The sequence below is a fragment of the Rathayibacter sp. AY1B8 genome (assembly GCF_002932775.1).
GTDB lineage: Bacteria > Actinomycetota > Actinomycetes > Actinomycetales > Microbacteriaceae > Rathayibacter.
In genome coordinates, this window is sequence record NZ_PSWJ01000006.1 from 57,672 (window position 1) to 113,148 (window position 55,477).

Genomic DNA, 55,477 nt, shown 5'->3' on the forward strand with positions numbered 1-55,477 from the left:
ACGGTCGCACCGTCCTCGAGGGCGAGCTGCGCTCCGGGGACGCGGCCGGCACTTCCCTCGCCGGGCTGAGGATCCTCGAGCACGACACCCACGGCAAGCACCTCCTCACCCGCTTCTCCGGCGGAACGACCCTGCACACCCACCTGCGGATGCAGGGCTCCTGGACCGTGACCGCTCCCGGCCGAGCGGTCCCCCGCTCGGTGCAGAAGGACGTCCGCGTCCGCCTCCGCCTCGACGACGACTCGACCGTGTGGGGCATCGACCTCCCGGTCGTCGAGCTCCTCGCCACCCGCGACGAGCCGCGCGCCGTCGGGCACCTCGGGCCCGACCCGCTCCGCGCGGACTGGGACGCCGACGAGGCCGTCCGGCGCCTCTCCCGCCTCCCGGACCGGCCCGTCGTCGCCGCACTCCTCGACCAGCGCTGCCTCGCGGGCCTCGGCAACCTCTGGGCCAACGAGGCCTGCTTCCTCCGCGGGGTCTGGCCCTGGCGGCCGATCGGCTCCCTCGACGTCCGCGCCCTCGTGGCGACCGCGGCGAGAGGCCTCCGCGCCTCCGGCACGATCCCGGGGATGTTCCAGACCACCACCGGTGACACCCGCCGCGGCGAGCGGCACTGGGTCGCGGGGCGCGCCGGGCGCCCGTGCCTGCGCTGCGGCACGACGGTGCTCGTCCGCGACGAGGTCCGCGACGACCCCGAGCAGCGCCGCACCTGGTGGTGCCCGCACTGCCAGCCGGAGCAGGCGGCCGCCCCCTGAAGCCCGCGTACCGCTGCCGACGGCCCGTGCGTAGGCTGGCCGCATGACGAACGAGTGGGGAACTCCGGACCCGTCCGCCCGGCGAGACCGGTCCGCGGAGGTCGTCCCGGCGGACGCCTCCGGCGAGGAGGTGGAGACCGCCCGCGTCGAGGACGCCGAGCGCGCGCTCGCTGTGCGCGAGGTCAAGCGGCGCCGCGACTTCCTGGGATCGGTCGGCGGATGGGCGAGCGTCTCGGCGATCACGACCGCCGTCTGGGTCGGCACAGGGGCCGACGGCTACTTCTGGCCGATCTGGCCGATGATCGGGATCGGGATCGGCGTCGTCGGCCAGGCCGCGTCGATCTGGGGTCCCGCCCGCAAGGAGATCACCGAGGCGGACATCGCCGCCGAGATGCAGCGCCGGGAGAAGCGCGGCCGCTGATCAGTCCAGGCGGCCGACCGAGGTGACGCGGACGACGGCCGCACCCTGCTCGTCCGACTCGGCGAGGTCGACGGTCGCCGAGATCCCCCAGTCGTGGTCGCCGGCCGGATCGTCGAAGATCTGCCGCACGAGCCACTGCGTCGGCTCCTCCGTGACGAGCAGCATCTTCGGCCCCCGGGCGTCGGGCCCGATGCCGATGCTGTCGTGCTCGTCGTAGTAGTCGTCCAGCGCGGCGCCCCACGCGTCGGCGTCGAAGCCGGCGGCGGCGTCGAGCTCGCCGAGCGCCTCGTGGTCGTCGAGGGCGGCGAGGGTCACCCGGCGGAACATCTCGTTGCGCACCAGCACGCGGAAGGCGCGGTGGTTCGCGGTGAGGCGGCGCGGAGCGGGCGGCACGATCGCCTGGTCCGCCGCGTGGAGCGCCGGATTGACCAGCTCCTCCCACTCGTCGACCAGCGAGGAGTCGACCTGGCGCACGAGCTCGCCCAGCCACTCGATCAGGTCGTGCAGCTCCTCGTTCTTCAGCTCGTCGGGGATGGTCTGCCGGGCCGCGCGGAACGCGTCGGACAGGTAGCGCAGCACCAGTCCCTCCGAGCGGGAGAGCTTGTAGAACGCGGTGTACTCGCCGAAGGACATCGCCCGCTCGTACATGTCGCGCACGACCGACTTCGGCGAGAGCTCGAAGTCCTTCACCCACGGCTGCGCCGCGGTGTAGGTCTCGAAGGTCGCCTCGAGGAGCTCCTCGAGCGGCTTGGGGTGCGTGACGGACTCGAGCAGCTCCATCCGCTCCTCGTACTCGATCCCGTCGGCCTTCATCGCGGCGACGGCCTCGCCGCGGGCCTGGAACTGCTGGGCCCCCAGGATCGGGCGCGGGTCGTCGAGGGTCGCCTCGAGCACCGAGATCACGTCGAGCGCGAAGCTCGGCGACTCCGGGTCGAGAACGTCGAACACGGCCAGCGCGAACGGCGATAGCGGCTGGTTGAGCGCGAAGTTCGGCTGCAGGTCGACGGTCAGGCGGATGCGGGTCACGCCGTCGGCGCCGACGCTCTGCTCGACCACGCCCGCCTCCCGCAGCGTCCGGTAGATGCCGAGCGCCCGGCGGGCGAGCTGCAGCTGCCGCTTCCACGGCTCGTGGTTGTCGAAGATCAGGGCGTGCACGTTCGCGTAGGCGTCGCCGCCGCGGGCGATCACGTTCAGCAGCATCGCCGACGTGATCGTCATGTGCGAGGTCAGCGTCTCGGGCTCGGCGTCGACGAGCTTGCGGAAGCTCGGCTCGCCCCAGCTGACGAAGCCCTGCGGCGCGCGCTTGGCGACCCACTTCCTCCGCTTCTTCGGGTCGTCGCCCATCTTGTCGAGCGCCTTCCGGTTCTCGGACTCGTGCTCGGGGGCCTGCACGACCACGGTCCCGGCGGTGTCGTACCCGGCGCGACCGGCGCGGCCGGCGATCTGGTGGAACTCGCGGGCCGAGAGCTGGCGGGTCCGGGTGCCGTCGTACTTGGTCAGCGCGGTGAGCAGCACGGTGCGGATGGGGACGTTGATGCCGACGCCGAGGGTGTCCGTGCCGCAGATCACGCGCAGCATGCCCTGCTGGGCGAGCTGCTCGACCAGGCGGCGGTACTTCGGCAGCATGCCCGCGTGGTGGACGCCGATCCCCAGCCGGAGCAGCCGGGAGAGGGTCTTGCCGAACGCGGTGGTGAAGCGGAAGCCGCCGATCACCTCGGCGATGCGGTCGCGGTGCTCGCGGGTGGCGATGTTCGCGCTGGTGAGCGCCTGCGCGCGCTCGAGAGCGGCCGCCTGCGAGAAGTGCACGACGTAGACCGGCGACTGGTTCGTCGAGAGCAGCTCCTCGATGGAGTCGTGGATCGGAGCGATCTCGTAGAAGTAGTGCAGCGGCACCGGGCGCTCCACGCCGGTGACCCGGGCGGTCTCCCGGCCCGTGCGGCGGCTGAGGTCGGCGGCGAGCGCCGTCACGTCGCCGAGGGTGGCCGACATCAGCACGAACTGCACGTGAGGGAGGGTGAGCAGCGGCACCTGCCAGGCCCAGCCGCGCGCCGGGTCCGCGTAGAAGTGGAACTCGTCCATCACGACCTGGTCGACCGGGGTGTCCTCGCCGTGCCGGAGCGCGAGGTTCGCGAGGATCTCGGCCGTGCAGCAGATGATCGGCGCGTCGGCGTTCACCGAGGAGTCGCCGGTGACCATCCCGACGTTGGAGGCGCCGAAGACGTCGACCAGCGCGAAGAACTTCTCGGAGACGAGCGCCTTGATCGGTGCCGTGTAGAAGCTGCGGCGCCCGGAGGCGAGCGCCGCGGCGTGCGCGCCGATCGCGACGAGCGACTTCCCGGTGCCGGTGGGCGTCGAGAGGATCAGGTTGGAGCCGGAGGCGATCTCGAGCATGGACTCGTCCTGCGCCGGGTAGAGCGGGAGGCCGCGCGACTCCGCCCACTCGGTGAAGGCCAGGTAGACCGCGTCGTCGTCGACGCGCCCGTCCGCGTCGGGCGTCGGCATCCGGTCGAGCAGCGTCGAGGTCATCCCCCCATCCTCCCAGCCCGCGGCCCGTCGCTCAGGTGCGATCCGTCACGGACGGCCCGTGCGCCCCCGCCTCACGGGCCGCGGGTGACGGATCGGTCCGCCGGAGCGAGGGCCCCGTCGACGAGTCCGACGACGCGGTCCGCGTCGGCCAGCACGGCGGGGTCGTGCGAGACGCAGACCACGGTCGCGCCGCGGTCCGCCTCCGCGCGCAGGACCGACCGGATCCGCTCCGCACTCGCTGAATCGAGACCGGTAGTGGGCTCGTCCAGGAGCAGCAGGCCGGCCCCGCGGGCGAGCCCTTGGGCGAGGAGCGCCCGCTGCCGCTGACCGCCGGAGAGCACCGCGAAGGGCTCCCGGGCGAGCGCGGCGATCTCCATCCGCTCGAGCGCGGTGGCGATCGCGTCCGCCGCGCGCGCGTCGCTGCGGCGGAGGCGGCCGAGCCGACCCCAGGTGCCCACCGCGACCACGTCGCGCACCGTCACCGGGAGGCGGTCCGGGATCGACGCCCGCTGCGGCACGAAGGCGATCGCTCCGGTGACGTCCCGCGTGCCGGACGTCAGTGGACGCACTCCCGCGATCACCTCCAGGAGCGTCGACTTGCCGGCGCCGTTCGGCCCGGCGATCACGGTCAGCGAGCGCGCGGCGACGTCGAGATCGACCCCCGCGAGAGCGCGGCGGGAGCCGAAGTCGACGTGAGCGCCTCGGAGGCGGACCGGGGGCTCGGGCGGGGGTGAGACGTCCATCCCGACGAGCGTACAGCAGTGATAACTGTTCTCATTATCGTGTACGGTCGGGCACCATGCTCTGCCTCCTCGCCGGAATCCTCGAGCCGTTCGCTCTCGACTTCCTCCAGCGCGCCCTCCTCGGCGGCGTCCTCGTCGCGGTCCTCTGCGGCGTCGTCGGCACCTGGGTGGTCCTCCGCGGGATGGCCTTCCTCGGCGAGGCGCTCGCCCACGGGATGCTCCCCGGCGTCGCCCTCGCGACGGTGCTCGGCGCGCCCGTCCTCGTGGGCGGCGCAGCCAGCGCGGTGCTGATGAGCCTCGGCATCGCGGCCCTGCAGCGGCGCGGACGACTGTCCTACGACACCAGCATCGGCCTGCTCTTCGTCGCCATGCTGGCGCTGGGGGTCATCGTGATCTCGCACTCGGGCAGCTTCGCCACGGACGCGACCTCGATCCTCTTCGGCGACATCCTCGCGATCACTCCCGTCGACATCGGGCTGCTCGCCGCCGCCGCCGGAGTCGGCCTCCTCGTCGCAGCGGCCTTCCACCGCCCGCTCGTCGCCCTGGCGCTGGATCCGCGCATCGCCGCGGTGCTCGGCCTCGGTCCGCGCTCGGCTCAGGCCGCGCTGGTCGGCCTGGTGACCCTCGCCGTCGTCGCCTCCTACCAGGCGGTCGGCTCGCTCCTCGTCGTCGGGCTCCTGCTGGCTCCCGCGGTGGCCGCCGGTCACTGGACCACGCGCATCCCGACCCGGATGCTGCTCGCGTCGATCCTCGGCGCGGCCTCCGTGCTCGTCGGCCTGCTCGTCTCCTGGCACGCGGCCACGGCCGCGGGCGCCTCGGTCGCCGGCACGGCCATCGCGGTCGCCGCGGTGTCCTGGGCGGTCCGCTCGGCCGCGTCGGCCCTCGCGTCCCGGTCGGGCCCTCAGCCGGTCGCCGCATGAGGCCCTGCCGGCACCGCCCCTCCCCCGCTCACCCTCGAAAGGACTCCGTGCACTCCCGAACCACCGCCTCCACCGTCCTCCTGGGCGCTCTCGCGCTGGGCCTGGCCGCCTGCTCGACCGATGCCTCCGCGCCGGCCGCGGACGACACGGGCTCCGGCCACGGCGCCGTCGCGAACGCCGCCGAGCTCGCCGAGCCGCGCCTGGGGCTGACGTCGATCGACCCGTCGGGCGCCGTGTCGCACCTCGACCTCCTCGACGAGACGGTCACCGGCCTCGGCACCATCGGCGCACCGAGCGCGATGACGACCGACGGCCGCTACCTCTTCGCCCAGACCGATGCGGGCGTCGAGATCGTCGACAGCGGCGTGTGGACCTGGGACCACGTGGACCACTTCCACTACTACCGCGCGGACCCCCGCCTGATCGGCACGGTCGAGGGCTCCGGGACGGCCGTCGTCGCCACGACGAACCTCTCGACCACCGGCGGAACCGGACTCTTCTTCCCCGACACCGGCGAGGCGATCCTCCTCGACACCGAGGCGCTGTCGAAGGGGGCGATCGTCGAGCGGTTCCGGAAGGACGTCGAGCCCGGACCCGGGATGGTCGTGCCCGTCGGCTCGTCCGCACTGGTGACCGAGGGGTCCGGATCCGGAGCGGCCGTCGCCGGCTACGACTCGGACGGCGAGCCGACGGGCCTCCGCGAGGCCTGCCCCGACCCCGCCGGGACGATCACCACCCGCGTCGGCGCCGTCATCGGCTGCTCCGACGGCGCACTCCTGGCGTCGATCGAGGACGAGGAGCTCATCGTCGAGCGGATCCCCTACCCCGCCGGCACCACCGCGCCACCCGCCGCCTCCTTCGACAACCGCGAGGGCCGCCCCACGGTCGCCGGCCTCGCCGGGGACGCGGGCATCTGGCTCCTCGACACCCGGGAGCGCTCCTGGAGCCTCCTCCCCTCTCCCGCCCCGCTGGCGCAGGTCACCGCGGTGGACGACGCGGACGAGACCGTCCTCGCCCTCGCCGCCGACGGCCGCGTGCTGGTGCTCGACGGCTCCGACGGTGCGGTCCTCGCCGAGACCGCGCCCCTCGTCGCGGACACGACCGCGGACGGCTCGCGGCCCGTCCTGATCGCCGACCAGCAGCGGGCCTACCTCAGCGCGCCCGCCGAGCGGAAGCTGCACGAGATCGACTACGCGGACGGCGCGCGCCTCGCCCGCACCTTCGAGACCGCCACCGAGCCGGCCTTCACGGCGGAGACGGGCCGATGAGGCGCCGCTGGGCCCTCGCGTCCGCCGCGGCGGTCCTGCTCCTGTCGGGCTGCACGTTGGCGGAGGAGGACGAGAGGCCCCTCGTCATCGTCTCCACCAACATCCTCGGCGACGTCGTGGGCGAGCTCGTCGGCGACGAGGCGCAGATCGTCACGCTGATGAAGCCCGACGCCGACCCGCACTCCTTCGAGATCTCGGCACAGGAGGCGGCGCGCCTGCGCTCCGCCGACCTCGTCGTCTCGAACGGGCTCGGACTCGAGGAGGGCCTGCAGCAGCACCTCGACGAGGCCTCCGCTGAGGACGTCCCCGCGTTCGTCGCCGGCGACGCCGTCGACGTCCTCGACTACAGCGAGGGCGACGCGGAGGGGAGCCCGGACTCGCACTTCTGGACGGACCCCGGCCGGATGATCGACGTCGTCGACTCCCTCGGGCCCGTGCTCGCCGCGCTCGACGGCGTCGATCCGACCGCGGTCCGGGACCGGACGGACGGCTACCGCGCCGAGCTCGAGCGGCTCGACTCCGAGATGGCCGCGGCGTTCGCCGCGATCCCGGCCGAGCGCCGCGCCCTCGTCACCAACCATCACGTCTTCGGGTACCTCGCCGACCGCTTCGACTTCGACGTCGTCGGCGCCGTCATCCCGGGAGGCACGACCCTCGCGGCGCCGTCCGCCTCCGACCTCGCCGATCTCGTCGACGCGGTCGAGCAGACCGGCGTCCCCACGATCTTCGCGGAGTCCTCGTCTCCCGACCGCCTGGTCCAGGCGCTGGCGAGCGAGGCCGACATCCGCGTGGAGGTGGTCGAGCTGTTCACGGAGTCCCTGACGGGGCCCGAGGGCGGCGCTCCCGACTACCTCGCCATGATGCGCGTCAACACGCAGCGCATCGCCACCGGGCTCTCCCCGTGAGCCCTCCGATCCACCACCAGGAAGAAGAAGCACCCATGCAGAATCCCCACGTCCGGCGGGCGGGCCTCGGCCTGATCGCCGCCTGCTCGATCACGGTCCTCGCGGCCTGCTCGTCGAGCTCGACCCCGGCCGCCGAGTCCTCGGCGTCCACCGCACCGGCCACCGAGGCCGCGGCGGCCGCCGGCGCCCGCGTCGCCGTCGCCTACGAGGGCGGCATCCTCGTCCTGGACGGCGAGACCCTCGAGACCGTCGCGGACATGGACTCCGAGGAGTTCACCCGCCTCAACCCCGCCGGCGACGACCGCCACGTCATGGTCACCATGAGCGAGGGGTTCCAGCTCCTCGACACCGCCGCCGGCACCGGCGGCGAGCCGGAGCTGACGGACATCGTCTTCCCCGCGGACACCCCGGGCCACGTCGTCCGGCACGCCGGGAAGACCGTCCTCTACGCCGACGGCACGAGCGACACGACCGTCCTCGAGACCGCCGACCTGGCGTCCTCGGGCGGGATGCCCGAGACCGAGACCATCCCGGGAGTCGAGGCGCACCACGGCGTCTCGATCGTCCTCGAGGACGGCACCTTCCTCACCACGGTCGGTGATGCCGACGGGCGCAACGGCATCGAGGTGCGCGACGCCTCCGACGCCGTGACGGCCACGAACGACCAGTGCCCCGGAGTCCACGGAGAGGGCACGGCCGAGAACGAGGTCGTCGTCTTCGGCTGCGAGAACGGCGCCCTGGTCTACGACGGCGGCGAGATCACGAAGCTCGAGGCTCCGGACCAGCCGTACGGCCGCATGGGCAACGCCTGGGTCAGCGAGACCAGCCCGATCATCGTCGGCGACTACAAGGACGACCGCGACGCCGAGGGCTACCTCCTGCACCGCGTGGCGCTGATCGACACCGAGGCGAAGACCCTCGACGTCGTCGACCTGCCCGAGGGCGTCGAGTACACCTTCCGCGGCGTCGCCCGCGGCCCCGACGACCTGGCGTACATGATCGCCTCGGACGGCGCGATCCACGTCCTCGACCCCGGGACCGGCGAGCTGACCGCCTCCTACCCCGTCGTCGACGCCTGGGAGAGCCCGGTCGAGTGGCAGGACCCGCACCCCGCGATCACGGTCGCCGGGGACATCGCCTACGTGACCGACCCGGCCGCCGACAGCATCCACGCCGTCGACCTCACCACGGGAGAGGTCGTCGCCACGGGCGAGCTCGACGTCACGCCGAACGAGATCGCCGTCGCCGCGAGCTGACCATCGGCACGGAGGAGGGGCGCGGGGCCGTGGGCTCCGCGCCCCTCCTGTTCACCTGGAGGGGCCAGGATCTCCGCATGACGACCGACTTCGATCTCGACCAGGTGGTGCGCGACGTGACCGCGAACGTGCGCAAGAAGTTCCCCGACCACTCCGAGGAGCAGGTCGCGCCGCTCGTGCGCGAGGAGCTCGCGGACCTGCAGGACCGGCCCGTGCAGGACTACCTGACGGTGCTGACGGAGCGAGCGGTCAAGCGCCGCCTCAAGCGCGAGGCGCGCGGGGAGTAGACCGGGTCAGGCGAGCGCCCGCTCGATCGACGCCCGCAGCGCCGGAGCCGGCCGGAGCGCGCCCGCCTCCTCCGCCTCGAGGAGCGCCTGCGCGTCCGCCGGGCTGTGCTCGCGGTACCAGCGGTCGACCGGGACGCCGTGCCCGGGCCGGCTCAGGACCTCGACGGCGTCGCCCGCCTCCACCGATCCGCGGTGCAGCACACGCAGGTACGCGCCGGTGCGCCCCTCGTCGGCGAAGCGCTTCACCCACTGCGGCTCTCCGAGGGCCCGCTGGAACGTCGCGCACGGCGTCCGCGGCATCGTCACCTCGACCTCGACCGCCTCGCCGATCCGCCAGCGCTCGCCGATCACGGCTCCGCTCACGTCGAGGCCCGCGATCCGCAGGTTCTCGCCGAACATCCCCGCGGCCACCGGCCGCCCCAGGCGCTCCGCCCACCAGAGCGCGTCCTCGTCGGAGTAGGCGTAGAGCGCCTTGTCGAGGCCGCCGTGGTGCGCGCGATCGGCCTGCACGTCGCCGTGGAGGCCCAGGTCGCGCACTCCGACGGGACCCTCGACCGGCCGCTTGTCGATCGCGGTCACGCCGACCGTGCCGGAGTCGGGCAGGAGGCGGGCGACGCGGCACACGGCGAGCAGGCGGGGCATGCCGCCATGGTGCCAGCACTAGGCTCGCCGCGTGCGCGACGCGACCGCTCCTCCCCGGCTCGACCCCCTCCTCCTCGACGGCCTCGCCGAGGGGTACGCCGGGGACACGGGCGCCCGGGAGCACGCCGAAGGACTGCGCTTCGCCGGCACCGACCTCACCGGCGCCGATCTCACCGCGGCCTCCTTCAGCGAGTGCGCACTGGAGGGGGTGGTCCTGGACGGCGCCCAGCTGCGGGCCGCGTCGATCGCGGAGTCGCGGCTCGAGCGGCTGGACGTCCCCGGGCTCTCGGCGCCGCGGAGCCGGCTCCGATCCGTCGAGCTGCTCGCCTCACGGCTGGGCTCGGCCGAGCTCTACGAGAGCACCTGGGAGCAGGTGCGCATGGCCGACTGCAAGCTCGGCTACCTGAACCTCCGCGGCGCCGCGGTGCGCGACGTGCTGCTCGAGCGCTGCACGATCGACGAGCTCGACCTGGCGGGTGCGACCGGCACGCGGCTGCGCCTGGTCGACTGCGACGTCCGCTCCCTCGATCTCTCCCGGGCCCGGATCGAGCACCTCGATCTGCGCGGCGCCGAGCTGCACGTGCTCACCGGGCTGGACGGCCTCCGCGGCGCCACCCTCTCCGAGCTGCAGCTCAGCCTGCTGCTGCCGCTGTTCGCGGAGCACTTCGGGGTGCGGGTGGGCTGAGCCGCCGGTCCGCCTAGCGCCGGCGGGCGATCAGCCGCGTCAGAGCGCGGCGGCCGAGGAGGAACACGGCCAGCACGACGGCCGTCACGATCACGAAGCTCCACTGCACGCCCTGCCCGGAGGCGATCCGCAGGAGCATCCCGCCCGCGACGGTCACCGCCCAGACGACGAGCCCGGCGGGCACGATCCGGTCCGGCGAGCGCCACGAGCGCGTGACCACCCAGCCGAGCAGGAGCGCCGCCAGGAACGGCCAGAGCGTGGTGAGCAGGCCGATCAGCGCCGACCCCTCGTCGTGGCTCCCGCGGCCGATCAGCACGAAGACCAGGACGAGCACGGCGTCGAGGGCGAGGCCGAGCCCCGCGCGCCGGGTCATGCGGGCTCCGTCACGAAGTCGATGAGCTGCTCGACCCGGCCCAGCAGCGCCGGCTCCAGGTCCTGGAAGGTCCGCACCCGGCCGAGGATGCGCTGCCAGGCGCGCGCGATGTCGGCCTGCTCCTCGTGCGGCCAGCCGAGCGCCTCGCAGATCCCGTGCTTCCACTCGGTTCCGCGAGGGATCTCGGGCCAGCGCTCCAGGCCGATCCGGCCGGGCTTCACGGCCTGCCAGACGTCGATGTAGGGGTGGCCGACGACGAGGACGTGGGCGCCGTGCGGACCGGCGGCGACCTGCTCGGCGATCCGCGACTCCTTCGAGCCGCGCACCAGGTGGTCGACGAGCACGCCGATGCGGCGCCCCGGACCGGGCCGGAACCCGCGCACCAGCTCGTCGAGGTTGTCGACGCCCTCGATGTACTCGACGACGACGCCCTCGACCCGCAGGTCGTGGCCCCAGACCTTCTCGACCAGCTCGGCGTCGTGCCGACCCTCGACGTAGATGCGGCTGGGCAGGGCGACCCGCGCCTTCGCGTCGGCGACGTGGAAGGAGCCGGAGGCGGAGCGCGCGCGACCGAGACCGGCGTCGCGCTTCAGCCCGGGCGCCTTGAGCGACACGGGCTTCCCCTCGAGGAGGAACCCGGGCCCCAGCGGGAACACGCGGACCTTGCCGAACCGGTCCTCCAGCCGCACCATCCGCAGCTCCACTCCGAGCACGGCGCCCACGAAGCCGGAGGCGACCTCCTCGACCACCAGATCGCGCTCGGCCTCGACCACCGCCACCTCGACCCTGCCGCGGGCGCGCCAGTCGCCGGCGAGCACGTCCTGCCCGTACCTGTCCTCGTCCATCGCACCGAGGGTAGCCGGAGGCGCGCGGGGCGCCGCGCGGACACGGCGCATGCACCTCTGCTTACATGAGCAGATGACCGAGGACCTCGAACCCGCCGCCGAGCTCTTCAAGGTGCTGTCCTCCTCCTCCCGGCTGCGCCTGCTCCGGGCCCTCGCCGAGGAGACGTCGACGGTCGGGCGGCTGGCCGAGGTGACCGGGCTCTCGCAGCCGCTGGTCTCGCAGCACCTGCGGATGCTCCGCACCGCCGGGCTGGTCGCGGTCGAGCGCGTGGGCCGCGAGGCGCACTACTCCGTCGCCGACACCCACGTCACGCACATCGTCGACGACGCTGTCCGGCACGCCCTGGAGGGGTGACCTCCGTCCTTGTCGGGAACGATGATCGCTCTCGATTAGGCGCATCCATTGCAATGCGTTTATGGATCTGGTCGACTGGAGCCCGTCGCGTCCGCGGCCCCCGCATCCGGAAAGGCAGCACAATGAGCACCACCGATCTCCACGCCGAGCACCCCGTCACCGAGCACGAGCACGGCGAGGGCTGCGGCCACCCGGCCGTGCAGCACGAGGACCACGTCGACTACGTCCACGGCACGCACCACCACGCCCTGCACGGCGACCACTACGACGAGCACGAGTCGGAGGCCGAGCACTCGACCGCCGACCACGAGCACGGCGACGCCTGCGGCCACGAGACCGTGCAGCACGACGACCACGTCGACTTCGTCCACGACGGCCACAAGCACGCCGCTCACGCCGGCCACTACGACGAGCACTGAGGCCGTGCGCGACGGGAGTGCTCGCACCCTCCCGTCGGCGCTCAGCCCTGACGTGCCTTGAAGCGCGGGTTCAGCTTGTTGATCACGAAGACGCGGCCCCGGCGGCGGACCACCTGCGAGCCGGGCTGCGCCTTCATCGACCTGAGGGAGTTGCGGACCTTCACGGATGCTCCTGTCGTTAATGAGAACTGTTATCGATAGAGTAGCGGCTCATGGATCCCCGCCACCCCGCACCCCCCGCACTCGCCGTCACCCTCGTGAGCGCGACCGAGCCCCACGACGCCGCGCGGACCGCCGCGCTCCTCGCCGGCAGGCCCGAGTCCCGGATCGACCTCGAGGTCGACCTGCCCGGCGCCGACGGCCCCGCCTTCGCGGAGGAGCTGCACCGGCGCCTCGCCGCCGACGCCGACGACGGTCACCGCGGTCACACCGTCGTCGCCCTCGACGCCGAGGCGGACCCGCTCGAGATCGGACTCGTCCTCGAGCACCTCTGCGCGCAGCGGCATCCGGCCGACACCCGCATCGCGATCCTCGACGTGGTCGCCGTGACGTCGACAGAGGAGATCCTGCGCGTGCTCTGCGGCGGCGCGGGCCCCTCGTCCGACCCGGCGGAGCGCCTCGCCGCCCGCCTGGAGTTCTCGAGCCTCATCGCCCTCGCCGAGCCCCTCTCCGACAGCGACCCCGAGCGGACCGCACTCGTCCGCGACCTCCTGCGAGCACTCGCCCCCACCGCCGATCTGCTCCCCGCCGGTGAGCTCCCGGCGGAGCCACGGAGGCTCCACCCCCGGCGCGCGCACGCGATCGCCTCCTCGATGGGCTGGCAGTGCGCCCTCAACGGGACCTCGCGGCGCCGCGCCTCGGGCACGACCGTCGAGGAGTTCGTGTTCCGCGATCCGCTGCCCTTCCACCCCGGCCGCCTGAGCACGGCGGTCCACGGGGAGCTGGTGGCGGAGAAGGTGGGCCGCATCCTCCGCTCCCGCGGCCTGGTGCGCCTGGCGACGCGCGCCGACCGGGTCGGCTCGTGGTCGGTCGCCGGCGACGTGCTGACGCTGGACCCGACCAGCCTGCTCAGCTGGGACGAGGACGCGCCTCTCGGCCAGGAGCTCGCCTTCTTCGGGACGGGCCTGGACACCGGGAGGCTGACCGCCGTCCTGCAGAGCTGCCTGCTCACCCCCGAGGAGCTGCTGGCCGGCCCCGCCGCCTGGGCGGAGTACGCGGACCCCTTCCCGCGTTGGGTGGACGAGCACCGGCACTGAGTAGGGCGTCCTCTGCCGCGCGGGACTCGACGAGAGCGACCCGCCGAGGACACCATTAGGCGAATGGTCCTCCGAACGCGCCATCGGACTTCTGGAACCCGCCCGATCATTGATGATCTGCGATAACCCTGCAATTGTGACTGGTGTCAAAGATGACGTTGAGAGAAGGAGATGTTCTTGCCAGGCGCCAGAAGATCGGTTCGAGCGCTGCTCATGGGCACCGTACTTGCTTTCACTTCATTGGTCGCGACACCTGCGACGGCCGATCCGGGAGTCGTCACAGCGACCCGAACAGCAGAATCGACAATGCAATCTTTCGGCTTGCTCACGCCTATCGCCGCCTCCAGTGAACGCGCCGCTCGACTAAGCTCCGAATCAGAGCACCTGGAGCCGAGCGGCTCCCTCTCGACGAAGTCCGGCCTCACGGTCGAATACAGGAACCACAGCGTCGGCATCACTCCAGGAACCGCTGTCCGATCGGCGAGCGTCGGGCCTTCAGGCGCGCTCGTCTACAACATGAGCGACTCCTACGATTACGCGTTCACAGGGGCAGGCCATGTTCTCAATGCGGGCTTTGCTCTCATCAAGGACCAGGCAGCCCCATCTGATTACAGATTCGACGTGACCGTGGATGGAGAACCCGCCATCCTTGAGTTCATCGATCACTCGGTTGCGGTGAAGGATTCACACGGACGGACCGTCAACTTCATAAATCCGGCCTGGGCCTCAGATTCCACCGGCGCTCCTGTCAGGACCAGTTTCTCGATCGACGGCGGCACGCTGGTGCAGAGAGTGCATCACACGGGCGCATCCTATCCCGTGGTCGCCGACCCCAGCCTCGCCTGTGACATCGCATTCTGTACAATCATGCTCAACAGAACCGAGACGAAAACCGCGTCGCAATCCACCGCAGCAGCGGCAGGATTACTGTGCGGATCAATGACGGCCGCATTCGCCCCCCTCGGAGCGGTGTGCGGCGCTTACGGCGCCGTATTCCACGTCGCCGCAGTTCAAGCGAACAACTCTGGCCAGTGCCTCGGCGCACGCTACCTCACTATAGGTGGCTCTCTGCACCCGGTCATCCAGCGCTGTTAGAGCGCGCGAAGAACAGCGAAGGAGATTCAATGGCCTCTGATCACGATCTCAGTCGGGCGATGCGCCGAGAATTGCGCAATCCCATCCTTGGAGGATTGGCGCTTCTGCTGTTCGGCGGTACAGCGGTTCTATTGCTTCTGTTCTGGTTCACCGATGCACGCGCCGTTCTCACGCCCTTCGTCGGGCCTGGAACGGGACTGGTCCTCACTGCTTTTACCGTGGAGGTAGCTCGACGCGCTAGGAGGCGCATGCGCGCGGAGGAGCGGGAGAGCTGACCTCGGAGCCTCGATCGACGGAGATTCTCGTCGCGCCATTGAGCGGCGAAAATCTCCGTCGCCGGTGGAGGACATTCCGTGTCTGACCAGCCCGGCCGGTATACGCCAACCGGAGTCGAACGATCGGACTATACAATTTGGGATGCAACCGACCTCTACGGCAAACGAAGAGTGATCGACGGAGGGGACGCAGCGCGGCCGTCCACCGTGCGGAGACGACGGGCGACCGCAGCGCCGACGGGCTCCGGGACGCACGGCGCCGACCGTGCGCCGGGAGTGTGACGCGCGGAGGCTCCCTCCGGGCGGCGGGTGAGTAGGCTGACCGGACAGCACGTGCTCCGGGGTCGGTGGGAATTCCGAACCGGCGGTCACAGTCCGCGAGCCGCAGCCCCTCGAGAGGGGCGGCGGTTGACCTGGTGGAACTCCAGGACCGACGGTGAAAGTCCGGAGGAGAGGCAGCACGAGCGTCGCGCATCACCGCGCGATGCTGAGCGACGGTGCCCGCGCACCGTCGATCGAGACCCCGGAGTTCGGCGACGAACGGAAGAACCGGGAATGACGATCGACTACGAGCACGCGATGCGCCGGGCGCTGGCGCTCGCCGAGCGCGGGCCCGCCCGCGGACCCAACCCGCGCGTGGGCTGCGTGATCCTCGCGCCCGACGGCACCGTCCTCGGCGAGGGCTGGCACCACGGAGCCGGCACCGCGCACGCCGAGGTCGACGCCCTGTCGCACGTCGCGGCGGGCGCCGCCGAGGGCGCGACGGCCGTCGTCTCGCTCGAGCCGTGCGACCACACAGGGCGCACGGGTCCCTGCAGCCGCGCCCTGATCGAGGCGGGCGTCTCCCGCGTCGTCTACGCTGTGCCGGACCCGGGCGAGCGCTCGGCCGGCGGCGGTCGCACCCTCCGCGAGGCCGGCGTCGAGGTGATCGAGGGCGTGCTCGCCGAGGAGGGAGAGCAGTTCCTCCACCCGTGGCTCACCGCGACCCGCCTGCACCGCCCCTTCGTCACGCTCAAGTGGGCCTCGACCCTCGACGGCCGCACCGCGGCGGCGGACGGCAGCAGCCGCTGGATCACCGGAGCGGCGGCCCGGCAGCGCGTGCACGAGCAGCGTGCCGCGCACGACGCGATCCTCGTCGGCACCGGGACCGTCCTCGCCGACGATCCCGCGCTCACCGCCCGCGGCGACGGAGGCGAGCTCCTCGCCCACCAGCCGGTGCCCGTCGTCGTCGGCACGCGCCCCGTGCCGCCAGGCGCCCGCCTGCACGAGCACCCCCGCGCCGTCGTGGTCGAGCGCACCCGCGACCTCGCCGCGGTCCTCGCGCACCTCTACTCCGCCGAGATCCGCAGCGTCTACGTCGAGGCCGGACCGACCCTCGCCTCCGCGCTCGTCGCCGCCGGACTGGTCGACGAGTACCTCGTGTTCCTCGCGCCCGCGCTCCTCGGCGGCCCCCGCCTCGCGCTCGGCGACCTCGGCGTGGAGAGCATCGGCGGGGCCCGGCGCCTCTCCCTCCGCTCGGTCGAGATCCTCGGCGACGACCTCCTCGTGACCGCGCGCCCCGACGTCCTCCCCGCGGGCGGTGCCGGCACCCCGGCCCGCCTCCCCCACGCCCTGCAGATGGAGACCCACTGATGTTCACCGGAATCATCGAGGAGAAGGGCGTCGTGACCGCTGTCGAGGCGGGCGCCGACGCGATCCGCCTCAGCATCCGCGGGCCCCTCGCCGTCGAGGGCGTGCGGCACGGCGACTCGATCGCGGTCTCGGGCGTCTGCCTCACCGTGGTCGAGCACACCGACCAGGGCTTCACCGCCGATGTCATGGCGCAGACCCTGCGGATGTCGACCCTCGACACCGTGGGCGTCGGCGACCCTGTGAACCTCGAGCGCGCCGCGCTGGTCGGCGACCGGCTCGGCGGCCACATCGTCCAGGGCCACATCGACGGCACGGCGACGCTGCTCGCGATCGCACCGGGCGAGGCCTGGCGGGTGCTGCGGTTCTCGCTGCCGACCGGCATCGCTCCGCTCGTCGTCGACAAGGGCTCGATCGCGGTGGACGGCGTCTCGCTGACCGTCTCGGCGATCAGCCCCGCCGCCGAGCCGGAGCAGTGGTTCGAGGTCTCGCTGATCCCCGAGACGCTCGCCGTCACCACGCTGGGCGCGCGCGCGATCGGCGATCAGGTCAACATCGAGACCGACGTCCTGGCCCGCCACGTCGAGCGGATGCTCGCACTGCGCTCGATCGCGGAGGCCCGCTCATGAGCCTCGCCACCATCCCCGAGGCCGTCGAGGCGCTGCGCGCCGGGCGCCCGATCATCGTCGCGGACGACGAGGGCCGCGAGAACGAGGGCGACGTCATCGTCTCGGCCCAGCTCGCCAGCCAGGAGACGATCGCCTGGATGGTCCGCCACTCCTCCGGGTTCATCTGCGCGCCGATGACCAACGAGATCGCCGACCGCCTCGCCCTGCCGCTGATGGTGGTCGAGAACGAGGACCCGCGCGGCACCGCCTATACGCTGTCCGTCGACGCGGCCGACCGGCTCTCCACCGGCATCAGCGCCTCCGACCGCGCGCACACCCTCCGCGTGCTGGCCGACCCCGAGGCGACCCCCTCCCGCCTGAACCGCCCCGGCCACATCCTGCCGCTGCGCGCCGTCGACGGCGGCGTGCGCGAGCGCGACGGGCACACGGAGGCGGCGGTCGACCTGATGAAGCTCGCCGGCCTGTACCCCGTGGGCGCGATCTCCGAGATCGTCGCCGAGGACGGCGAGATGATGCGGCTGCCCGGCCTGATCGCCCTCGGCGAGCGCGAGGGCGTGCCGGTGACCACGGTCGCGGCCCTCATCGCGTACCTGCAGGAGTTCCACTGCGACGCGGAGGTGCCCGTCACGGTCGCGGTCCCGGAGAGCGCGCGGGTGAGCTTCGAGGTCGAGACCACGGTGCCGACCACCCACGGCCCGTTCCGGATCCGCGCCTACCGCGACCGGCAGACCGGAGCGGATCACGTCGCGATCCTCGCGGGAGAGGTCGCCGCGGGGCGGCCCGCCCTGGTGCGCGTGCACTCCGAGTGCCTGACCGGCGAGGCGTTCGGCTCGCTGAAGTGCGAGTGCGGGCCCCAGCTCGACGCCGCCCTCGACACGATCCAGCGGGACGGCGGCGTCGTCGTCTACCTCCGCGGTCACGAGGGCCGGGGCATCGGCCTGATCAACAAGCTGCGCGCCTACCGCCTGCAGGAGGACGGCCTCGACACCCTCGACGCGAACCTCGCCCTCGGGCTCCCCGCCGACGCGCGGGACTACGGAGCGGCGGTCGGGATCCTCGAGGACCTCGGCCTCACCGAGGTGCGCCTGCTCACCAACAACCCCGAGAAGGTCCGCCAGCTCACCGACCGCGGCATCGTCGTCGCCGAGCGCGTGCCGCTCGTCGTCGGAGTCGGCGCCTTCAACGAGGGCTACCTCGAGACCAAGCGCGACCGCATGGGCCACACCCTCGACAGCGTCCTCGACCACGACCCCCTCGACGCCGGGATCTCCGGCCTCGCCCTCGACGCCGGGATCGCCGGCGCCACCACGAAGGAGTAGCAATGGCCGGTAGCGGCGCCCCCACCACCTCCCCTCTCGACGGCGCGGGACTGCGCGTCGTCGTCATCGCGGGCACCTGGCACGAGCAGATCAGCGACGGCCTGATCGCCGGAGCGGGCCGAGCCCTCGACGAGGCCGGAGCATCCTGGTCGCTCGTGCGCGTGCCCGGCTCGTTCGAGCTGCCCGTCGCCTCGAAGGCGGCCCTGGAGGCGGGGGCCGACGTGGTCGTCGCCCTCGGCGTGATCATCCGCGGCGGCACCCCGCACTTCGAGTACGTCTCGGACGCCGCCACCTCCGGGCTCACCACCGTCTCGATCCTGACGGGCAAGCCGGTCGGCTTCGGCGTGCTCACCCTCGACACCGAGCAGCAGGGCATCGATCGCGCGGGCCTTCCCGGCTCGAAGGAGGACAAGGGGCGCGAGGCGGCCGAGGCGGCGGTCTCGACCGCTCTGCTCCTCCGCTCGCTGCGCAGCTGAACCACTGCGGGCTGCCCCCGTCCTGGGGCCGCCCGCACACGAACCTGGGAGAACACGGAGTAAAGTGGTCGGGTCGTCACGAGCGACCCCTCTCTCCTCCCCCTCGCCCCAGCGGTCCGCGACGCCCGATCGACGCCCCGCCCCGCCGGCTCAGGGGGAGTCGCCGTCCACACGGAGCCCCTCCCTCATGTCTTCTCCCGCCGTCTCCGACGCGCCAGCAGCCGCCCCGCAGAACTCCCGCGGCCGCGTCATCCTCGCCAGCCTCATCGGCACCTCGATCGAGTTCTACGACTTCTACGCCTACGCGACCGCCGCCGTCCTGGTCTTCCCGTCGCTCTTCTTCGTCAACGAGGACCCGGCCACGGCCCTCCTCGCCTCCTTCGCCGTCTTCGGCGTCGCGTTCATCGCGCGCCCGATCGGGTCGATCATCTTCGGCCACTTCGGCGACCGCGTCGGCCGCAAGGGCACCCTCGTCGCCTCACTGCTCACCATGGGCGTCGCGACCTTCCTGATCGGCTGCCTGCCCACCGCGCTCACGCCCGGCTGGGAGTTCCTCGCTCCGTTCCTGCTCGTGGTGATGCGCTTCTGCCAGGGCCTCGGCCTCGGCGGCGAGTGGTCCGGAGCCGCGCTGCTCGCGACCGAGAACGCACCGGCCGGCAAGCGCGCCATCTACGGCACCTTCCCGCAGCTGGGCGCACCGATCGGCTTCATCGTCGCCAACGTCCTGTTCCTGGTGCTCGCGAGCACGATGAGCGACGAGACGTTCGCGGCCTGGGGCTGGCGCGTGCCGTTCCTGGCGAGCGCCGTGCTCGTGATCATCGGGCTCTACGTGCGGTTCAAGCTCGTCGAGACGCCCGCGTTCCAGAAGGTCGTAGAGAAGGGCGAGGTCGCCAAGCTGCCCCTCGCCCGCGTCTTCGTCACCAGCTGGCGCCCGCTTATCCTGGGCACCTTCATCATGCTGGCGACCTACGTGCTCTTCTACCTGATGACCACGTTCACGCTGACCTACGGCACCTCACCCGTCGACGGCGCGGTTCCGGGCCTCGGCTACACGCGCAACGACTTCCTCGTCATGCTGATCGTCGGCGTGGTGTTCTTCGGGATCTTCACGCTCGTCTCCGGCCCGCTCGCGGAGCGCTTCGGCCGCCGCCGCACGCTGCTCGTGGTGACCGCGGCGATCCTCGTGTTCGGCCTGCTCTTCGTGCCCCTGTTCAGCGCCGGCTTCGCGGGCGTCATGGCGGTCCTGATCCTCGGCTTCACGCTGATGGGCCTGACCTTCGGCCCGATGGGCGCCGTCCTCCCCGAGCTGTTCCCGACCAACGTCCGCTACACCGGCTCGGCGATGGCGTACAACCTCGCGTCGATCCTCGGAGCGGCCCTCGCGCCGATCATCGCGGTCGCGCTCTGGAGGGCGGCGGGCGGCAGCACCGTGCTGGTCGGCCTCTACCTCAGCGCCGCGGCCGTGCTGACGCTGATCGCGCTCCTGCTCTCCAAGGAGACGAAGAACGCGTCATACCACGACAACGTGTCGTAGGACTCCCTGCAGAGGACGGCCCGTCGGGATCCCCCGGCGGGCCGTCCGCGTCTCCGCCGCCTCCCTGAGCACCGGGCCCGCCCTCTGGCGGCCTGCTCGCAGCGACGACGGGGCAGAATGGACGGCGATGAGCACCACCACCTCCCGGCGCGGCGGACGACGACCCTCCCGCGACGACGGACCCCGCGCCTCCTTCTCGCAGCTCGTGCCCTACCTGCTCGAGCACCGCGGCATCCTCTCGGTCGTCGTGGTCCTCAGCCTGTTCGGAGCGGCGGCGAGCCTCGGCCAGCCCCTGCTCGTCGGCCAGGTCATCACCCGGGTCCAGTCCGGTCTCGATCTCGGCCCGCTGGTGTGGGCCCTCGTCGGCCTGGTCGTGGCCTCCGGGCTGATCTCGGGCTTCGCGCACTACCTGCTCCAGCGCACCGGCGAGGGGATCGTGCTCTCGAGCCGCCGCCGCCTCGTCGCGCGGCTGCTGCGCCTCCCCATTCGGGAGTTCGATGCGCGCCGCACCGGCGACCTCGTCTCGCGCGTCGGCTCCGACTCCACGCTCCTGCGCGCGGTGCTGACCCAGGGGCTCGTCGACTCGATCGCGGGCTCCCTCGTCTTCGTCGGCGCGATCATCGCGATGGCAGTCATCGACTGGGTGCTGCTGCTGATCATCGTGGCGGTGGTGGCGGTGGCCCTCGGGCTCGCGCTGACCCTCGGCCGCGGCATCCGCACCGCCAGCCGCAAGGCGCAGGAGAAGGTCGGCGATCTGGCCGCGGCCGTCGAGCGCGCCATCAGCGCCGTCCGGACGATCCGTGCCGCCGGAGCCACCGACCGTGAGATCGCGGTCGTCGACCAGCACGCGACGGAGGCGTACCGCCTCGGGATCCGCGTCGCGCACGTCTCGGCCCTCGTGGTGCCGGTGGCGGGGATCGCCATGCAGGTCGCCTTCCTCGCCGTCCTCGGCGTCGGCGGTTACCGCGTCGCGTCCGGCGCGATCGACATCGCCCAGCTGGTCTCGTTCATCCTCTTCCTCTTCATGATGGTGATGCCGCTCGGCAACTTCATCGGCGCCATCACCTCGGTGAACTCGGCGCTGGGCGCCCTCGGCCGCATCCAGGAGATCATCGACCTGCCGATCGAGGGCGACGGCGACGCCTCCGCGGGCGGCCTCGGCGCCGGCGTGGCGGAGGAGGCCATCTCCTTCGAGGACGTGGTGTTCTCCTACGAGGAGGGCGCCGTGCCCGACGCGGCGGCCGTGGCGGACGAGCGCGACCGCACCGTCCTGCGCGGCGTCTCCTTCACCGTGCCGCGCGGCAAGCGCACCGCCCTGGTCGGACCGTCGGGAGCGGGCAAGAGCACGATCCTCGCCCTCATCGAGCGGTTCTACGACCCGGAGGCCGGCGTCGTCCGACTCGGCGGCGTCGACATCACGGCCATCGACCGCGACGCGCTCCGCGCGCAGATCGGCTACGTCGAGCAGGACGCCCCCGTCCTGGCCGGCACCATCCGCGAGAACCTCGTCCTCGGCCGCCCCGACGCCGACGACGCCGACTGCCTCCGGGTGCTCGAGGCGGTGAACCTGACCGACGTGCTCGAGCGCAACCCGCTCGGCCTGCACGCGCCGGTGGGCGAGAGCGGAGTGATGCTCTCGGGCGGTGAGCGTCAGCGCCTCGCGATCGGCCGCGCGCTCCTGGCGGCCCCGCCGATCCTGCTGCTGGACGAGTCCACGTCGAGCCTCGACGGCCTCAACGAGCAGCGCCTGCGCCTGGCGATCGACGCGGTCGCCGAGAACCGGACCCTGCTGGTGATCGCGCACCGCCTGTCGACGGTGGTCGATTCCGACCGCATCGTCGTGCTGCAGAGGGGCGAGGTCGTGGGAGTCGGCACCCACTCCGAGCTCGTCGAGTCGACGCCGCTCTACCGGGACCTCGCCAAGCACCAGCTGCTCGTCTGACGGACGCCGCAGCGGCGTCTCGCGACCGCCGCTGCCTCATGCCGGTCGACCAGCCGCGCAGCGGCGTGTCGAGACGCCCGCACGTCTCGACCGGCAGCCTGCGCCCGCTCGTCCCTCAGCGCGGCGGCAGCCGCAGAGCCCCGTCGAGCCGGATGGTCTCGCCGTTGATCATGGGGTTCTCGACGATGTGCCGCACCAGGGCCGCGAACTCCTCGGGGCGTCCGAGGCGGGCCGGATGCGGCGTCGCCGAGCCGAGCGCCTCGCGGGCCCTGTCCGGCAGCCCGGCGAGCAGGGGCGTGTCGAACGTGCCCGGTGCGATCGACACCACGCGCACGAGCCGGGCGGCGAGCTCGCGCGCGAGCGGCAGAGTCATCGCCGCCACGGCTCCCTTCGACGCGGCGTAGGCCGCCTGTCCGATCTGCCCCTCGAACGCGGCGACGGAGGCGGTCGTCACCAGGACTCCCCGCTCCCCGTCGATGGGCTCCCGCTCGGCGATCGAGGCCGCGGCGAGGCGCAGCACGTTGAGCGTCCCGGTCGTGTTGATCCGCAGCACCCGCTCGAACTGCTCGAGCGGCAGCGGCCCGTCGCGTCCGAGCAGCCGCCCGGGTGTGGCCACGCCCGCACAGCTCACGGCGACGCGCAGCTCCCCCGCCGCCTCCACGGCGCGCGAGACGGCGTCAGGATCGAGGACGTCCCCGGCGATCAGCTGCACGGAGGCGGGCAGGCGCGCGGCCTCCACCGCGTGCGGCAGATCGAGCACGACCACGTGCGCTCCTGCGGCGTCGAGCGCCGTCGCCGTCGCGGCTCCCAGTCCGGACGCTCCCCCCGCGATCAGCGCGGACGTCCCCTCGAGTCGCACGGTCAGCCCGCCGGAGCGGGGGTGGAGTCGGCGTCGGGATCGTCGGTCGGCTCGCTGCCGGGCTCCCCCGTCGGATCACTGCTCGGCTCTCCGGACGCGAGCGCCTGCGCCGAGCAGTCGGTCAGGGTGGCGTCGTACGCGTCCCGGGCGCGCTGCGCCGCCAGGCGGACCTCCTCCTCCGCGAGCGGGCTCGCGAGCGGCGGCCGGTCGCTCAGGCCGTAGCGGGCGAGGCAGTCGCTGATCAGGCGGGTCATGCGCGCGCCGCTCTCGGGATCGGCTGTGCCGGTGGGCGCCGGGGCGGCGGTCGCGACGGAGCCGGAGTCGCGGACGGTCCCGTCCGGCACCTCCGCGGCGGGACCGGAGCAGGCGGTGAGGCTCAGTGCGAGCGCGACTCCGACGAGCAGCGCGACGGGCGGGCGGAGCGTCGTGCGCAGGAGCATGGACGACCTCGTTCGTGACGGCTGCGGGCAGGAGTGCGGCCACGGTAGCGCAGTCGATGCTTCCGGCGAGCGCTGGGCGCGCTCTCAGGTCTCAGTGGCACCCCCAACGGGGCACAGGCGCACCTCTCAGGAGGGCTCGGCGAGCGCCCACATCGCGACCGCCGACGCCGCAGCGACGTTGAGCGAGTCGATTCCGTGCCGCATCGGGATCTGGACGGCGACATCGGCGGCGGCGAGCGCTTCGGCGGTGAGACCCTGCCCCTCGGTGCCGAGCACGAGGGCGACGCGCTCCGGAGCGCGGGCGGCGAAGTCCCGCAGGGGCACCGCCTCCGGGGTCAGAGCCATCGCCGCGATCGTGAAGCCCGCTCCGTGCAGGAGCCGCTGCGTCGACGGCCAGTCGCCGACGCGCGTCCAGGGCACCTGGAGGACCGTTCCCATGCTCACGCGGATGGCGCGGCGGTAGTACGGATCGGAGCAGCGCGGCGTCACCAGCACGGCATCGGCTCCGATGGCCCCGACCGAGCGGAAGATCGCGCCGACGTTCGTCGGGTCGACCACGTCCTCGAGCACGACGACGCGGCGCGCTCCCGCGAGCAGGCCGGCCGGGTCGGGCAGCACGGGCCGGTCCATCGCCGCGATCAGGCCGCGGTGCAGGGTGTACCCGGTGAGCTCGGCCAGGAGCTCACCCGGGCCCGTGAAGACGGGCACGTCGAAGCGGCCGACCAGGCGCTCGGCCTCGCCGGCCGAACCGCCGAGGGCGAGCACCGAGCGCGGCCGGTGCCCGGCGGCGATCGCGCGCTCGAGCACGAGCGCCGACTCCGCGATGTACAGGCCGTGCGGGCCGCGGGCGTTCTTCAGCGCGACGTCGGTCGCGTGCGCGTAGTCGCGCAGCCTCGGGTCGTCGAGCGCGGTGACCTCGATCCGCTCCACCGGATCAGGCGAAGGGGTCGGGGGTGAGCGTGTACTTGGTGCTGAGGTACTCGTGGATCCCCTCGAGTCCGCCCTCGCGACCGAGGCCCGATTGCTTCACCCCGCCGAAGGGCGCCGCCGCGTTCGACACCACGCCGACGTTGAGGCCCATCATCCCGGTGGCGAGCCGCTCGATCATCCGCTGACCGCGGGCGAGGTCGCGCGTGAAGACGTAGGACACCAGTCCGTACTCGGTGTCGTTGGCGAGCGCGACGGCGTCGTCCTCGTCGGTGAACGGCACGATCGCGAGGACCGGGCCGAAGATCTCGGTGCGCAGGATCTCGCTCTCCCGGTCGACCCCCGCGAGCACCGTCGGCCGGTAGAAGTGGCCCGCCCCCTCGATCCGATCGCCGCCGGTGAGCAGGCGCGCGCCGCGGGAGACGGCGTCCTCCACCAGCGCGGACGCCTTCTCGACCGCGCGCTCGTCGATCAGCGGGCCGATGGTCACTCCGTCCTCGGTGCCGCGGCCGACGCGCAGAGCGCGCACGCGCTCCACGATCCGCGCGGCGAACTCCTCGGCGATCGACTCGTGCACGAAGAAGCGGTTGGCGGCCGTGCAGGCCTGGCCGATGTTGCGGAACTTCGCGAGCATCGCGCCCTCGACCGCCCGGTCGAGGTCGGCGTCCTCGAACACGACGAAGGGCGCGTTGCCGCCCAGCTCCATCGAGGTCCGCAGCACGTTCTCGGAGGCCTGCTGCAGCAACGTGCGCCCGACGGGCGTGGAGCCGGTGAAGGACACCTTCCGCAGGCGGGGATCCGACAGGATCGGAGCCGACACGGCTCCCGCCGAGGACGTGGTGACCACGTTGAGCACGCCGTCGGGGAGCCCCGCCTCGGCGAGCAGTGCCGCGAAGGCGAGCGTGGTGAGCGGAGTGAGCTCGGCCGGCTTCACGACGACGGTGCAGCCCGCCGCCAGCGCCGGAGCGATCTTCCGCGTCGCCATCGCGAGCGGGAAGTTCCAGGGGGTGATGAGGTAGCAGGGGCCCACCGGGTGCTGCGAGACGATCATCCGGCCGCTGCCCTCGGGCGAGACTCCGTAGCGTCCGCTGATGCGCACCGCCTCCTCGCCGAACCAGCGGAGGAATTCGCCGCCGTACACGACCTCGCCCCTCGCCTCCGCGACCGGCTTGCCCATCTCGAGCGCCATCAGGAGCGCGAACTCCTCGGTGCGCTCCTGCAGGAGGTCGAACGCCCGCCGGAGGATCTCGCCCCGCTTCCGCGGCGCCGTCGCGGCCCACGACGGACCGGCGGCGACGGCGGCGTCGAGCGCCCGGACCCCGTCCTCCGGAGTCGCGTCGGCGATCGAGACCAGGACCGCTCCGGTGGCCGGGTCCTCGACGTCGATCGAGCCGCCGCCGGAGGCGTCCACCCACTCACCGCCGATCAGCAGCTGCGTGGGGATGCGGGCGAGCAGAGCGGTCTCGGCGGCGCGGGACGCGACGGAATCAGTCACAGGAGGGAACCACTTCTTCGGATCGGAGCGCGCAGACCGCGCCAGGAGGAGCTTCTCGTCCTCCCAGTGTAGGACGGGCGATCGCTCCGGGGGCGGGGTCGCCGGGAGCCTCGAGGACCTGCGCCTCCCTGAGCCCTGTGGAGGGACGAGCCCTCAGACGGACCGCTCGACGCGGATTCCCGCCTCCGTGAGCTCGCGCAGCGCCGCGGCACTCGCCTCCTCGGAGACGCCTGCGACCAGGTCCTCGAGCACGCGGACCTCGAGCCCCGCCCGTCGCGCGTCGAGTGCCGAGGCGCGCACGCAGTGGTCGGTCGCGAGTCCCACGACGTCGAGCGCGGTGACGCCCCGCTCCGCGAGCACGGCGCCGAGCTCCTCGCCCGCCTCCGTCGTGCCCTCGAAGGCCGAGTAGGAGGGACGGCCCTGTCCCTTGAGGATCTGCACGTCGATCCGAGCGGTGTCCAGGGCCGGGTGGAACCGCGCGCCGTCCGTGCCGGCGACGCAGTGGACGGGCCAGCTGTCGACGAAGTCCGGCTCCACCGCGAAGTGGCCGCCGTTGTCGGAGTCGCCCTCGTGCCAGTCGCGGGAGGCCAGCACCGCGGAGTACCGGTCGGCGTGCGCCGCCAGATGCGCGGTGATGCCCTGGGCGACGGCCGCGCCGCCTGTGACGGCGAGCGCGCCGCCCTCGGTGAAGTCGTTCTGCACGTCGACGATCAGGAGTGCGGTGGTCATCGTGGGCCTTCCGGGAGGAGGTGGAGAGGAGGAGCGGGAGGTCGACCCGTCCGGGTCAGGAGTCGGAGAGCGAGGAGCCGCAGCGGTAGACGCCCGTCACGAGGGTGTCGATCGCGGTCTTCGCCGAGTCGGAGACGTCGCCGAGAGCGTAGACCGCGAAGGTCAGCTCGGTGCCGTCCGCCGCGGTGACCACGCCGGCCAGTGTGTAGCCGGTGTCGATCCAGCCCGTCTTCGCGCGCACCGCGCCGTCGGCCGCGGCGTTGTCGCCGGCGAAGCGGTCGGAGTAGGAGAGCGAGCCCGTCCGGCCCGACACCGGCAGGCCGTCCAGGAGGATCCCCAGCTGCCCCTCGCGGGCCTGCACCTTCCGGAGCAGCTCGGTGAAGTACGCCGGCGCGACCGCGTTGTCGTCGCTCAGGCCGGAGCCGTCGACGATCGCGATCCCGGACGTGTCGACGCCGTAACCGGCGAGCCCCTGCAGCACACCGGCCTGCTCGGCAGCGAAGTCGCTGCCCGCGCCGGTGCGGATCGCGACGAGCCGCGCGAGCATCTCGGCGATCGCATTGTCGGAGACGAGCAGCATCTGCTGCACGAGCGTGCCGACCGGAGCCGACTCCACCGTGCCGAGAACCGCGGCGCCCGCGGGAGCGGTCCCGGTGGAGACCACGGGCGAGCCGTCCAGCTCGTCGGCGAACGCCTCTCCGGCCCGGCCGACCGGATCCGTGCCGCGCTCGGAGGTCGAGGCCGTGGGGTCCTCGCGATCGCCGTCCACCTGGAGCGCCGTGATCTCGGGCATGTAGCCGTCGACCTGCTCCTTGCGGTTCCAGCTCGGCTGCCAGGTCTCGCCCGAGTAGAGGGAGGAGTCGAGCACCAGCGACGTGATCGGCGTCCCGGCGGTGGACGGGTCCGCCTCCCAGGCGCTCTCGACCTGCGCCGCGAGGTCGTCGAGGTGGGCCGCTCCGGCGTAGGTCGACTCCCGGCCGGTCGGGAGCCGGGTCAGGGTGAGGTCTCCCCCGCCGACGAGGACGACGCTTCCGGGCTCGCTCCCGCGGACCACGGTGGTGGCGATGCGCGTGTCCGGGCCGAGGACCGCGAGCGCCGACGCGGCCGTGAGGATCTTGAGGGCGGAGGCGGTGCGGGACGCGGTCCCGCCCCCGCGGTCGAACAGGACCTCGCCCGTCGCGGCGTCGACCACACGCGCCTGCATCGAGCCCAGGCGCGGGTCGGCGGCGAGCCCCGCCACCGAGCAGGTGCGGAGCGCCTCGGCCGCCGCTTCGGCGGTGGGCCGCGCCGTGGCCGTCGGCGTCGGTGCGGGAGTCGCGGTGGCGGTCGGGGTCGAGACGACGGGCAGCGCCCCGGGCTCCGCGGCGCTGCCGAGGGCCGTCCCCACGCCGAAGGCGCCGCCACCGAGCACGGCGGCCACGAGCACCGCGGCGACCACGAGAGTGCGGCGACGGCGGGGAGGAGGCGTGTCGGTCATCCGCAACAGGGTAGCGACGCGAGTTCGACGCGACCTGGACGCCGCGGATGAGGCCGGGAACTCGCGGATCCGGCCGGGACGTCGCGGATGACGGGAGAGGGAGCCGCCTGTGGGAATCGAACCCACGACCTTCTCATTACGAGTGAGACGCTCTGCCGACTGAGCTAAGGCGGCGTGCACGCGGGGCCTGAGCCCCGGACACGATTACACAGCATAGCCTGCTCGCGCCCCCGGGCGTGAATCAGGACGGCGCGGTCGAGCAGAGGCTCCGCGACGGCGGCGGCGACCGCCGCGCTCGGCTCAGGCGAGCGCGCCGCGGAGCTCCTCGAAGGAGCGGGCGATGCGTCCGGGCAGGGCCTCCCGGCCGTCGTGATCGACCCAGGCCGCCCAGGCGTGGCGGACGGCGGCGAGCCCGAGGAGCGTCAGCATCCGCGCCCGGCTGCGCACCCGCTCCGCGTCGTCGTCCTCCTGGCCGAGACGCTCGGCGACGAGCCCCTCGACCGCGAGCTCGAACTCGCGCATGCCCGCGATCTTCAGACCGACCAGATGCGGGTGCTCGCGGAAGAGCGCGCGGCGGAGGACGTGCAGCTCCCGGTCCTCCTCGAGCGGCTCCTCCATCGCGGCGACGAAGACCCGCTGCAGGTCCTCGAGCACGGCGCCCCGGCCCGCGACGAACGCCGCCGCCGTCTCGTCGGCGATGACCGGGAGCCCGCCGACCAGCGCGTCCTCCTTCGAGGCGAAGTAGTTGAAGAAGGTGCGCGTGGAGACGTCGGCGGCGCGCGAGACGTCGTCGATGGTTACGCGCTCCGGCCCGCGCTCGCTAGCGAGGCGGAGGACGGCGATCTCGATCGCCCGCCGCGTGGCCAGGCGCTTGCGCTCGCGAAGCCCGGGCTGCTGCTCGCGGGGCCGCTCCTGCTCGGTCAGCACTGCGGATCCACCTCCGGGACGGTCCCCTCGAGCAGGTACGCGTCGACCGCGTCGTTCACGCAGGACGTCGACTTGTTGTAGGCCGTGTGGCCCTCGCCGTCGTAGGTGACCAGGTGACCGGCGGAGAGCTCGCCCGCGAGCGCCTGCGCCCATACGTAGGGCGTCGCGGGATCGTTCGTGGTGCCCACGACCAGGATGGGCGCCGAGCCCTCCGCGGTGATCGGCTCGCGGGAGCCCTCGAACGCCGCCGGCCACTCGCTGCAGAGGATGTCGCCGTAGGCCATGTAGCGGCCGATGGTCGGCGCGGCCTGCTCGAGAGCGGCCTCGTCGGCGCGCATCGAGGCGGTGTCGGCGTCGTAGGAGTAGTCGACGCAGTTGATCGCGAGGAACGCCTCGGTGGTGTTGTCCGCGTACCGGCCGTCCGCGTCGCGCCCGTTGTAGGCGTCCGCGTACTGGAACGCGACCGCGGGGTCGCCCCGGCGGACGCCGGCCAGCATCTCGCTCAGCGCTCCCCACGCCGTGGCGTCGTAGAGCGGGTAGACGATCGCGGTGAACAGCGTGCTCGCGCCGAGCTCCCGGCCGTCGGCGGCCCGGATCGGCGAGGCGTCCACGTCCTCGAGCATGCGCTTCAGCTGGGCCATCCCCGCGTCGACGGTGCCGGTGAACGGGCAGTCGTCCGAGCGGAGGCAGTCGGCGAGGTAGGCGCGCAGTGCGCTCTCGAACCCCTTCGCCTGCTCGCGCACCACGTCGAACGAGGTGGCCGCCGGATCGATAGCGCCGTCGAGGACGAGGCGGCCGACCCGGTCCGGGAACAGCCCGGCGTAGGTCGCTCCGAGGAACGTGCCGTAGGAGTAGCCGAGGTAGTGCAGCGTCTCGTCGCCGAGCGCCGCGCGCAGCACGTCGAGGTCACGGGCGGCGCTCGGGGTGCCGACCTCGGGCAGCAGTGGCCCGCTGCGCTCCTGGCAGGCGGCGGCGAACGCGGCAGCGGTCGTGCGCTGCGCCTGGATCCACTCGTCGCTGCCCCGCTCCCCCGGCGTGATGTCGTAGAGGTAGGAGTCGAGGCCCGCGGCGTCGAGACAGGAGACCGCGGTGGAGGCGCCCACTCCGCGCGGATCGAAGCCGACGACGTCGTACCGGGCGGCGAGCGCGGAGTCGACCGCGTAGTCGGCGCTGTCGCGGATGAAGTCGACGCCCGACGCTCCCGGTCCGCCCGGGTTCACGAGCAGGGAGCCGATCGCCGGTCCCTTCGTCGCGGGTCGGCGCACCAGGGCGATCGACGCCGTCTCCCCCGAGGGGTCGTCCCAGTCGAGCGGGACTGTCGCGTCGGTGCAGAGAGCGCCGTCGCCGCAGTCGTCCCAGACCAGCACCTGCGAGTAGTAGCGCTCCAGCGAGTCGTCGACGGTCTGCGGATAGGGGGTGGAGGTCCGGTCGACGCTCGGGCCGGGCGCGAAGCAGCCGGTCAGGAGGGACGCGGCCGCGGCGAGCGCGACGACGACGGCCGACCGGCGCCCCCGCCTCACGCGGCCACCGGGCGGCGCGCCGCAACGACGAGCAGCGCCTCGAGAGCGAGGACCGGGGAGACGTTTGCGTCGATCCGCTGCCGGGCGGTCGCGATCGCGTCGAGGACGGCGAGCGTGCGGTCGGGCGGAGTCGCGTCGGCGAGCGCGGTCATCTCGGTCCGGACCTCCTCGTTGATGACGCCGCCGGGCGCTCCGAGCTGGAGGCGCACCACGTCGCGGTAGAGGGAGAGCAGGTCGACGAGGATCCGGTCGAGGCCGTCGCGGAGGCTCCGCGTCGCGCGTCGCTTCTGATCCTCCTCGAGCGCCCGCAGCTGCGAGCGGAGCTGCGCGGGCACGGTGCCCCCGGGCTCGACGCCGAGCGAGCGCAGCGCCTGCTGCCGCTCGGCCTCGTCGCGCTCGAGGGTGATCGCCTTGGCGTCCTCGGTCGCGACCTCGATCATCCGCGCAGCGCCGAGCACCGCGTCCGAGACGCCGCGGAGGCGCAGGGCGATGCGGAGCGTCTCCTCGCGGCGCTCGCGCGCGTTCGCGTCGGTCGCCAGGCGGTGCGCCATCCCGATGTGGCTCTGAGCCTGGCGGGCGGCGCGCTCGGCGGTCTCGGGGTCGACCCCGTCGCGGCGCTCGAGGAGACCGGCGACGTCCTCGATGCTCGGCACGCGGAGCCGCACGGAGCGGACGCGGGAGCGGATGGTGGGGAGCAGATCGGCCTCGCTCGGGGCGCACAGGATCCAGACCGTGCGCTCCGGCGGCTCTTCGAGCGCCTTCAGCAGCACGTTGGACGTGCGCTCGCTCATCCGGTCGGCGTCCTCGATGACCATGACGCGGTAGCGCGACACCGAGGGCGAGTACTGCGAGCTGCTGACCAGCCGCCGCACCTCGTCGATCGAGATGATCACGCGCTCGGTGGTCAGCACGGCGAGGTCGGGATGGGAGCGGGCGGCGACCTGGCGGCAGTCGGGGCACTCCCCGCAGCCGCCGTGGCGGCAGAGCAGTGCGGAGGCGAACGCGTAGGCGAGGTTCGAGCGGCCGGACCCGGGAGGGCCGGTGATGAGCCAGGAGTGCGTCATCGACGACGACTCCCGGCCACGGTCGTCCCGGGGCGTCGAGGCGTCCTGCAGGGCGCCGATGGCGTGCTCCTGCCCGACGAGCTGGCTCCAGACGGTCATGCCACCAGGCTAACCGCGAGCACCGACAGCCGACGCACCGTCGAGGAGCGCGGCGACCCGCTCCCGCACCGCGGCCGCGATCTCCTCGACGGGGAGAGCGGCGTCCACGACGAGGAAGCGCTCGGCGTCCGTCTCGGCGATCGCCAGAAACGCCTCGCGCACGCGCCCGTGGAACTCCGCCTTCTCGGCCTCCAGCCGGTCGAAGCGGGTGCGGGCCGCGTCGAGCCGGCCCCGCGCGACGGCGGGGTCGAGGTCGAGCAGGACGGTGAGGTCTGGCCTCAGGTCGTGGGTGGCCCACTCCGAGAGCCGCCGGACCTCGACGGCGTCGAGGACCCGCCCGGCTCCCTGGTAGGCGACGGAGGAGTCGATGTAGCGGTCCTGCACGACGACCTCGCCCCGCTCGAGCGCCGGTCGCACGAGCGTCCCGATGTGCTGGGCGCGGTCCGCCGCGTAGAGCAGGGCCTCGGCCCGCGGATCGATCTCGCCGCGGTGGTGCAGGACGATCTCGCGGATCTGCAGGCCCACCTCGGTGCCCCCGGGCTCGCGGGTGCGGACGACGGTCTCGCCCCGCGTGCCCAGCCACTCCTCGAGCAGCCGGGCCTGCGTGGTCTTGCCCGCGCCGTCCCCGCCCTCGAGGGTGACGAACAGCCCGGTCACGACTCGGTCGCGTCCGACGTCTCGGCGGCGGCCGCCGCGGCCGCGCGGCTCGCGGAGGTGGCGCGGGGCGCGGCGGGCTTCTTCGCTGCGGTCGTCTTCTTGGCGGCCGCGGCCGTCTTGGCCGCGGTCGTCTTGGCCGCCGTCGTCTTAGCCGCCGTCGTCTTGGCCGCTGTCGTCTTGGCCGCCGTGGTCTTCGCCGCGGGCTTCTTGGCCGGCGCGCGCTTGGCCGGAGCCTTCTTGGCCGGGCCCTTCGCGCGCTTGTCGGCGAGCATCTGGACCGCCTGCTCGAAGTCGATCTCCTCGATCGTGAGGCCCTTGGAGATCGTGACGTTGGTCTCGCCGTCGGTCACGTAGGCGCCGAAGCGTCCGTCGCGGATCCGGATCGGCTTGCCGCTGACGGGGTCCGCCTCGAACTCCTTCAGCGCGCTCGACGCGCGTCGCGCCCCGTACTTCGGCTGGGCGAAGATCTCGAGCGCCGTCGGCAGGTCGACCTCGAAGATCTGGTCCTCGCTGGTGAGCGACCGGCTGTCGGTGCCCTTCTTGATGTAGGGGCCGTACCGGCCGTTCTGAGCCGTGATCGGCTCGCCGCTCTCGGGGTCGTCACCGACCGTGCGCGGCAGGTCGAGCAGGCGCAGCGCCGTCGCCAGGTCGATCGACGCGACGTCCATGGACTTGAAGAGGGAGGAGGTGCGCGGCTTCACGACAGCGGGCTTCTTCGCGCCGCGCTTCGCGGGCACGGGCTCGACGACCTCCCCGGTGGCGGGATCCGCCGCGGTCTCCGGCTCCGGATCGACCTCGGTCACGTAGGGGCCGAAGCGCCCGTCCTTGACGACGACGGTCTTGCCCGAGTCGGGGTTGCTTCCCAGCACGCGGTCGGTCTGCACCGGGGCGTCGACGAGCTCCTGCGCCTTGGCGGGCGTGAGCTCGTCGGGAGCCAGCTCGAGCGGCAGGTTGACGCGACGCGGCGTCTCCTGCCCCTCCTCCTGGGCCACCTCGAGGTAGGGGCCGTACTTGCCGATGCGCAGGGTGATGTCGTCCGTGATCCGGACGGAGTTGATGCTCTTCGCATCGATCTCGCCGAGGTTGTCCACGACGTGTCGGAGCCCGGGGTGCGTGCCTCCGCCGAAGTAGAAGCGGTTGAGCCAGGCGACGCGGTCCTCCTCGCCGCCGGCGATGCGGTCGAGGTCGCCCTCCATCTCGGCGGTGAAGTCGTACTCCACCAGGTCGGAGAAGAAGTCCTCGAGCAGCCGGACCACCGAGAAGGCGATCCAGTTGGGCACGAGGGCGGTCCCGCGCGGAGTGACGTAGCCGCGGTCGACGATGGTGGAGATGATCGACGCGTAGGTCGAGGGCCGGCCGATGCCGAGCTCCTCGAGCGCCTTGACCAGGCTCGCCTCCGTGTAGCGCGGGGGCGGCGAGGTCTCGTGGCCCTTGGCCTCGACCTCGGCGACGACCAGGCTCTGGCCGACCTCGAGCACCGGCAGCTTGGCGTCCTTCTCGTCGCGGGCGCCGTGACGCTCCTCGTCGCGCCCCTCCTCGTAGGCGAGCAGGAATCCGCGGAAGGTGATGACGGTTCCGGAGGCGGTGAACTCGGCGGTCTTCGCGACGTCGCCGGCCGGCTCGGCGAGCAGCGTCACGGTGGCGGTCGAGCCCTTGGCGTCGGCCATCTGCGAGGCGACGGTGCGCTTCCAGATGAGCTCGTAGAGGCGGAGGTCGTTGCCGCGGAGGGTGCCCGAGAGCTGGTCCGGGGTGCGGAAGGTCTCGCCCGCGGGCCGGATGGCCTCGTGCGCCTCCTGCGCGTTCTTGTTCTTGCCGGAGTACAGGCGGGGCTTGTCCGGGACGGTCTCGGCTCCGTAGAGGGACGCGGCCTGAGTGCGTGCGGCGTTCAGCGCCTGCTGCGAGAGCCCGGGCGAGTCGGTCCTCATGTAGGTGATGAAGCCGTTCTCGTAGAGCGACTGCGCGACGCTCATCGTCTGGCGCGCCGAGAAGCGGAGCTTGCGCGCCGCCTCCTGCTGGAGCGTGGACGTGGTGAACGGGGCGGCGGGGCGGCGCGAGTACGGCTTGGACTCGAGGTTCGAGACCCGGACCGTGGTGGCGGGGTCGCGCAGCGCCTCGGCGAGGGCACCGGCGGTGGACTCGTCGAGGACGGTGACGTCGCCCTTCAGCTGACCGCGGTCGTCGAAGTCGCGGCCGCTTCCGATCCGCTTGCCGTCGAGCCGCGCCAGGCGGGCGTCGAAGCCCGCCGCGGCGTCCGACTCGGGTGCGAGCACGGTGGCGAGGTCCCAGTAGCTCGCCGACACGAACGCCAGGCGCTCCCGCTCGCGGTCGACCACCAGGCGTGTCGCGGCCGACTGCACCCGACCGGCCGAGAGCCCGGGGCCGACCTTGCGCCACAGCACGGGCGAGATCTCGTAGCCGTAGAGGCGGTCGAGGATGCGGCGGGTCTCCTGGGCGTCGACCAGGGAGGTGTCGATGTCCCGGGTGTTGTCGCGCGCCTTCTGGATCGCGTCCTTCGTGATCTCGTGGAAGACCATGCGGTGCACGGGGACCTTGGGCTTGAGCTCCTCGAGGAGGTGCCACGCGATGGCCTCGCCCTCGCGGTCCTCATCAGTGGCGAGGTAGAGCTCGTCGGCGTTCTTCAGCGCGCGCTTGAGGTCGGCGACCGTCTTCTTCTTCTGGTCGGAGACGACGTAGTAGGGCTCGAACCCGTTGTCGACGTCGACGGAGAACTTGCCCAGCGGGCCCTTCTTCAGCTCCGGGGGGAGGTTCTTCGGCTCGATGAGGTCGCGGATGTGCCCGACGGAGGCGAGCACCTCGTAGCCGTCGCCCAGGTACTGGGCGATGGTCTTGGCTTTCGCCGGCGACTCGACGATCACCAGCTTCTTCGTGCCGGACACAGTTCTCCTCGATTGGTGCTGTCGGGTCGGACGACCAGTGGTCCGACGTCCCCTGCTGCGGGGAGACGGTGCGCGGCGACGTGGTGCGGGGAACGGCGACGCGTCCCCATCGGCGGGGGCGCCCGACAGGCACACCATACACACTGACCCCGGACGTCCTGCCCCCTCCCGAGGACACGGGGACCTCGGGAGGACGCTGGACACGGCCTCGGAGCCGCCTGCCCGGCCTGCCGTCGACGGGGGTGACGCGCGGCGCCGATCGGCGCATGATGAGGCATGGCAACGACGCACACCACCACGACCTCCGCCTACACGGCCAAGCTCCTCGACGGACCGCTGGAGGGCAAGACCCTCCGTCGGGGATACGGCGACGATCAGGCCCCCGCCGCACGCCTCGAGATCCCCGGGGCGAGGGCGGGCTCCCGCTACATCTACCTCCTCGCCGGCGGCCTCGAGCACGACGAGGGCGCGGGCGCCCTGCCGACCGCCGCCGCGTACCGGTACCAGCGACTCTCCTCCGACTGACGCGCTCCCGCGGCGTCGTCCGAACCTCGGTCCGGACGACGCCCGCTGCTGCCTCCGGCCTCAGGGCGGCGGGCCGGCCCTCGACCGCGCCGTGAGGGAGAGCGGACCCGCGGCGACGGCCGCCTCCGTTCTCGCGACGCCGCCGTCGACGTCGCAGAGGACGAGCTCGGCGCCGTTCGCGCGGGCCACGGCGGCGGCACGTCCGCACGGATCCCCGGCCAGCAGGCCGGAGGCGACGTCGGCCGCTGCCAGGGACGAGGCGTCCGCGGCGGCGACCGCTCGCTGGTGCCCGACGACTCCTGCGCAGCCGGCGAGCACGGCGGCCGTCACCAGGATCGTGCCCGCGACGACTCCGATCGCCACGACCGCGGCCGAGCCCTCCTCCCGGTCGCGGACAGCCCCGGGGAGTCGGCGGATCATCCGCCCCCGCCCAGCGCGCAGGACCGGACCGAGACCGGGAGCGACACCGCCGGGAGCGGGCGCAGCCGGGCCGAGACGTCGACGCAGACCAGTCCGTCCTGCTCCCCCGCCGTGAGCGACGCCCCCGTCACCCGGGCGAGCGGCGCGCGGGGGTCGTCGCCCCGGGCCGCGGACCGGGCCGCGTCGGCGGCCGCGTCGACGAGCCGGACGTACTGCGCCGAGGCCGCCACCGACCCCAGGCACAGCGCCAGCACCGCGACCACCGCCGGGAGCACGAGCGCGAGCTCGGCCGTGGCCGAGCCCTCCTCCTGGACGAGCCGCCCGCGCAGCAGCGGAAGGCCTCTCATCCCGCCGCGGTGAGCGCGCGGGTCACCAGGTCGGTCAGGATGCTCCGCACCTCGTCGCCCTTGAGGATGACCACGAGCAGCCCGGCGAAACCGACCGCGGCCATCGTCGCGATCGCGTACTCCGCCGTCGCCGACCCCTCCTCGTCGCCTTGAGCGCCGAGACCTCCCCACCCGGGTCGGCGCCACTCGACGCGCCCCGCGGAGACGTCGATGCCCGTTCCTCCGCCGGACGCCGCACCTCCGCCGCTCCTCGAGCCCCGGCTCGTTCCGGGCACACCACTTCCCGCATCCCTGCTCCTACCGAGTCCTCGACTCCGGGAGACTCCCCCGCCGCTGATCGCCGTGTCACTTCTCATCCGTCCTGCTCCGTTCCGCCCCGCTCCGTGCCCCTCCTCCGAGGATCGCGGACTCCCGATCCCGCCGATCGGCCCTCCGGCCGATCCGTGGAGGCGCTTCCCGATCCCGCCCCTGTGGAGGAGCGGTCGACCGCGTCACGCCGCCACCGAGAACGTCGAGAGCAGCACCGAGACGACCATCGGAGCCACTCCGAGCAGCAGGAACGCCGGCAGCACGCAGATCCCGAGCGGCAGCATCAGGGTCACGCCGAGCCGAGCGGCTCGCTCCCGCGCCCCGGAGGACGCCCGTGCCCGGACCAGAGCCGCCTCGCTCCGGAGCAGGCGTCCGGCCGGCACGCCCGCCGCCGCGGAGAGGGCGAGCACCGGGTCCGCGTCGGAGAGCACGCGCTCGCCCGAGTCGAGCCCGCACTCGGCGAGCGCCGCCACGACCCGGGCGCGCGACGACTCGATCGAGCCGCCACCGGCCAGCGCCACCGAGAGGAGGTCGAGCGCGAGCCCGGGCGCCGGATCGGCCGGGGCCGCGCTTCGGACGAGGCGCCGCGTCCACGCGTGCGCGGCCGCCATCAACCCGGCTCCCCCCACCAGGCAGACCGCACCGGGCACCGTCCCGAGGAGCACGCCGACCACGTCGAAGCCCAGCAGTGCCCCCAGACCCAGCGCCGCCAGCGGCAGCGCGCTCACGACCCTCCCGGTGGCGGAGGGACCGGCCAGAGCCACCTCGATGTCCCGGCGGGCGCGCGCCAGCTCGCGCAGGGACTCCGCCAGCTCGCCGAGAGCGGCGGCGACCGGCGCGCCGGAGTCGGCGGCCACCCGCCACGCGGCGGCCAGCGCCGCCCACGCGGTCGTCTCACCGGTGTCCGGCGCTCGCCGTCGCGGCCGCTTCCGCTCCGAGCCGCTCCGCCGCGAAACCGGCGTCCCGCGCAGCAGCGCCTCCGTCACGTCGCCCCCGCGGCCGGCCTCCTCCGACACCGCCCGGAGCAGTCGCCGCCGCCGCGCGTCCCCGCTGTCCGCCCCTTCCGCCCCCGCGAGATGCCCGAGGGCCGACGCGGGAGCCACTCCCGCCGCGAGGAGGACGGCCAGTCGGTGCACGACGGCCGCGACCTCGTCCAGCCCGTCGCGGCCCGTCACGCGCTCGACCTCGAGGCGCTCGGGAGCGACCCGTCCTCGACCCTCAGGCGGCCGGCCGCGTCGAGCGCGAACGTCCCGGATGCCGCCAGCCGCCGCCGCCCGTCGCGGCGCTCGAGGTGGAGCACCAGGTCGATCGCGCTGACCGTCTGGCGGGCGATCGCCTCGGGCCCGAGTCCCGCGAGGACCCCGAGCGCCTCGAGACGCGCGGGCACGTCCTCGAGGGAGTTCGCGTGGAGGGTCCCCGCACCGCCGTCGTGCCCGGTGTTCAGCGCGGACAGCAGCTCGCGCAGCTCGACGCCGCGGCACTCGCCGAGGACCAGGCGGTCCGGACGCATCCGCAGCGCCTCCCGCACGAGCCGGTCCAGGCCCACGGCACCGGCGCCCTCGAGGTTGGGCTGCCGCGCCTCGAGCGAGACGACGTGCGGATGCGCGGGCCGGAGCTCGCCGACGTCCTCGATGGCCACGATCCGCTCGGTCGGCGCCGCGCACCCGAGCAGGGCGCCGAGCAGGGTGGTCTTGCCTGATCCACCGGCTCCCGTGATCAGCAGGTTCCACCGCTCGCGGACCGCCCGGCGCAGAAGCCGCACTCCGTCGTCGTCCAGCATCCCGGCCGCCTGCAGCTCCCCGAGCGTCCAGGAGTCCGACCGCGGCACCCGCACCGACACGAGCGCTCCCCCGGTCGCCACCGGCGGCAGCACGACGTGCACGCGGACCCCGTGGCGGAGCCTGACGTCCACGCACGGGCTCGCCTCGTCGACGTGCCGTCCACCGGCCGCGACCAGCGCGACGGCCAGCCGCCGTGCTCCGGCGGCGTCGAGCGTCCACTCCGGAACCCGCTCCGCACCACCGCCCCGGTCGATCCAGAGGCCCGCGCCGCCGTTCACGAAGAGGTCGGTCACCGCGGGGTCCGCGGCGTGCGGCGCGAGCAGCCCGAGACCGGCGGCGGCGGGCCGCACCGGCAGCGGGTCGCGGCGGTGCTCGGCGGGGACGAGGGGGACGAAGTCGCGGGTCATCCCGGCACGCTAGGAGCCCGTTCCGCGCGCCGGGGCGCTCCCTGCCCGATCGGAGGAGAGACGCCCGCGTCGGCGCCTGTGGAGGAACGACCCGGGCCGGACGCGCGCGCAGGGGCGGCCCGGGGCTCTCGGCAGGGAGCCGCTCCGAGGAGGGGCCCCACGGCGCAGAGAAGCCCAGTCGACGAGGAGACGTCCCGGCAACGCCGAAACGCCCCCGCGAGCAGGGCTCGAGCGGGGGCGTCCCTCCGCCGGATCCGGCGGGAAGAAGGGGGCGGCACCCATTGGGGGGAACAGGTGCCGCCTCGGCGGCGCTGGATTGGGGGGAATCACTTGCGCCGCTGGGCCGAAGTTCATTCGGCCGTATGCAACTGTAGGGGACGGATCGCGATTCGCCAAGCCCGGATCCTGTTCTCTGCGGACTCTTATCCGACACCCGCCCCGCACCCAGCTTGCGGCGCTCGGCGATCCGCGCTGGAGGCGGGCGCTACGGTGGTGCGACGCCGACCGCGCGGGCCGGCGAACGTCTCACTCGCGAAGGAGCGAATCGCAGATGTCCACTCCCCCCGACGCCCCGGCCGCCGACCGGAACGCCATCGACAACCTCCTCCACGAGACCCGCCGGTTCCCGCCGCCGGCCGATCTCGCCGCCGGAGCGGTCGCGACCGCCGCGCTCTACGACGAGGCCGCGGCCGACCGCCTCGCCTTCTGGGCCGACCGGAGCCGAGAGCTCCTGCACTGGCACCGACCGTTCACGCGCACCCTCGACTGGAGCGAGCCCCCGTTCGCGAAGTGGTTCGACGACGGTGAGCTGAACGTGGCCTACAACTGCCTCGACCGCCACGTCCTGGCCGGCCACGGCGACCGCGTCGCCCTGCACTGGGAGGGCGAGCCCGGCGACTCCCGCTCGATCACCTACGCCGAGCTCACCGCCGAGGTGAAGCGCGCCGCGAACCTGCTCACGAGCCTCGGCGTCCGCGCCGGCGACCGCGTCGCGATCTACCTGCCCATGATCCCGGAGGCGGTCATCGCGATGCTGGCCGTCGCCCGGCTGGGGGCGGTCCACTCCGTCGTCTTCGGCGGCTTCAGCGCCGAGAGCCTCCGCGCGCGGATCGACGACGCGGAGGCGACACTCGTCATCACCGCCGACGGCGGCTGGCGCAAGGGCGCCGTCTCGCCCCTGAAGCCGGCGGTCGACGCCGCGCTCGCCCTCGGCGGCGAGTCCAGCGTCCAGCACGTCCTGGTCGTGCGCCGCGGAGGCAACGAGGTCGCCTGGCACGAGGGGCGCGACCTCTGGTGGCACGAGGAGATCGTGGCGGTCGACGCCGACCACGTCGCGAAGCCGTTCCCCGCCGAGCAGCCCCTCTTCATCCTCTACACGAGCGGCACGACCGGGAAGCCCAAGGGCATCCTGCACACCAGCGGCGGATACCTCACCCAGGTCGCCTTCACGCACCGCGCGGTCTTCGACCTGCACCCCGAGTCGGACGTCTACTGGTCGACCGCGGACGTGGGCTGGATCACCGGGCACAGCTACGTCGTCTACGGCCCGCTCGCCAACGGCGCCACCCAGGTGATGTACGAGGGCACTCCCGACAGCCCGCATCCCGGCCGCTGGTGGGAGATCGTCGAGAAGCACGGCGTGACGATCCTCTACGCGGCTCCCACGGCGATCCGCTCCTTCATGAAGCTCGGCCGGCAGATCCCGCAGCGCTTCGACCTCTCGAGCCTGCGCCTGCTCGGATCGGTCGGCGAGCCGATCAACCCGGAGGCGTGGGTCTGGTACCGCGACGTCATCGGCGGCGGCCGCACCCCCATCGTCGACACGTGGTGGCAGACCGAGACCGGCGCGATGATGGTGTCCCCCCTGCCCGGGGTGACGACTCTCAAGCCCGGGTCCGCGCAGGTCGCTCTGCCGGGGATCTCGATCGACGTGGTCGACGACGCCGGGACGCCGGTCGGCGCCGACGAGGGCGGACTGCTCGTGATCACCGAGCCCTGGCCGGCGATGCTGCGCGGCATCTGGGGCGACCCGGAGCGCTACGTCGAGACCTACTGGTCGAAGTTCGGCGACCGCTACTTCGCGGGTGACGGAGCGCGTCGCGACCAGGACGGCGACCTCTGGCTCCTGGGGCGCGTGGACGACGTGATGAACGTCTCCGGCCACCGCCTCTCGACCGCCGAGATCGAGTCGGCCCTCGTCTCGCACCCTGTCGTCGCCGAAGCGGCCGTCGTGGGAGCCGCGGACGAGACCACCGGCCAGGCCGTGGTCGCGTTCGTGATCGCGAAGGCGAGCCAGGCCGAGGCGCTGGCCCACGGACACGACGAGCTCGAGGCCACCCTGAAGGCGCACGTCGCCGAGCACATCGGCGCGATCGCCCGCCCGAAGCGGATCTTCGTGGTGCAGGAGCTGCCCAAGACCCGCTCGGGGAAGATCATGCGCCGGCTGCTGCGCGACGTGGCGGAGGGACGCGCCGTGGGCGACACGACGACGCTCGCGGACACGCAGGTCATGGCGGTGATCTCCTCCGCGATCGCCGCGGACTGACCGGGCACCGCACGCCCCCTCCCGCCGCGTGGGCCGGAGGGGGCGGTGCGTCAGTCGAAGGCGACGATCAGCTCGACCTCGACGGGAGCGCCGAGGGGCAGCTCCGCCACCCCGACGGCCGAGCGCGCGTGACGGCCGGGCTCGCCGAACACGTCGCCGAGCAGCTCCGAGGCGCCGTTGATCACGCCGGGCTGCCCGGTGAAGCCGGAGGCGGACGCGACGAAGCCGGTGAGCTTCACGATCCGCGTCACCCGGTCGAGCGATCCGATCGCGTCGGCGACGGCCGCGAGCGCGTTGAGGGCGCAGGTGCGGGCCAGGTCCTTCGCCTGCTCGGGCGACACCTCGTCGCCGACCTTGCCGACCATCGGCAGAGAGCCGTCGACGAAGGGGATCTGCCCGGCCGTGTAGACGAGGCCGCCGTGCACGACGGCGGGGACGTAGGCGCCGGCGGGGACCGCGACCGCCGGCAGCTCGACGCCGAGCTCCGCGAGACGCTCGGCGATCACGCGCCGGCCTCGGCGACGGGGCGCTTGAGGTACGCGACGAGGCCGCCCTCGGGACCGGTCACGATCTGGACCAGCTCCCAGCCCTCGGATCCCCAGGTGTTCAGGATCGCCGTGGTGTTGTGGATCATCAGCGGGGTGGTGATGTACTCCCAGCGCGGGACGGACATGGCTCTCCTCGGGTGCGGCCGGTGCGGGACGACTGCTGGGCGCCGCGCGTCGGCGGGATGAGCGCCGCGGCTCGTCCGAGCGCGGCGACTACGCTGATTCTATGTCGGGGCAGGGCGGGACCAGAGTCGTGAAGACCATCGGGGGCGCCGTCGGCGGTCTGATCGGCATCGTCGCCATGAGCGTCGTCGCGGGAGTCCTGGTGGCCGCCTCGGTGACGCCGGCGATCGCGCTGAGCGGCATGGCCGCCGGCAACACGGTGGAGATGTTCGACAACCTCCCCGAGTACCTCGAGATCGGCACGCTCGCCGAGAAGAGCGACGTGTACGCGAAGGACTCCTCCGGCGGCGACGTGCTGCTCGCCTCCTTCTACGCCCAGAACCGCGTCGAGGTGGGCTGGGACGAGATCTCGCCGTTCGTGAAGGACGCCGTGGTCGCCTCCGAGGACCCCCGCTTCTACGAGCACGGCGGCATCGATCTGCTCGGCACCGTCCGCGCGGCCGCGACGACGGCCATGGGCGGGGACGTCCAGGGCGGCTCCTCCATCACGCAGCAGTACGTCAAGAACGTGCTCGTGCAGAAGGCGGAGGCGCTCAGCGATCCGATCGAGCGCGACGCGGCCTACCGCGAGGCCACGGAGACCACTCCGGAGCGCAAGGTCGCCGAGATGCGGCTCGCCATCGGGCTCGAGAAGGAGTACCCGAAGAACGACATCCTGCTGGGCTACCTCAACATCGCCCTGTTCGGCGGCACCGTCTACGGCGTCGAGGCGGCTGCCCGCTACTACTTCGGAGTGAGCGCGAAGGACCTCTCGCTCGCGCAGTCCGCCGCGCTCGTCGCGATCGTGAACAACCCCGAGAAGTTCCGCTTCGACCGGCCCGGCGACCCGGCGAACCCCGCCGCGGAGGGCTACCCGCAGACCCGGGACCGGCGCGACTACATCGTCACCCGCATGGACCTCGAGTCGAAGGTGACGTCCGAGCAGGCGCAGGCGGCCGTCGCCGAGCCCGTGACGCCGGACATCACCGAGCCGAGCACCGGCTGCCAGACGGCCGGAGTGGCGGCCTTCTTCTGCGACTACGTCACCTGGGTCATCAAGAACGACGACGCGTTCGGTGCGAGCCAGGACGAGCGCGACGCCACCTTCAAGCGCGGCGGCTACCGGATCTACACGACCCTCGACTCCGACCTGCAGCAGGCCGCCGTCTCGGCCACCGACGACTGGGTGCCCAAGTCGATGGCGAACGTGAACATCGGCAGCGCGAGCGTCTCGGTCGAGGTCGGCACCGGCCGCATCCTCGCGATGACCCAGAACAAGGACTACTCCAACGATCCGGACCTGACGGGCCCCAACTACACGAGCGTCAACTACAACACCGACTTCGGGTACGGCGGATCCTCGGGATTCCAGGTCGGCTCGACCTACAAGGTGTTCACCCTGGCGGAGTGGCTGCAGGAGGGGCACTCGCTCGGCGAGAGCGTCGACGGCACCCGCCGCGCCTACACGACCTTCCGTGACAGCTGCGAGCCCGACGGCGTCTACTACGGCGAGTCCTGGAACCCCGGGAACGACGAGGGCGGCAACGGAGGAGTGACCACGGCCCTGCAGGCCACGACCGGCTCGATCAACACCTCGTTCGCCGCCATGGCCCAGCAGCTGGACCTCTGCGGCATCCGCAACACGGCGCTGGCGATGGGCGTGCACCGTGCCGACGGGACCGAGCTGCAGAAGCTCGCGCCGACCATCCTCGGCACCAACGAGATCGCTCCGCTCACGATGGCCACGGCCTTCGCCGGCTTCGCGAACAAGGGCACCGTCTGCACGCCCATCGCGATCGACCGCATCGTCGACCGCACGGGCGCCGACGTCGCGCCGCCCGCCTCCGAGTGCAGCCAGGGGATGTCCGAGGAGGTGGCCGCGACCGCCGGCTACGCCCTGCAGCAGGTGGTGACGGGCGGCACCGGCGCCCCCTCCAACCCCCGCACCGGGGTGCCGCACATCGGCAAGACCGGCACCACGGACGACGCGCTGCACACGTGGATGGTCGGCGCGAGCACCGAGGTCGCCACCGCCACCTGGGTCGGCAACGTGACCGGCTTCACCTCCATGCGCGGATTCAGTCTCAACCGGGTGAACGCCGGTCAGGTGCGCCACCAGATCTGGCCGCGCATCATGCGCATCGCCGACGCCAAGTACGGCGGGACGGCGTTCCCGGCTCCGGTCCGCTCGCTCGTCGACGCTCCGCAGGAGGCCGTGCCCCAGGTCACCGGCCAGAGCCCCTCTGCGGCGGCCGCACGCCTGCGCTCCGTCGGCTTCACGGTCCGCGTCGACACTTCTCCGGTCCCCTCCGACCGCCCGGCAGGGACGGTCGCGCAGACGAACCCGCCCGCCGGGTCGCGCGTCTCCCGGGGCGCGGAGATCACCCTGCAGATCAGCGCCGGACCGGGCGCCCCGCCCCGCGCGGGCTGAGCCCCCGCACCCCCGGCTGCTCCCGAGGGAGCGTCCGGCAGAATGAACGCGGCCGCGCTCGCGGCCGACGTGCGAGAGAAGGACCCATGACCGGACGCACCCGTCGCCCCCTCACCACCGCCCTCGCGACCGTCGCCGCGGCCGGAGCCGTCGCCGCGGCCTGGGGCATCGGCGTCGAGCGGACGCTGTTCACCGTCCGGCGCACGTCGTTCCCGGTGCTGCCCGCCGGTTCCGAGCCGATCCGCGTCCTGCACGTGTCGGACCTGCACATGGCCCCGTGGCAGACGAAGAAGCAGGAGTGGATCCGCTCGCTCCTCGCCCTGGCGCCCGACGTCGTGGTCGACACCGGCGACAACCTCGGCCACCGCGACGGCGTGCTCGGCATCCGCCGGGCCCTGGAGCCCTTCGCCGGGATCCCCGGCGCCTTCGTCAACGGATCCAACGACTACTTCAGCCCTCGGATCAAGAACCCGCTCCGCTACTTCGTCGGCCCCTCCAAGAACCCCAAGCAGCACGAGGCCGATCTCGACACCGACGGGCTGACCGGCTTCTTCTCGGACGGGCTCGGCTGGGTGGACCTCAACAACCGCGCCGAGAGCATCACGGTGAAGGGGACGCGCATCGAGTTCTTCGGCGTCGACGACCCGCACATCGGCCTCGACCGCATCGACCTGGTCGCCGGAGCCGTGGACGAGCTGCGCGGCGCGGAGGACGGACCGGCTGGGGTCAGCATCGGCGTGGCGCACGCGCCCTACCAGCGCATCCTCGACGACTTCGTCGCCCGCGGCGCCGAGGTGATCCTCGCCGGGCACACGCACGGCGGGCAGGTCTGCGTCCCGGGCTTCGGCGCCCTCGTCACCAACTGCGACATCCCGCGCGACAAGGTCGCCGGCTCGACGACGTGGGACAACGGACTGCGCAGCTCGTACCTCAACGTGTCCGCCGGAGTCGGCACCTCGATCTACGCACCGGTGCGCTTCGCCTGCCGGCCCGAGGTGACCCTCGTCACGCTCACTCCGGCCGCCTGACGAGGGGTGTCCGACGGCGGTCCGGAAATCGGCTACTATTGTCGAGGCTCGTGAGCGGTTCTCCGTGATGGGCACACCGGGGTGTGGCGCAGCTTGGTAGCGCGCCTCGTTCGGGACGAGGAGGTCGTGGGTTCGAATCCCGCTACCCCGACCGGTGAGAAGCCCGGCCAGGATCGATGATCCGGCCGGGCTTCGTCGTTCCCGGGGCGTTCTCGGAATTCTGCTGTGGCGGGGCTCGCCCGCGGGCGGATGCTCGCCCGGGCCGGAGCCCGGTCGACGACGGAGCCGGCGCGATCACCGCCCCGCGCTCTCCGGCTCGAGCACCCCTGTCGGCGTCCCGAGCGTCCTGCGCACGGGCGTGCCTCCAGCCCACTCCCCCGCGCCTCCCGGCCCGATCCCAGCAGCCGGGAGCGAGACTGTTCTTCCGCCGTCGTCGCCGCCCCCGCCCGACGACCGACGAGAGGAGCACCGTGACCCGGTCGCTCACCCGCCTCACCCTCGCCATCGGCGTGCCCTACGTGGTCGCGCTCGCAGCGATCGCCTTCTGGCCGACGCCCGTCGATGCGGGAGTGCGCGGAGATCTCGGCCGGGTGACCTCCTGGTTCGCCCGGCACGGCCTCCCGATGGTCGACTACGCGTTCATCGAGTCGACCGCCAACATCGCCCTGTTCGTGCCCCTGGGGCTGCTCCTGGCCCTCAACCTGCGACTCCGGAGGGCGTGGGTCGCTGTGGCCGTCGGCGCCGTCGTGAGCTCGCTGATCGAGGCGGGCCAGCTGCTCTTCCTCTCGGCGCGCTTCGCGACCGTCGACGACGTCGTGATGAACACCTCCGGCGCGCTTCTCGGCGCGGTCGCCGGCGTCCTGCTCCGGATGGTCGTCCGCGCACGACGACGCCGGAGGGCGGCGGAGTGGGACGACGCCTTCGCGCACATCCCCCTCCGCGGCACCTCCGGCGTCGTGGCGGATCAGCCGAGCCGCGTCCGCTGAGACGACGGCTCCGCCGCGTCAGCGGCCGAGGCCGCGGTACTCCCAGCCGGCCGCACGCCAGGCGGCGGGGTCGAGGCAGTTGCGACCGTCGACGAGGAAGGTGTTGGCCACCTTCGCCGCCGTGGCCGCGGCGTCGAGGGCGCGGAACTGCTTCCACTCCGTCACGACGACCACGGCGTCGGCACCGGCCAGCGCCTCGTCGACGTCGGTCGTGTAGGTGATCTCGGGGTAGCGGCGGCGCGAGTTCTCGATCGCCTCGGGGTCGGTCGCGACCACGGTCGCACCGAGGTCGTGCAGGCGCGCGGCGACGTCGAGCGACGGCGAGTCGCGGATGTCGTCCGACTCCGGCTTGAACGCCAGACCGAGCACCGCGATGCGGCGGCCCGCGACGGAGCCGCCGAGGCCCTCGGTGACGAGGTCGACGACGCGCTGGCGGCGACGCAGGTTGATCGCGTCGACCTCCTTGAGGAAGGCGACGGACTCGCCGACGCCGAGCTCGTCGGCGCGGGCCGAGAAGGCGCGGATGTCCTTCGGGAGGCAGCCGCCTCCGAAGCCGATGCCCGCGTTCAGGAAGCGGCGGCCGATCCGCACGTCGTAGCCGATGGCGTCGGCGAGCTGTGTGACGTCCGCGCCGGTCACCTCCGCGATCTCGGCGATCGCGTTGATGAACGAGATCTTGGTCGCGAGGAAGGCGTTGGCCGAGACCTTCACCAGCTCGGCGGTGGCGTAGTCGGTGACCACGAGCGGGGTCTCGGCCGCGAGCGCCGTCGCGTAGACCTCGTCGAGGGTCGCCTTCGCCGCTGCTCCGGCCTCGCCCGCGGGCACGCCGTAGACGAGGCGGTCGGGGCTGATCGTGTCCTTGACGGCGAAGCCCTCGCGGAGGAACTCGGGGTTCCAGGCGAGGGTCGCACCGGAGGAGGCGATGCGGTCGGCCAGGCGGGCGGCGGTGCCGACGGGGACGGTCGACTTGCCGACGACGAGGGAGTCCTCCTCGAGGTAGGGCAGGAGACCGTCGATCGCCGAGTCGACGTAGGTCATGTCCGCGGCGTTCTCGCCCGGCTTCTGCGGGGTGCCGACGGCGACGAAGTGCACGGCCGCACCGGCGGCGTCGGCCATGTCGGTCGAGAAGCGCAGACGCCCGGAGGCGACGCCGGAGGACAGCAGCTCCGGGAGGCCGGGCTCGAAGAACGGCGCGGTGCCGGCGGCCAGGGCGTCGATCTTCTTCTGGTCGACGTCGATGCCGATGACGTCGTGGCCGAGCTCGGCCATGGCGGCAGCGTGGACGGCACCGAGGTAGCCGCAGCCGATGACAGAAAGCTTCACAGGGGTTCTCCGAATCGTGGCGGGTTCGTGTCGCGGTCGCGACGGTGAAGAGGAGCGATGCGATGCGGCGAGGCGTCAGCGCGCCCGCGGACGCGCGACTACCGCCGCGCCAATGCTCTCAGATCGCGGGAGACGTCGGCGACAGCCGCCGCGATCTGCGCCGCCACGCGCTCGTGCACGGCCTCGCTGCGGCCGATCGGGTCCTCGATGTCGTCGCCGCCCTCGCCCCGCGGGGCGCGCCCGCGGTGGGCGGCGGCGAGCCGCACGACGGCGCGGAGCCGCGCGGCGGGGTCCTCGACCGTCGGCAGCGGCACCTCCCGCAGCACGAACGGCAGGACGCGGGCGAACTCGAGCAGCGTGAAGCCGCGGAGGAGGAGCGACGGGAAGCGCCGGGAGGCGTCGACCAGGTGGTCGCGCGTCATCGTGAGCAGGAGGTCGGCGTCGCTGACGATCGCGTCGCCGAGCACCGCGCTCGTGTGCGCGGCCGGGTCTCCCCCGTGCTGAGCCGAGAAGCGGGCCGAGACCGGGTCCATCGGCAGTCCGTCGCGCGTCCTCACTCCGGCGCTCGTGAACGCGAAGAGCGGACCTCCCGCGGGTGATGTCGCGTCGGCGAGTGCGGCGCGCAGCAGCTGGTCCGCCATCGGCGACCGGCAGATGTTGCCGGTGCAGACCGAGAGCACGGTGAAGACGGGGGCGGCGGAGGCGGCGACCGGTTCGTCCGGTCGCCAGCTCCGGCGGGCGGGGCGGGCGGAGTCGTCTCCCGGGAAGATCATCGCGGGGCGCTCAGGCCGAGGTCGACGCGGGCTCGGGCTCGACGGCCGTGTCCGGGCGGGCACCCGATCGCTCGGAGCCGTAGTAGCTCGTGTAGTAGTAGCCGTAGCCCCGGCCGACCTGGCCGCGCGCGGGCACGCGGTTGAGGATCACGCCGAGGGTGTGGCCGCTGACCCGCTCGATGTTCTGGATCGCCTTGCCCAGCTCGTCGGTCGTCGTCCTGCCCGCGGAGATGACCACGAGCGCGCCGTCGGTGCGGGCGGTGAGGATGGCGCCGTCCGTGACGGGCAGGAGCGGCGGCGCATCGACGAGCACGATGGCCTCGCGAGCGATCTCGTGCAGGAGGATGTCCATGCCGTTGGAGCCGAGCAGCTCGGACGGGTTCGGCGGGATCGACCCGGCTCCGAGCACCCAGAGGTTGCCGGACGGGCCCCACGGCTGCAGGACGTCCTGCAGTTCCGCCTTGCCGATCAGCAGGTCGGTCAGGCCGACACCGGGAACGAGGCCGAACGACTTGGCGACGGTGGGCTTGCGGAGGTCGCCATCGACGACGACGGTCCGCTGGCCGGAGGCGGCGAGCGTCACCGCGAGGTTCGCGGTCACCGTCGACTTGCCGTCCGAGGGCAGCGGGCTCGTCACGACGATGATGCGCGGCGGGCTGTCGATGTTCATGAACTGCAGGTTCGTGCGGAGCTCGCGCAGCGCCTCGGCGAGTGCGTGCTTGCCGTCGGCCTTGATGTAGTCGGTCGTGTCGGCCTCGGGGACGATGCGGTTGGTCTCGCTGAGGCGCTTGTCGACGGGGAGGGTGCCGACCACGGGGAGGTCGAACAGGCGCTCGACCATCTCGGCGGTGCGGATGCGCCGGTCCAGCGTGTTGCGGACGAACGCGTAGACGAGACCGAGGACGAGGCCCGCGAGCGCGCCGACCGCGAGGACGAGGCGCAGGTTCGGGAACGCCGGCGAGGACGGGAGCGCCGCGGCCTGCAGGACGGTGAGGGAGACCGTGTCGCCGACGCCCGTCTCCTGGTTGACCTGCTGCACCTTGGTGGCGATGGCCGCGACCCAGGCGTCGGCGAGCTTCTGCGCGCCCTCGGGGGTGGAGGCGGTGGCGCTGACCTTCATCACCGGGGCGACCGTGTCGGCCTGCACCGTGATCGCCGAGATCAGCGTGGCGGGCGAGACGTCGAGGCCGAGGCTGTCGATCGCGATCTGCGCCACGTCGCGCGAGGTGGCGATCGGGACGTACGTGGCGAGGCTCGACTTGGCGACGGACTGCGCGATCTGCTGCGTGTAGATCGCCTGGCTGTCGTCGGCACCGGTGGTGGCGACGGAGACCAGGCCCTGCGAGTCGGCGACGTACCGCGGCTTCTGCGTCAGCGACCAGCCGAAGGCGACGAGAGTGCCGAGGAGGATCGCCGCGACGATCGGGATCCAGTGGTCGCGCAGCAGCCGGAGGACGTCTCGAAGTTCCACAGAGTCAGATTTCCTTCGCTGGTACGGATCACGCGGCGGGCGCCGGCGACGGGTTCTTCCGAATTCTGACACAGCGCTTCCGCGCCCTCGGCGCCAGGCGCGTCAACCGTGCCACCCGTCGGGGGTGGGCTGCGGCGGAGTCCCTCTCGTGATCACTCCGCGGCCCTCGAGCTCGACGACCGCCGACTCGACGACCGCCTCCGCATCGACGCCGGCGGGCGGCGGGCCCGCCTCCTCGAGCACCGCGGCGACGAGACCGGGCAGATCGGAGCCCCGGCCGGCGTGGCGCCAGATCGTCGGGCCGATGCCGGACAGGCGCACGAGGGTGCCGCCGCAGAACACGAGCAGTTGGCCGTCGGCGAGCTCCACCGCGTCGTCCGCAGGGGTGCGCAGGACGGTGCCGGGCAGGGCCTCGCCCACAGGGTCGAGCTGCACGGAGACCACCTCGGACCAGGCGGACGGGGCCTCGGCGCCGAGGGACGCGAAGACCTCCTCGACCAGGTGCAACACGCTTGCGGCCTCGGAGTAGACCAGTCGCCGGACGCCGCCCAGCGCCGAGAGGGTGCGGACGAGATCGGCGATCGGCCGCGGTCGGGCCGAGAGGTACGAGGTCTGCGGCACCAGATCCTCGATCGCGTCGACCGGGTCGACGTGCTCGAGGAAGGGCGTCCCGACGCCGTCGCGGCGCTCGAGCAGCAGGACGCCCGCCAGACGCAGGGGCGCCTCCGGGACCGGTCGGAGGGCGAGCGACCCGGGGGCCAGCTGCGCCTTCGGCGCCGATCCGGTCAGCGGCTTCACCGACAGCGGCTTGGGATAGGGCAGGACGCGCCCCTCCGGGGTCACGCCGACCGTCTCGTCGGTGACGTAGCCGAAGCGGGACCCGAGCGTCCGGGCGATGGTGGTCTTGCCGGTCCCGGAGGCGGCGACGAAGGCCAGCACGCGGCCGGACTCGTCGGAGATCCCGCAGGCGTGGAGCATCAGCAGGTCGGCGCGCCGGGCGCCGATCGCCTCGAGGGTCAGGGTCGAGGTCAGGGACTCCTCGAGCTGCGCGAGCGTGGCGCTCGAGACCCGGGGCGAGCCGTCGACCGGGACGGAGGGATCGTGCCCCACCTCGGCGAGGACGTCGCGTGCTCCCGCGTCGGGCTCGGACCCGCAGGCGGCCCAGCTGTCGGCGATCCGCGCCGCGTCCTCGTCGCCGACGCCGCGTCCGAAGACCACGCGGAACGGGGTCTCGAGGACCGAGACGGACAGGGTGCGGGGCTCGGCGCCCCTCCCCCCGGCGATCAGTACGCCCCGTCGCGGGCGAGGACGGCGCGCGCGGTCTTGAAGAGGATGACGATGTCGCCGGTCATCGACCAGTTCTCGACGTAGTACAGGTCGAGGCGGACGGTGTCCTCCCACGAGAGGTTCGAGCGTCCGCTGACCTGCCAGAGCCCGGTGATGCCCGGCTTCATCAGGAAGCGGCGGTGCACGTGCTCCTCGTACTGCTCGACCTCGCGGGCCAGCGGCGGGCGGGGGCCGATCAGGGACATGTCGCCGCGGAAGACGTTCAGGAACTGGGGCAGCTCGTCGAGGCTGAAGCGCCGGAGGATCGCACCCACCCGGGTGACGCGGGGGTCCTTCGCCATCTTGAAGAGGATCGAGTTCCCCTCCGCACGCTGCTGCGACGCGAGAGCCGCCAGTCGCGCCTCCGCGTCGACGACCATCGAGCGGAACTTCAGCATCTCGAAGGTCGCGCCGTTCAGGCCGATGCGCTCCTGCCGGAAGAGCACGGGCCCGGGGCTGGTGACCTTGACCAGCACGGCGATGACGACGAGCACCGGCGCGCTGAGGATGATCAGCATGGTCGACGCCAGGATGTCGAAGAGGCGCTTGGCGAACCGCTGGCGGCCGTCGAAGCGCGGGGTCTCGACGTGGATCAGCGGAAGGCCCGCGACGGGGCGGGTGTGGATGCGCGGACCGCCGATGTCGGTGAGGCTCGGCGCCACGACGAGGTGCTCGCGCCCGGGCTCGAGCGTCCAGCTCAGCTCGCGGATCCGCTGCGGCGCCAGCTCGTCGGAGCTCGTGACGACCACCGTGTCGGCACCGGTGGCGTCCATCACGGCGCGGACGCCGTCGATCCCGGTGAACCCGTGGACCGCGAGGCCCGAGAGCTCCTGCTCGCTCCGCAGCGCGTCCGCACCGCCGACCGAGGTCGAGACGGCGCCGACGAGCTTGTAGCCGGCCTCGGAGCCGCGACGCAGCTCGCGCGCGGTGTGCAGGACGCTCGCGCGGGAGCCGAGGAGCACGACCTGGCTCGAGAAGCGGCCCGCCCGGCGCTGCCGGGTGAGCCAGGAGCGCCAGACCAGGCGGCCGACGCAGATCAGCACGATCCCGGCGGGGAACGCCGTGATGATGTAGCCGCGCGCGAGCAGGATCTGGAGCAGGTAGGCGATGATCGCGACGATGCCGAAGAGCCAGATGGAGGCGTCGACGACGCGTCGGTACTCGACGTAGCCGGTGCCGACGATCCGGCGGTCGCGCGTGTCGAAGATCTGGAGGGCGAGGAGCCAGCCGACCGACAGGGCGACGGACACCCAGGTGTAGCTGACCGCGATGTCGGCGGGATTCTTGAACCCCAGATCAGAGTTCAGGTTCAGGTCGAACCAGAAGAGCTGCGTGCCGAAGACGGAGAGGACGATCGCGACGACGTCCGTGATGAGCAGCCGTCGCCGGTAGTCCTGCTCCCACGACGGCCGACGCCTCAGCGGTGCCCCTTGCGCCGTCATCGTTTCCCCCGACCTTTCCTGCTGCTTCGAAAGGCGTAATTCCGTTTCCGGTGTTGTCACGTCGTCAGGCTACCCACTTCCTCGTTTCGGAGGGGTGTCGCACCGGTGAGGAACGCTCGACCGGTCAGCCGCGAAGCCGGCCGCGGCTCTCCTGGAGGTAGCACGCGCCGCACAGCGACTCGTAGGTGACCGCCGTTCCGTCGATCGCGACCTGATCGCCGTCGAAGACGAAGCGGCCGTCCACGACGCGCCCGTTGAAGATCGCTTTGCGCCCGCACCGGCAGATCGTCTTCAGCTCCTCGAGGCTGTGGGCGATCTCCAGGAGCCGCCTGCTTCCCGGGAACGCGGCGGTGCGGAAGTCCGTGCGGATGCCGTACGCCAGGACGGGCACGTTCTCGAGGATGGCGATCCGGAGCAGATCATCGACGTGCGACTCCGGCAGGAACTGCGCCTCGTCGACGAGCAGAGCGCTCACGTCGCGCTTCGACTCGGCCAGCACGCGGGCCCGGGCGGCGGTGAAGACGGCCACCGGGTCCCCGTCGGGCTCGAACAGGATGTCCACCGGACGGGTCACGCCGAGCCGCGACACGATCAGCTCCTCGCCCTTCGTGTCGACGGCCGGCTTGGCCAGCAGCACCCGGTGCCCGCGCTCCTCGTAGTTGTGCGCGGCCTGCAGGAGCGACGTGCTCTTCCCGCTGTTCATCGCTCCGTAGCGGAAGTACAGCTTGGCCATCAGGTCTCCTCGGGGCGGGTCCGGAGGCGGGGCCCCCGGGGTGAGCAGGGGCCGGTCACGGGAGGAACCCGTCCTCGCCGGCGCGGCGGATCAGATCGGCCCGGCGGCTCGCGGGCCTGCCGACGGCGACGTACTTGCGGCGCACGCGCTGCAGATAGGTCTTCGCGGTCTCGAACTGCACGTTCATCTTGGCGGCGACCTCGGGGGTGCTCGATCCGGACGCGTAGAGGCGCAGCGCCTCCAGCTCGCCGGCGCTGAGCCGTGGGCGCTGCTGCGCCGCGACTCCGGACGGCAGGGGCCGCCACTGCGCGGACGAGACGTCGGCAGAGCGCATCTCGAGAGCGGCGCGGGTCTGCTCCATCACCTCGGCGAGCGGGCGCGACTTCGCCAGGTGCCGCACGGCTCCGGCCTTCAGGGCGCGCTCGCGGACCTCGTCGTCCTCGCTCGCGGAGAGCGCCACGACCGCGGCTCCGGCCGCCCGGCAGGTCCGGATCCGCGCCTCGATCGAGATCGGCTCGCGCAGCTCGGCGTCCATCACGACCACCTGGGTGGGGAAGACAGCGCTCGTCACCAGGTCGTGCCAGGTGGAGGCGGCCACGACGACCTCGAAGTCCGGGGCGTGGGTGCGGATCCACGCGCTCGTCGCCGCGAGCAGGTCCTCGCGCGGGTCGAGCAGGCCGAGCCGGACCGCACGGGGTGCCGCGTCGCGGGCGCTCCGGGCGGAGGAGCCCGAGGGCTCACCGGAGCGGGTGACCATGCGGACGATCCTAGCCGCGGCCGGGCCCGCCCCCGGCTCAGAACAGCGTCGGCTGCCCGACGCCGGGCAGGATCGCGGCGCGCTCCGGTCCGAGCTCCCCGACCAGCAGCCCGTCGTGCTGGAGGGAGCGCCGCTCGCCGCCGAGGGTCCGCAGCGTCCCGAGCGAACCGAGGGCGGAGGACTTGACGGAGCCGGTGGCCGGGTCCTCCTCGCCGCGCTCGAGCCCGTGCGCGCGCATCAGCGGGCGGATGCGCGCGGAGAGCCAGCGCCGGTACTCGAGAGGCGCGTAGGCGTCGCGGCCCGGGTAGAGCGCTCGGTACTTGTCGACCAGCTCGGGGTGCTCCTGCCCGAGCCACTGCAGGAACCACTCCTTCACCCCGGGCTTGAGGTAGAGGGTCGAGTACATGATCGTGCTGGCGCCCGCCTCGCGGCAGGCCCGGAGCGACTCGTCGAGGTGCGCCCGTGTGTCGGTGAGGAACGGCAGGATCGGCATGAGGAACACCGAGCAGTCGAAGCC

At 72.8% G+C, this 55,477-nt stretch carries 56 protein-coding genes, 2 tRNA genes and 1 riboswitch (2 of these 59 only partly in view); of the genes, 25 read left to right on the forward strand and 33 right to left on the reverse strand.

All coding sequences use genetic code 11. The features are described 5' to 3' along the window. Positions 1-755 carry the 3' portion of a DNA-formamidopyrimidine glycosylase family protein gene (locus C5C63_RS06060; RefSeq protein WP_104292293.1) on the forward strand. It extends 55 nt beyond the left edge of the window, so 755 of the gene's 810 nt are visible here — the last part of the coding sequence; the start codon falls outside the window, past its left edge; it ends in the stop codon at positions 753-755. Positions 756-798: 43 nt separating this feature from the next. Next, positions 799-1,176 (forward strand): 2TM domain-containing protein, encoded by a 378-nt coding sequence (locus C5C63_RS06065; RefSeq protein ID WP_104325683.1) that lies wholly within the window; start codon positions 799-801, stop codon positions 1,174-1,176. Here the strand turns inward: C5C63_RS06065 and C5C63_RS06070 are convergent, their stop codons facing one another. Beyond that, positions 1,177-3,702, reverse strand: coding sequence for an RNA helicase (locus tag C5C63_RS06070; RefSeq protein WP_104325684.1), 2,526 nt, complete (start codon positions 3,700-3,702; stop codon positions 1,177-1,179). A 71-nt stretch (positions 3,703-3,773) separates the two neighbouring features. Beyond that, the gene (aztA, locus tag C5C63_RS06075) at positions 3,774-4,445 is read right to left on the reverse strand and encodes a zinc ABC transporter ATP-binding protein AztA (protein ID WP_104325685.1); all 672 of its coding nucleotides are present in this window, start codon (positions 4,443-4,445) and stop codon (positions 3,774-3,776) included. A gap of 56 nt (positions 4,446-4,501) precedes the next feature. Between aztA and aztB the strand changes: the two genes are divergently transcribed. The 5 genes from aztB (at position 4,502) to C5C63_RS06100 (ending at position 9,081) form a co-directional block, all read left to right on the forward strand. After that, on the forward strand, positions 4,502-5,365 hold the full coding sequence (gene aztB / locus C5C63_RS06080) for a zinc ABC transporter permease AztB (RefSeq protein ID WP_104325686.1): 864 nt from the start codon (positions 4,502-4,504) through the stop codon (positions 5,363-5,365). Positions 5,366-5,412: 47 nt separating this feature from the next. Further along, positions 5,413-6,633: an ABC transporter gene (locus tag C5C63_RS06085; protein ID WP_104325687.1), complete on the forward strand. Its 1,221-nt coding sequence runs from the start codon at positions 5,413-5,415 to the stop codon at positions 6,631-6,633. Beyond that, entirely contained in the window at positions 6,630-7,538 is a 909-nt protein-coding gene (aztC, locus tag C5C63_RS06090; protein ID WP_104325688.1) for a zinc ABC transporter substrate-binding protein AztC, read from the forward strand. Before C5C63_RS06085 ends, aztC begins: the two co-directional genes overlap by 4 nt. Positions 7,539-7,573: 35 nt before the next feature. Continuing rightward, positions 7,574-8,794: a zinc metallochaperone AztD gene (aztD, locus tag C5C63_RS06095; RefSeq protein WP_104325689.1), complete on the forward strand. Its 1,221-nt coding sequence runs from the start codon at positions 7,574-7,576 to the stop codon at positions 8,792-8,794. A gap of 77 nt (positions 8,795-8,871) precedes the next feature. After that, the gene (locus tag C5C63_RS06100; RefSeq protein WP_104262881.1) at positions 8,872-9,081 is read left to right on the forward strand and encodes a three-helix bundle dimerization domain-containing protein; all 210 of its coding nucleotides are present in this window, start codon (positions 8,872-8,874) and stop codon (positions 9,079-9,081) included. 6 nt (positions 9,082-9,087) lie between these two features. Here the strand turns inward: C5C63_RS06100 and C5C63_RS06105 are convergent, their stop codons facing one another. Next, positions 9,088-9,723 (reverse strand): MOSC domain-containing protein, encoded by a 636-nt coding sequence (locus C5C63_RS06105; RefSeq protein WP_104325690.1) that lies wholly within the window; start codon positions 9,721-9,723, stop codon positions 9,088-9,090. A gap of 31 nt (positions 9,724-9,754) precedes the next feature. On the opposite strand from C5C63_RS06105, the gene C5C63_RS06110 reads away from it, so the two are divergent. After that, a complete protein-coding gene (locus C5C63_RS06110; protein WP_104325691.1) occupies positions 9,755-10,408 on the forward strand; it encodes a pentapeptide repeat-containing protein in 654 nt (217 codons plus the stop codon). 13 nt (positions 10,409-10,421) lie between these two features. Here C5C63_RS06110 and C5C63_RS06115 read toward each other — a convergent pair whose 3' ends face one another. Together C5C63_RS06115 and C5C63_RS06120 are read right to left on the reverse strand one after the other, a co-directional pair. Beyond that, positions 10,422-10,781, reverse strand: a complete 360-nt coding sequence (locus C5C63_RS06115) for a DUF3054 domain-containing protein (RefSeq protein ID WP_104292286.1) — start codon at positions 10,779-10,781, stop codon at positions 10,422-10,424. Continuing rightward, positions 10,778-11,626 (reverse strand): DUF3097 domain-containing protein, encoded by an 849-nt coding sequence (locus C5C63_RS06120; RefSeq protein WP_104319393.1) that lies wholly within the window; start codon positions 11,624-11,626, stop codon positions 10,778-10,780. The genes C5C63_RS06115 and C5C63_RS06120 overlap by 4 nt, the downstream gene beginning before the upstream one ends. A 73-nt stretch (positions 11,627-11,699) precedes the next feature. On the opposite strand from C5C63_RS06120, the gene C5C63_RS06125 reads away from it, so the two are divergent. Both C5C63_RS06125 and C5C63_RS17350 read left to right on the forward strand, forming a co-directional pair. Next, positions 11,700-11,981 carry a helix-turn-helix transcriptional regulator gene (locus C5C63_RS06125; protein WP_104222235.1) on the forward strand — a complete coding sequence of 94 codons (282 nt, stop codon included), beginning with the start codon at positions 11,700-11,702 and terminating at the stop codon, positions 11,979-11,981. 122 nt (positions 11,982-12,103) lie between these two features. Next, complete coding sequence (locus C5C63_RS17350) at positions 12,104-12,400, forward strand: hypothetical protein (protein WP_104222233.1); 297 nt, start codon at positions 12,104-12,106, stop codon at positions 12,398-12,400. 41 nt (positions 12,401-12,441) lie between these two features. Here the strand turns inward: C5C63_RS17350 and ykgO are convergent, their stop codons facing one another. Beyond that, complete coding sequence (gene ykgO, locus C5C63_RS06135) at positions 12,442-12,564, reverse strand: type B 50S ribosomal protein L36 (RefSeq protein ID WP_104226896.1); 123 nt, start codon at positions 12,562-12,564, stop codon at positions 12,442-12,444. Positions 12,565-12,612: 48 nt separating this feature from the next. On the opposite strand from ykgO, the gene C5C63_RS06140 reads away from it, so the two are divergent. From C5C63_RS06140 to C5C63_RS06170, 9 genes are all read left to right on the forward strand, one after another. Continuing rightward, positions 12,613-13,656, forward strand: coding sequence for a GTP-binding protein (locus C5C63_RS06140; RefSeq protein WP_104325692.1), 1,044 nt, complete (start codon positions 12,613-12,615; stop codon positions 13,654-13,656). Positions 13,657-13,962: 306 nt separating this feature from the next. Beyond that, a complete protein-coding gene (locus tag C5C63_RS16695; protein ID WP_146086362.1) occupies positions 13,963-14,751 on the forward strand; it encodes a hypothetical protein in 789 nt (262 codons plus the stop codon). Positions 14,752-14,780: 29 nt separating this feature from the next. Then, complete coding sequence (locus C5C63_RS16700) at positions 14,781-15,026, forward strand: hypothetical protein (RefSeq protein WP_146078468.1); 246 nt, start codon at positions 14,781-14,783, stop codon at positions 15,024-15,026. Positions 15,027-15,357: 331 nt separating this feature from the next. Then, a riboswitch (FMN riboswitch) is annotated at positions 15,358-15,490 on the forward strand. Between the two features lie 91 nt (positions 15,491-15,581). Next, positions 15,582-16,658, forward strand: a complete 1,077-nt coding sequence (ribD, locus tag C5C63_RS06145; protein WP_258062884.1) for a bifunctional diaminohydroxyphosphoribosylaminopyrimidine deaminase/5-amino-6-(5-phosphoribosylamino)uracil reductase RibD — start codon at positions 15,582-15,584, stop codon at positions 16,656-16,658. After that, positions 16,658-17,284: a riboflavin synthase gene (locus C5C63_RS06150; RefSeq protein ID WP_104233719.1), complete on the forward strand. Its 627-nt coding sequence runs from the start codon at positions 16,658-16,660 to the stop codon at positions 17,282-17,284. The genes ribD and C5C63_RS06150 overlap by 1 nt, the downstream gene beginning before the upstream one ends. Then, positions 17,281-18,603 (forward strand): GTP cyclohydrolase II, encoded by a 1,323-nt coding sequence (ribA, locus tag C5C63_RS06155; RefSeq protein WP_104222225.1) that lies wholly within the window; start codon positions 17,281-17,283, stop codon positions 18,601-18,603. Before C5C63_RS06150 ends, ribA begins: the two co-directional genes overlap by 4 nt. 2 nt (positions 18,604-18,605) lie before the next feature. After that, positions 18,606-19,079, forward strand: coding sequence for a 6,7-dimethyl-8-ribityllumazine synthase (gene ribH / locus C5C63_RS06160; RefSeq protein ID WP_104325693.1), 474 nt, complete (start codon positions 18,606-18,608; stop codon positions 19,077-19,079). 187 nt (positions 19,080-19,266) lie between these two features. Continuing rightward, complete coding sequence (locus tag C5C63_RS06165) at positions 19,267-20,613, forward strand: MFS transporter (RefSeq protein WP_104222221.1); 1,347 nt, start codon at positions 19,267-19,269, stop codon at positions 20,611-20,613. Between the two features lie 127 nt (positions 20,614-20,740). Further along, positions 20,741-22,555 carry an ABC transporter ATP-binding protein gene (locus C5C63_RS06170; protein ID WP_104257639.1) on the forward strand — a complete coding sequence of 605 codons (1,815 nt, stop codon included), beginning with the start codon at positions 20,741-20,743 and terminating at the stop codon, positions 22,553-22,555. Positions 22,556-22,670: 115 nt separating this feature from the next. Here the strand turns inward: C5C63_RS06170 and C5C63_RS06175 are convergent, their stop codons facing one another. From C5C63_RS06175 to topA, 12 genes are all read right to left on the reverse strand, one after another. Then, positions 22,671-23,414, reverse strand: a complete 744-nt coding sequence (locus C5C63_RS06175; protein WP_104295519.1) for an SDR family NAD(P)-dependent oxidoreductase — start codon at positions 23,412-23,414, stop codon at positions 22,671-22,673. 2 nt (positions 23,415-23,416) lie between these two features. Further along, complete coding sequence (locus tag C5C63_RS06180; protein WP_104227238.1) at positions 23,417-23,854, reverse strand: hypothetical protein; 438 nt, start codon at positions 23,852-23,854, stop codon at positions 23,417-23,419. Between the two features lie 126 nt (positions 23,855-23,980). Next, positions 23,981-24,784 carry an RNA methyltransferase gene (locus C5C63_RS06185; protein ID WP_104250606.1) on the reverse strand — a complete coding sequence of 268 codons (804 nt, stop codon included), beginning with the start codon at positions 24,782-24,784 and terminating at the stop codon, positions 23,981-23,983. 4 nt (positions 24,785-24,788) lie between these two features. After that, a complete protein-coding gene (locus C5C63_RS06190; protein WP_104295521.1) occupies positions 24,789-26,276 on the reverse strand; it encodes an NAD-dependent succinate-semialdehyde dehydrogenase in 1,488 nt (495 codons plus the stop codon). 153 nt (positions 26,277-26,429) lie between these two features. Then, on the reverse strand, positions 26,430-27,005 hold the full coding sequence (locus tag C5C63_RS06195) for a nicotinamidase (RefSeq protein WP_104233726.1): 576 nt from the start codon (positions 27,003-27,005) through the stop codon (positions 26,430-26,432). A 55-nt stretch (positions 27,006-27,060) separates the two neighbouring features. Beyond that, the gene (gene dacB / locus C5C63_RS06200) at positions 27,061-28,482 is read right to left on the reverse strand and encodes a D-alanyl-D-alanine carboxypeptidase/D-alanyl-D-alanine-endopeptidase (protein WP_104233727.1); all 1,422 of its coding nucleotides are present in this window, start codon (positions 28,480-28,482) and stop codon (positions 27,061-27,063) included. 101 nt (positions 28,483-28,583) lie between these two features. Beyond that, positions 28,584-28,656, reverse strand: a tRNA-Thr gene (locus C5C63_RS06205). A gap of 126 nt (positions 28,657-28,782) precedes the next feature. Next, the gene (locus C5C63_RS16980) at positions 28,783-29,409 is read right to left on the reverse strand and encodes a TetR/AcrR family transcriptional regulator (protein ID WP_219814404.1); all 627 of its coding nucleotides are present in this window, start codon (positions 29,407-29,409) and stop codon (positions 28,783-28,785) included. Beyond that, on the reverse strand, positions 29,403-30,929 hold the full coding sequence (locus C5C63_RS06215; RefSeq protein ID WP_104233728.1) for an alpha/beta hydrolase: 1,527 nt from the start codon (positions 30,927-30,929) through the stop codon (positions 29,403-29,405). The genes C5C63_RS16980 and C5C63_RS06215 overlap by 7 nt, the downstream gene beginning before the upstream one ends. After that, positions 30,926-32,092 carry a DNA polymerase III subunit delta' gene (locus C5C63_RS06220; protein ID WP_104233729.1) on the reverse strand — a complete coding sequence of 389 codons (1,167 nt, stop codon included), beginning with the start codon at positions 32,090-32,092 and terminating at the stop codon, positions 30,926-30,928. Before C5C63_RS06220 ends, C5C63_RS06215 begins: the two co-directional genes overlap by 4 nt. Before the next feature lie 9 nt (positions 32,093-32,101). Continuing rightward, positions 32,102-32,749, reverse strand: coding sequence for a dTMP kinase (gene tmk, locus C5C63_RS06225; protein ID WP_104233730.1), 648 nt, complete (start codon positions 32,747-32,749; stop codon positions 32,102-32,104). Then, positions 32,746-35,646: a type I DNA topoisomerase gene (gene topA / locus C5C63_RS06230; protein WP_104325694.1), complete on the reverse strand. Its 2,901-nt coding sequence runs from the start codon at positions 35,644-35,646 to the stop codon at positions 32,746-32,748. The genes tmk and topA overlap by 4 nt, the downstream gene beginning before the upstream one ends. Before the next feature lie 276 nt (positions 35,647-35,922). Here topA and C5C63_RS06235 point away from each other — a divergent pair, with 276 nt between their 5' ends. Continuing rightward, positions 35,923-36,171, forward strand: a complete 249-nt coding sequence (locus C5C63_RS06235) for a hypothetical protein (protein WP_104222197.1) — start codon at positions 35,923-35,925, stop codon at positions 36,169-36,171. Positions 36,172-36,231: 60 nt separating this feature from the next. On the opposite strand, the gene C5C63_RS06240 is transcribed toward C5C63_RS06235, so the two are convergent. The 5 genes from C5C63_RS06240 to C5C63_RS06260 all read right to left on the reverse strand — a co-directional run bounded on the left by C5C63_RS06240 (position 36,232) and on the right by C5C63_RS06260 (position 39,435). Continuing rightward, on the reverse strand, positions 36,232-36,591 hold the full coding sequence (locus tag C5C63_RS06240; RefSeq protein ID WP_104222195.1) for an Rv3654c family TadE-like protein: 360 nt from the start codon (positions 36,589-36,591) through the stop codon (positions 36,232-36,234). Then, positions 36,588-36,938, reverse strand: coding sequence for a TadE family type IV pilus minor pilin (locus C5C63_RS06245; RefSeq protein WP_104325695.1), 351 nt, complete (start codon positions 36,936-36,938; stop codon positions 36,588-36,590). Before C5C63_RS06245 ends, C5C63_RS06240 begins: the two co-directional genes overlap by 4 nt. Beyond that, positions 36,935-37,213, reverse strand: coding sequence for a DUF4244 domain-containing protein (locus C5C63_RS06250; protein WP_258065399.1), 279 nt, complete (start codon positions 37,211-37,213; stop codon positions 36,935-36,937). Before C5C63_RS06250 ends, C5C63_RS06245 begins: the two co-directional genes overlap by 4 nt. Positions 37,214-37,429: 216 nt before the next feature. Continuing rightward, entirely contained in the window at positions 37,430-38,422 is a 993-nt protein-coding gene (locus C5C63_RS06255) for a type II secretion system F family protein (RefSeq protein ID WP_104325697.1), read from the reverse strand. After that, on the reverse strand, positions 38,419-39,435 hold the full coding sequence (locus C5C63_RS06260; RefSeq protein WP_104233736.1) for a TadA family conjugal transfer-associated ATPase: 1,017 nt from the start codon (positions 39,433-39,435) through the stop codon (positions 38,419-38,421). Before C5C63_RS06260 ends, C5C63_RS06255 begins: the two co-directional genes overlap by 4 nt. A gap of 550 nt (positions 39,436-39,985) precedes the next feature. On the opposite strand from C5C63_RS06260, the gene acs reads away from it, so the two are divergent. Next, complete coding sequence (gene acs, locus C5C63_RS06265) at positions 39,986-41,980, forward strand: acetate--CoA ligase (protein WP_104222187.1); 1,995 nt, start codon at positions 39,986-39,988, stop codon at positions 41,978-41,980. Between the two features lie 50 nt (positions 41,981-42,030). Here acs and C5C63_RS06270 read toward each other — a convergent pair whose 3' ends face one another. Together C5C63_RS06270 and C5C63_RS16985 are read right to left on the reverse strand one after the other, a co-directional pair. Next, a complete protein-coding gene (locus C5C63_RS06270; RefSeq protein ID WP_208543619.1) occupies positions 42,031-42,486 on the reverse strand; it encodes a RidA family protein in 456 nt (151 codons plus the stop codon). Continuing rightward, on the reverse strand, positions 42,483-42,653 hold the full coding sequence (locus tag C5C63_RS16985; RefSeq protein ID WP_164861113.1) for a hypothetical protein: 171 nt from the start codon (positions 42,651-42,653) through the stop codon (positions 42,483-42,485). Before C5C63_RS16985 ends, C5C63_RS06270 begins: the two co-directional genes overlap by 4 nt. 101 nt (positions 42,654-42,754) lie before the next feature. Here C5C63_RS16985 and C5C63_RS06275 point away from each other — a divergent pair, with 101 nt between their 5' ends. The 4 genes from C5C63_RS06275 (at position 42,755) to C5C63_RS17355 (ending at position 47,135) form a co-directional block, all read left to right on the forward strand. Beyond that, positions 42,755-45,121, forward strand: a complete 2,367-nt coding sequence (locus C5C63_RS06275) for a transglycosylase domain-containing protein (RefSeq protein ID WP_104325698.1) — start codon at positions 42,755-42,757, stop codon at positions 45,119-45,121. A gap of 86 nt (positions 45,122-45,207) precedes the next feature. Continuing rightward, entirely contained in the window at positions 45,208-46,149 is a 942-nt protein-coding gene (locus C5C63_RS06280) for a metallophosphoesterase (RefSeq protein WP_104325699.1), read from the forward strand. A gap of 77 nt (positions 46,150-46,226) precedes the next feature. Beyond that, positions 46,227-46,300 (forward strand) — tRNA-Pro (locus C5C63_RS06285). 319 nt (positions 46,301-46,619) lie between these two features. After that, complete coding sequence (locus C5C63_RS17355) at positions 46,620-47,135, forward strand: VanZ family protein (RefSeq protein WP_244229599.1); 516 nt, start codon at positions 46,620-46,622, stop codon at positions 47,133-47,135. Positions 47,136-47,153: 18 nt separating this feature from the next. On the opposite strand, the gene C5C63_RS06295 is transcribed toward C5C63_RS17355, so the two are convergent. The 8 genes from C5C63_RS06295 to C5C63_RS06330 all read right to left on the reverse strand — a co-directional run. Further along, on the reverse strand, positions 47,154-48,458 hold the full coding sequence (locus tag C5C63_RS06295; RefSeq protein ID WP_104325701.1) for a UDP-glucose/GDP-mannose dehydrogenase family protein: 1,305 nt from the start codon (positions 48,456-48,458) through the stop codon (positions 47,154-47,156). Between the two features lie 98 nt (positions 48,459-48,556). Then, positions 48,557-49,231 carry a low molecular weight phosphatase family protein gene (locus tag C5C63_RS06300; protein ID WP_104325702.1) on the reverse strand — a complete coding sequence of 225 codons (675 nt, stop codon included), beginning with the start codon at positions 49,229-49,231 and terminating at the stop codon, positions 48,557-48,559. Positions 49,232-49,241: 10 nt separating this feature from the next. Further along, the gene (locus tag C5C63_RS06305; RefSeq protein WP_181110565.1) at positions 49,242-50,702 is read right to left on the reverse strand and encodes a polysaccharide biosynthesis tyrosine autokinase; all 1,461 of its coding nucleotides are present in this window, start codon (positions 50,700-50,702) and stop codon (positions 49,242-49,244) included. A gap of 102 nt (positions 50,703-50,804) precedes the next feature. Next, positions 50,805-51,920, reverse strand: a complete 1,116-nt coding sequence (locus tag C5C63_RS06310) for a hypothetical protein (RefSeq protein ID WP_104325703.1) — start codon at positions 51,918-51,920, stop codon at positions 50,805-50,807. Positions 51,921-51,985: 65 nt separating this feature from the next. Beyond that, the gene (locus C5C63_RS06315; RefSeq protein ID WP_104325704.1) at positions 51,986-53,470 is read right to left on the reverse strand and encodes a sugar transferase; all 1,485 of its coding nucleotides are present in this window, start codon (positions 53,468-53,470) and stop codon (positions 51,986-51,988) included. Between the two features lie 124 nt (positions 53,471-53,594). Beyond that, positions 53,595-54,203 (reverse strand): thymidine kinase, encoded by a 609-nt coding sequence (locus tag C5C63_RS06320; protein WP_104227256.1) that lies wholly within the window; start codon positions 54,201-54,203, stop codon positions 53,595-53,597. Positions 54,204-54,258: 55 nt separating this feature from the next. Then, entirely contained in the window at positions 54,259-54,960 is a 702-nt protein-coding gene (locus C5C63_RS06325) for a LuxR C-terminal-related transcriptional regulator (protein WP_104267500.1), read from the reverse strand. Between the two features lie 37 nt (positions 54,961-54,997). Further along, on the reverse strand, positions 54,998-55,477 hold the 3' portion of the coding sequence (locus C5C63_RS06330; RefSeq protein WP_104233745.1) for an Rv2578c family radical SAM protein. Its footprint extends 648 nt past the window's final position; the window shows 480 of its 1,128 coding nt (coding positions 649-1,128); its start codon lies beyond the right edge, outside the window — the gene reads right to left on this strand; it ends in the stop codon at positions 54,998-55,000.

What these genes read in the sequence shown, in the direction of transcription:
- C5C63_RS06065 (WP_104325683.1), top strand. Translation starts at nt 799, where the DNA reads ATGACGAACGAGTGGGGAACTCCGGACCCGTCCGCCCGGCGAGACCGG.
- C5C63_RS06070 (WP_104325684.1), bottom strand. Translation starts at nt 3,702, where the DNA reads ATGACCTCGACGCTGCTCGACCGGATGCCGACGCCCGACGCGGACGGG.
- aztA (WP_104325685.1), bottom strand. Translation starts at nt 4,445, where the DNA reads ATGGACGTCTCACCCCCGCCCGAGCCCCCGGTCCGCCTCCGAGGCGCT.
- aztB (WP_104325686.1), top strand. Translation starts at nt 4,502, where the DNA reads ATGCTCTGCCTCCTCGCCGGAATCCTCGAGCCGTTCGCTCTCGACTTC.
- aztC (WP_104325688.1), top strand. Translation starts at nt 6,630, where the DNA reads ATGAGGCGCCGCTGGGCCCTCGCGTCCGCCGCGGCGGTCCTGCTCCTG.
- aztD (WP_104325689.1), top strand. Translation starts at nt 7,574, where the DNA reads ATGCAGAATCCCCACGTCCGGCGGGCGGGCCTCGGCCTGATCGCCGCC.
- C5C63_RS06100 (WP_104262881.1), top strand. Translation starts at nt 8,872, where the DNA reads ATGACGACCGACTTCGATCTCGACCAGGTGGTGCGCGACGTGACCGCG.
- C5C63_RS06105 (WP_104325690.1), bottom strand. Translation starts at nt 9,723, where the DNA reads ATGCCCCGCCTGCTCGCCGTGTGCCGCGTCGCCCGCCTCCTGCCCGAC.
- C5C63_RS06115 (WP_104292286.1), bottom strand. Translation starts at nt 10,781, where the DNA reads ATGACCCGGCGCGCGGGGCTCGGCCTCGCCCTCGACGCCGTGCTCGTC.
- C5C63_RS06120 (WP_104319393.1), bottom strand. Translation starts at nt 11,626, where the DNA reads ATGGACGAGGACAGGTACGGGCAGGACGTGCTCGCCGGCGACTGGCGC.
- C5C63_RS06125 (WP_104222235.1), top strand. Translation starts at nt 11,700, where the DNA reads ATGACCGAGGACCTCGAACCCGCCGCCGAGCTCTTCAAGGTGCTGTCC.
- C5C63_RS17350 (WP_104222233.1), top strand. Translation starts at nt 12,104, where the DNA reads ATGAGCACCACCGATCTCCACGCCGAGCACCCCGTCACCGAGCACGAG.
- C5C63_RS06140 (WP_104325692.1), top strand. Translation starts at nt 12,613, where the DNA reads ATGGATCCCCGCCACCCCGCACCCCCCGCACTCGCCGTCACCCTCGTG.
- C5C63_RS16695 (WP_146086362.1), top strand. Translation starts at nt 13,963, where the DNA reads ATGCAATCTTTCGGCTTGCTCACGCCTATCGCCGCCTCCAGTGAACGC.
- C5C63_RS16700 (WP_146078468.1), top strand. Translation starts at nt 14,781, where the DNA reads ATGGCCTCTGATCACGATCTCAGTCGGGCGATGCGCCGAGAATTGCGC.
- ribD (WP_258062884.1), top strand. Translation starts at nt 15,582, where the DNA reads ATGACGATCGACTACGAGCACGCGATGCGCCGGGCGCTGGCGCTCGCC.
- C5C63_RS06150 (WP_104233719.1), top strand. Translation starts at nt 16,658, where the DNA reads ATGTTCACCGGAATCATCGAGGAGAAGGGCGTCGTGACCGCTGTCGAG.
- ribA (WP_104222225.1), top strand. Translation starts at nt 17,281, where the DNA reads ATGAGCCTCGCCACCATCCCCGAGGCCGTCGAGGCGCTGCGCGCCGGG.
- ribH (WP_104325693.1), top strand. Translation starts at nt 18,606, where the DNA reads ATGGCCGGTAGCGGCGCCCCCACCACCTCCCCTCTCGACGGCGCGGGA.
- C5C63_RS06165 (WP_104222221.1), top strand. Translation starts at nt 19,267, where the DNA reads ATGTCTTCTCCCGCCGTCTCCGACGCGCCAGCAGCCGCCCCGCAGAAC.
- C5C63_RS06170 (WP_104257639.1), top strand. Translation starts at nt 20,741, where the DNA reads ATGAGCACCACCACCTCCCGGCGCGGCGGACGACGACCCTCCCGCGAC.
- C5C63_RS06180 (WP_104227238.1), bottom strand. Translation starts at nt 23,854, where the DNA reads ATGCTCCTGCGCACGACGCTCCGCCCGCCCGTCGCGCTGCTCGTCGGA.
- C5C63_RS06195 (WP_104233726.1), bottom strand. Translation starts at nt 27,005, where the DNA reads ATGACCACCGCACTCCTGATCGTCGACGTGCAGAACGACTTCACCGAG.
- dacB (WP_104233727.1), bottom strand. Translation starts at nt 28,482, where the DNA reads ATGACCGACACGCCTCCTCCCCGCCGTCGCCGCACTCTCGTGGTCGCC.
- C5C63_RS06220 (WP_104233729.1), bottom strand. Translation starts at nt 32,092, where the DNA reads ATGACCGTCTGGAGCCAGCTCGTCGGGCAGGAGCACGCCATCGGCGCC.
- C5C63_RS06235 (WP_104222197.1), top strand. Translation starts at nt 35,923, where the DNA reads ATGGCAACGACGCACACCACCACGACCTCCGCCTACACGGCCAAGCTC.
- C5C63_RS06240 (WP_104222195.1), bottom strand. Translation starts at nt 36,591, where the DNA reads ATGATCCGCCGACTCCCCGGGGCTGTCCGCGACCGGGAGGAGGGCTCG.
- C5C63_RS06245 (WP_104325695.1), bottom strand. Translation starts at nt 36,938, where the DNA reads ATGAGAGGCCTTCCGCTGCTGCGCGGGCGGCTCGTCCAGGAGGAGGGC.
- C5C63_RS06260 (WP_104233736.1), bottom strand. Translation starts at nt 39,435, where the DNA reads ATGACCCGCGACTTCGTCCCCCTCGTCCCCGCCGAGCACCGCCGCGAC.
- acs (WP_104222187.1), top strand. Translation starts at nt 39,986, where the DNA reads ATGTCCACTCCCCCCGACGCCCCGGCCGCCGACCGGAACGCCATCGAC.
- C5C63_RS16985 (WP_164861113.1), bottom strand. Translation starts at nt 42,653, where the DNA reads ATGTCCGTCCCGCGCTGGGAGTACATCACCACCCCGCTGATGATCCAC.
- C5C63_RS06275 (WP_104325698.1), top strand. Translation starts at nt 42,755, where the DNA reads ATGTCGGGGCAGGGCGGGACCAGAGTCGTGAAGACCATCGGGGGCGCC.
- C5C63_RS06280 (WP_104325699.1), top strand. Translation starts at nt 45,208, where the DNA reads ATGACCGGACGCACCCGTCGCCCCCTCACCACCGCCCTCGCGACCGTC.
- C5C63_RS06300 (WP_104325702.1), bottom strand. Translation starts at nt 49,231, where the DNA reads ATGATCTTCCCGGGAGACGACTCCGCCCGCCCCGCCCGCCGGAGCTGG.
- C5C63_RS06315 (WP_104325704.1), bottom strand. Translation starts at nt 53,470, where the DNA reads ATGACGGCGCAAGGGGCACCGCTGAGGCGTCGGCCGTCGTGGGAGCAG.
- C5C63_RS06320 (WP_104227256.1), bottom strand. Translation starts at nt 54,203, where the DNA reads ATGGCCAAGCTGTACTTCCGCTACGGAGCGATGAACAGCGGGAAGAGC.
- C5C63_RS06325 (WP_104267500.1), bottom strand. Translation starts at nt 54,960, where the DNA reads ATGGTCACCCGCTCCGGTGAGCCCTCGGGCTCCTCCGCCCGGAGCGCC.